The sequence below is a fragment of the Haemophilus influenzae genome (genome assembly GCF_019703545.1).
GTDB classification, from domain to species: domain Bacteria; phylum Pseudomonadota; class Gammaproteobacteria; order Enterobacterales; family Pasteurellaceae; genus Haemophilus; species Haemophilus influenzae_E.
Map to the genome: position 1 here is coordinate 922,744 of NZ_AP018771.1, position 57,671 is coordinate 980,414.

General features: G+C 39.6%; 54 protein-coding genes, 5 tRNA genes, 3 rRNA genes, 3 pseudogenes and 1 other annotated feature (2 of these 66 only partly in view). Of the genes and pseudogenes, 46 read left to right on the forward strand and 19 right to left on the reverse strand.

Features of this window, described 5'->3' with window-relative positions; all coding sequences use genetic code 11:
• The 8 genes from rlmKL to rrf form a co-directional block, all read left to right on the forward strand.
• On the forward strand, positions 1–238 hold the 3' portion of the coding sequence (rlmKL, locus tag K6J66_RS04575; protein WP_038439021.1) for a bifunctional 23S rRNA (guanine(2069)-N(7))-methyltransferase RlmK/23S rRNA (guanine(2445)-N(2))-methyltransferase RlmL. 1,898 nt of this gene lie to the left of the window's left edge; only the last 238 of its 2,136 coding nucleotides appear in the window; its start codon lies off the left edge, out of view; the stop codon is at positions 236–238.
• 148 nt (positions 239–386) lie between these two features.
• Positions 387–463, forward strand: a tRNA-Arg gene (locus K6J66_RS04580).
• Between the two features lie 26 nt (positions 464–489).
• Positions 490–565: transfer RNA gene (locus tag K6J66_RS04585), tRNA-His, on the forward strand.
• A 21-nt stretch (positions 566–586) separates the two neighbouring features.
• Positions 587–663 (forward strand) — tRNA-Pro (locus K6J66_RS04590).
• Positions 664–841: 178 nt separating this feature from the next.
• Positions 842–2,381, forward strand: a 16S ribosomal RNA gene (locus K6J66_RS04595).
• A gap of 131 nt (positions 2,382–2,512) precedes the next feature.
• A tRNA-Glu gene (locus tag K6J66_RS04600) sits at positions 2,513–2,588 on the forward strand.
• Positions 2,589–2,858: 270 nt separating this feature from the next.
• A 23S ribosomal RNA gene (locus tag K6J66_RS04605) occupies positions 2,859–5,972 on the forward strand.
• Positions 5,973–6,214: 242 nt separating this feature from the next.
• Positions 6,215–6,330 (forward strand): 5S ribosomal RNA (gene rrf / locus K6J66_RS04610).
• Together the 16S, 23S and 5S rRNA genes with 4 tRNA genes alongside form the textbook arrangement of a ribosomal RNA operon.
• A gap of 732 nt (positions 6,331–7,062) precedes the next feature.
• Here rrf and K6J66_RS04615 read toward each other — a convergent pair.
• Complete coding sequence (locus K6J66_RS04615; RefSeq protein WP_038439568.1) at positions 7,063–9,315, reverse strand: TonB-dependent hemoglobin/transferrin/lactoferrin family receptor; 2,253 nt, start codon at positions 9,313–9,315, stop codon at positions 7,063–7,065.
• 109 nt (positions 9,316–9,424) lie between these two features.
• Here K6J66_RS04615 and K6J66_RS09610 point away from each other — a divergent pair.
• Positions 9,425–9,889 (forward strand): annotated as a pseudogene (locus K6J66_RS09610) (helix-turn-helix domain-containing protein); the annotation flags it as partial.
• Between the two features lie 217 nt (positions 9,890–10,106).
• Here the strand turns inward: K6J66_RS09610 and K6J66_RS04625 are convergent.
• A complete protein-coding gene (locus tag K6J66_RS04625; RefSeq protein WP_014550590.1) occupies positions 10,107–10,736 on the reverse strand; it encodes a glutathione S-transferase family protein in 630 nt (209 codons plus the stop codon).
• 334 nt (positions 10,737–11,070) lie between these two features.
• On the reverse strand, positions 11,071–12,360 hold the full coding sequence (gene serS / locus K6J66_RS04630; RefSeq protein WP_038439570.1) for a serine--tRNA ligase: 1,290 nt from the start codon (positions 12,358–12,360) through the stop codon (positions 11,071–11,073).
• Between the two features lie 166 nt (positions 12,361–12,526).
• Here serS and K6J66_RS04635 point away from each other — a divergent pair, with 166 nt between their 5' ends.
• A complete protein-coding gene (locus K6J66_RS04635; protein ID WP_038439571.1) occupies positions 12,527–12,784 on the forward strand; it encodes a hypothetical protein in 258 nt (85 codons plus the stop codon).
• Between the two features lie 172 nt (positions 12,785–12,956).
• Here K6J66_RS04635 and K6J66_RS09720 read toward each other — a convergent pair whose 3' ends face one another.
• A complete protein-coding gene (locus K6J66_RS09720; RefSeq protein WP_080281359.1) occupies positions 12,957–13,850 on the reverse strand; it encodes a threonine/serine exporter family protein in 894 nt (297 codons plus the stop codon).
• A 128-nt stretch (positions 13,851–13,978) separates the two neighbouring features.
• Positions 13,979–15,241 (reverse strand): HlyC/CorC family transporter, encoded by a 1,263-nt coding sequence (locus K6J66_RS04645; protein WP_038439572.1) that lies wholly within the window; start codon positions 15,239–15,241, stop codon positions 13,979–13,981.
• 279 nt (positions 15,242–15,520) lie between these two features.
• Between K6J66_RS04645 and ffh the strand changes: the two genes are divergently transcribed.
• Positions 15,521–16,909, forward strand: a complete 1,389-nt coding sequence (ffh, locus tag K6J66_RS04650; protein ID WP_038439573.1) for a signal recognition particle protein — start codon at positions 15,521–15,523, stop codon at positions 16,907–16,909.
• A 56-nt stretch (positions 16,910–16,965) separates the two neighbouring features.
• Here the strand turns inward: ffh and K6J66_RS04655 are convergent, their stop codons facing one another.
• Positions 16,966–17,721, reverse strand: a complete 756-nt coding sequence (locus tag K6J66_RS04655; protein ID WP_038439574.1) for a Nif3-like dinuclear metal center hexameric protein — start codon at positions 17,719–17,721, stop codon at positions 16,966–16,968.
• Between the two features lie 311 nt (positions 17,722–18,032).
• On the opposite strand from K6J66_RS04655, the gene htpG reads away from it, so the two are divergent.
• The 4 genes from htpG to K6J66_RS04675 all read left to right on the forward strand — a co-directional run bounded on the left by htpG (position 18,033) and on the right by K6J66_RS04675 (position 22,179).
• Entirely contained in the window at positions 18,033–19,913 is a 1,881-nt protein-coding gene (gene htpG / locus K6J66_RS04660; RefSeq protein WP_038439575.1) for a molecular chaperone HtpG, read from the forward strand.
• 78 nt (positions 19,914–19,991) lie between these two features.
• A complete protein-coding gene (locus K6J66_RS04665) occupies positions 19,992–20,336 on the forward strand; it encodes an ArsC family reductase (protein WP_038439576.1) in 345 nt (114 codons plus the stop codon).
• Positions 20,337–20,363: 27 nt separating this feature from the next.
• Positions 20,364–21,497 carry a succinyl-diaminopimelate desuccinylase gene (gene dapE, locus K6J66_RS04670; protein ID WP_038439577.1) on the forward strand — a complete coding sequence of 378 codons (1,134 nt, stop codon included), beginning with the start codon at positions 20,364–20,366 and terminating at the stop codon, positions 21,495–21,497.
• Position 21,498: 1 nt separating this feature from the next.
• The gene (locus K6J66_RS04675; RefSeq protein ID WP_038439579.1) at positions 21,499–22,179 is read left to right on the forward strand and encodes a M15 family metallopeptidase; all 681 of its coding nucleotides are present in this window, start codon (positions 21,499–21,501) and stop codon (positions 22,177–22,179) included.
• Positions 22,180–22,213: 34 nt separating this feature from the next.
• On the opposite strand, the gene fbpC is transcribed toward K6J66_RS04675, so the two are convergent.
• The 4 genes and pseudogenes from fbpC to K6J66_RS04695 form a co-directional block, all read right to left on the reverse strand.
• Positions 22,214–23,284 (reverse strand): heme ABC transporter ATP-binding protein FbpC, encoded by a 1,071-nt coding sequence (fbpC, locus tag K6J66_RS04680; RefSeq protein WP_038439580.1) that lies wholly within the window; start codon positions 23,282–23,284, stop codon positions 22,214–22,216.
• Entirely contained in the window at positions 23,271–24,791 is a 1,521-nt protein-coding gene (locus K6J66_RS04685) for an ABC transporter permease (RefSeq protein WP_038439581.1), read from the reverse strand. Before K6J66_RS04685 ends, fbpC begins: the two co-directional genes overlap by 14 nt.
• 117 nt (positions 24,792–24,908) lie before the next feature.
• On the reverse strand, positions 24,909–25,907 hold the full coding sequence (locus K6J66_RS04690; protein ID WP_011961812.1) for an iron ABC transporter substrate-binding protein: 999 nt from the start codon (positions 25,905–25,907) through the stop codon (positions 24,909–24,911).
• Positions 25,908–26,058: 151 nt separating this feature from the next.
• Positions 26,059–26,403: pseudogene (locus K6J66_RS04695) on the reverse strand (class I SAM-dependent methyltransferase); the annotation flags it as partial.
• Between the two features lie 137 nt (positions 26,404–26,540).
• Here K6J66_RS04695 and K6J66_RS04700 point away from each other — a divergent pair.
• The 4 genes and pseudogenes from K6J66_RS04700 to K6J66_RS04715 all read left to right on the forward strand — a co-directional run bounded on the left by K6J66_RS04700 (position 26,541) and on the right by K6J66_RS04715 (position 30,113).
• The gene (locus tag K6J66_RS04700) at positions 26,541–27,296 is read left to right on the forward strand and encodes a class I SAM-dependent methyltransferase (RefSeq protein ID WP_005661161.1); all 756 of its coding nucleotides are present in this window, start codon (positions 26,541–26,543) and stop codon (positions 27,294–27,296) included.
• A 63-nt stretch (positions 27,297–27,359) separates the two neighbouring features.
• A pseudogene (locus tag K6J66_RS04705) lies at positions 27,360–27,587 on the forward strand (PucR family transcriptional regulator); the annotation flags it as partial.
• Positions 27,588–27,708: 121 nt separating this feature from the next.
• On the forward strand, positions 27,709–28,968 hold the full coding sequence (locus K6J66_RS04710) for a GntP family permease (RefSeq protein WP_110442592.1): 1,260 nt from the start codon (positions 27,709–27,711) through the stop codon (positions 28,966–28,968).
• Positions 28,969–28,976: 8 nt separating this feature from the next.
• Positions 28,977–30,113: a glycerate kinase gene (locus K6J66_RS04715; protein WP_038439583.1), complete on the forward strand. Its 1,137-nt coding sequence runs from the start codon at positions 28,977–28,979 to the stop codon at positions 30,111–30,113.
• Positions 30,114–30,152: 39 nt separating this feature from the next.
• On the opposite strand, the gene K6J66_RS04720 is transcribed toward K6J66_RS04715, so the two are convergent.
• Entirely contained in the window at positions 30,153–30,866 is a 714-nt protein-coding gene (locus tag K6J66_RS04720; protein WP_005658370.1) for a YggS family pyridoxal phosphate-dependent enzyme, read from the reverse strand.
• Between the two features lie 172 nt (positions 30,867–31,038).
• Positions 31,039–31,156 (forward strand) — a sequence feature (Thr leader region).
• Between the two features lie 33 nt (positions 31,157–31,189).
• Between K6J66_RS04720 and thrA the strand changes: the two genes are divergently transcribed.
• The 3 genes from thrA to thrC are packed head-to-tail and all read left to right on the forward strand — an operon-like array spanning position 31,190 to position 35,914.
• On the forward strand, positions 31,190–33,637 hold the full coding sequence (gene thrA, locus K6J66_RS04725) for a bifunctional aspartate kinase/homoserine dehydrogenase I (RefSeq protein ID WP_038439584.1): 2,448 nt from the start codon (positions 31,190–31,192) through the stop codon (positions 33,635–33,637).
• 12 nt (positions 33,638–33,649) lie between these two features.
• Positions 33,650–34,594 (forward strand): homoserine kinase, encoded by a 945-nt coding sequence (gene thrB, locus K6J66_RS04730; RefSeq protein ID WP_038439585.1) that lies wholly within the window; start codon positions 33,650–33,652, stop codon positions 34,592–34,594.
• Positions 34,595–34,636: 42 nt separating this feature from the next.
• Positions 34,637–35,914: a threonine synthase gene (gene thrC / locus K6J66_RS04735; protein WP_005690972.1), complete on the forward strand. Its 1,278-nt coding sequence runs from the start codon at positions 34,637–34,639 to the stop codon at positions 35,912–35,914.
• Between the two features lie 207 nt (positions 35,915–36,121).
• Here thrC and K6J66_RS04740 read toward each other — a convergent pair.
• From K6J66_RS04740 to K6J66_RS04755, 4 genes are all read right to left on the reverse strand, one after another.
• Positions 36,122–36,197 (reverse strand) — tRNA-Lys (locus K6J66_RS04740).
• 265 nt (positions 36,198–36,462) lie between these two features.
• Positions 36,463–37,476, reverse strand: a complete 1,014-nt coding sequence (locus K6J66_RS04745; RefSeq protein WP_110442591.1) for a site-specific integrase — start codon at positions 37,474–37,476, stop codon at positions 36,463–36,465.
• On the reverse strand, positions 37,476–38,354 hold the full coding sequence (locus K6J66_RS04750) for a hypothetical protein (RefSeq protein ID WP_061724371.1): 879 nt from the start codon (positions 38,352–38,354) through the stop codon (positions 37,476–37,478). The genes K6J66_RS04745 and K6J66_RS04750 overlap by 1 nt, the downstream gene beginning before the upstream one ends.
• Positions 38,354–38,920, reverse strand: coding sequence for a phage repressor protein CI (locus K6J66_RS04755; RefSeq protein WP_110442620.1), 567 nt, complete (start codon positions 38,918–38,920; stop codon positions 38,354–38,356). The genes K6J66_RS04750 and K6J66_RS04755 overlap by 1 nt, the downstream gene beginning before the upstream one ends.
• Before the next feature lie 127 nt (positions 38,921–39,047).
• Here K6J66_RS04755 and K6J66_RS04760 point away from each other — a divergent pair, with 127 nt between their 5' ends.
• The 9 genes from K6J66_RS04760 to K6J66_RS04800 all read left to right on the forward strand — a co-directional run bounded on the left by K6J66_RS04760 (position 39,048) and on the right by K6J66_RS04800 (position 44,444).
• Positions 39,048–39,260, forward strand: a complete 213-nt coding sequence (locus K6J66_RS04760; protein ID WP_005667758.1) for a hypothetical protein — start codon at positions 39,048–39,050, stop codon at positions 39,258–39,260.
• Positions 39,261–39,317: 57 nt separating this feature from the next.
• Positions 39,318–39,821: a hypothetical protein gene (locus K6J66_RS04765; protein ID WP_110442619.1), complete on the forward strand. Its 504-nt coding sequence runs from the start codon at positions 39,318–39,320 to the stop codon at positions 39,819–39,821.
• A gap of 18 nt (positions 39,822–39,839) precedes the next feature.
• On the forward strand, positions 39,840–40,208 hold the full coding sequence (locus tag K6J66_RS04770) for a hypothetical protein (protein ID WP_005642993.1): 369 nt from the start codon (positions 39,840–39,842) through the stop codon (positions 40,206–40,208).
• Positions 40,208–40,393, forward strand: a complete 186-nt coding sequence (locus K6J66_RS04775) for a hypothetical protein (RefSeq protein WP_005667755.1) — start codon at positions 40,208–40,210, stop codon at positions 40,391–40,393. The genes K6J66_RS04770 and K6J66_RS04775 overlap by 1 nt, the downstream gene beginning before the upstream one ends.
• Positions 40,394–40,404: 11 nt before the next feature.
• Positions 40,405–40,686 carry a hypothetical protein gene (locus K6J66_RS04780; RefSeq protein ID WP_015967401.1) on the forward strand — a complete coding sequence of 94 codons (282 nt, stop codon included), beginning with the start codon at positions 40,405–40,407 and terminating at the stop codon, positions 40,684–40,686.
• A 77-nt stretch (positions 40,687–40,763) separates the two neighbouring features.
• Positions 40,764–43,094, forward strand: a complete 2,331-nt coding sequence (locus tag K6J66_RS04785) for a replication endonuclease (RefSeq protein ID WP_110442618.1) — start codon at positions 40,764–40,766, stop codon at positions 43,092–43,094.
• A gap of 11 nt (positions 43,095–43,105) precedes the next feature.
• Complete coding sequence (locus K6J66_RS04790; protein WP_110442617.1) at positions 43,106–43,408, forward strand: hypothetical protein; 303 nt, start codon at positions 43,106–43,108, stop codon at positions 43,406–43,408.
• 9 nt (positions 43,409–43,417) lie between these two features.
• Positions 43,418–43,915: a MazG-like family protein gene (locus tag K6J66_RS04795; RefSeq protein ID WP_110442616.1), complete on the forward strand. Its 498-nt coding sequence runs from the start codon at positions 43,418–43,420 to the stop codon at positions 43,913–43,915.
• 10 nt (positions 43,916–43,925) lie between these two features.
• Entirely contained in the window at positions 43,926–44,444 is a 519-nt protein-coding gene (locus K6J66_RS04800) for a phage N-6-adenine-methyltransferase (RefSeq protein WP_110442615.1), read from the forward strand.
• 38 nt (positions 44,445–44,482) lie between these two features.
• On the opposite strand, the gene K6J66_RS04805 is transcribed toward K6J66_RS04800, so the two are convergent.
• The 4 genes from K6J66_RS04805 to K6J66_RS04820 all read right to left on the reverse strand — a co-directional run bounded on the left by K6J66_RS04805 (position 44,483) and on the right by K6J66_RS04820 (position 48,192).
• Positions 44,483–44,701 (reverse strand): hypothetical protein, encoded by a 219-nt coding sequence (locus K6J66_RS04805; RefSeq protein WP_110442614.1) that lies wholly within the window; start codon positions 44,699–44,701, stop codon positions 44,483–44,485.
• Between the two features lie 299 nt (positions 44,702–45,000).
• Complete coding sequence (locus K6J66_RS04810; protein WP_080359101.1) at positions 45,001–45,261, reverse strand: ogr/Delta-like zinc finger family protein; 261 nt, start codon at positions 45,259–45,261, stop codon at positions 45,001–45,003.
• Between the two features lie 80 nt (positions 45,262–45,341).
• On the reverse strand, positions 45,342–46,379 hold the full coding sequence (locus K6J66_RS04815; RefSeq protein WP_048950690.1) for a phage portal protein: 1,038 nt from the start codon (positions 46,377–46,379) through the stop codon (positions 45,342–45,344).
• The gene (locus tag K6J66_RS04820) at positions 46,369–48,192 is read right to left on the reverse strand and encodes a terminase ATPase subunit family protein (RefSeq protein ID WP_110442731.1); all 1,824 of its coding nucleotides are present in this window, start codon (positions 48,190–48,192) and stop codon (positions 46,369–46,371) included. Before K6J66_RS04820 ends, K6J66_RS04815 begins: the two co-directional genes overlap by 11 nt.
• Positions 48,193–48,394: 202 nt before the next feature.
• On the opposite strand from K6J66_RS04820, the gene K6J66_RS04825 reads away from it, so the two are divergent.
• The 15 genes from K6J66_RS04825 to K6J66_RS04895 form a co-directional block, all read left to right on the forward strand.
• On the forward strand, positions 48,395–49,288 hold the full coding sequence (locus tag K6J66_RS04825; RefSeq protein ID WP_110442732.1) for a GPO family capsid scaffolding protein: 894 nt from the start codon (positions 48,395–48,397) through the stop codon (positions 49,286–49,288).
• Positions 49,289–49,291: 3 nt separating this feature from the next.
• On the forward strand, positions 49,292–50,302 hold the full coding sequence (locus K6J66_RS04830) for a phage major capsid protein, P2 family (protein WP_110442730.1): 1,011 nt from the start codon (positions 49,292–49,294) through the stop codon (positions 50,300–50,302).
• Positions 50,303–50,315: 13 nt separating this feature from the next.
• Positions 50,316–51,161, forward strand: a complete 846-nt coding sequence (locus K6J66_RS04835; RefSeq protein WP_110442729.1) for a phage terminase small subunit — start codon at positions 50,316–50,318, stop codon at positions 51,159–51,161.
• Complete coding sequence (locus K6J66_RS04840; protein WP_105888538.1) at positions 51,154–51,606, forward strand: head completion/stabilization protein; 453 nt, start codon at positions 51,154–51,156, stop codon at positions 51,604–51,606. Before K6J66_RS04835 ends, K6J66_RS04840 begins: the two co-directional genes overlap by 8 nt.
• Positions 51,594–52,094, forward strand: a complete 501-nt coding sequence (locus K6J66_RS04845; RefSeq protein ID WP_110442728.1) for a phage tail protein — start codon at positions 51,594–51,596, stop codon at positions 52,092–52,094. The genes K6J66_RS04840 and K6J66_RS04845 overlap by 13 nt, the downstream gene beginning before the upstream one ends.
• Positions 52,072–52,755 carry a hypothetical protein gene (locus K6J66_RS04850; protein WP_105888540.1) on the forward strand — a complete coding sequence of 228 codons (684 nt, stop codon included), beginning with the start codon at positions 52,072–52,074 and terminating at the stop codon, positions 52,753–52,755. Before K6J66_RS04845 ends, K6J66_RS04850 begins: the two co-directional genes overlap by 23 nt.
• Before the next feature lie 14 nt (positions 52,756–52,769).
• Entirely contained in the window at positions 52,770–53,900 is a 1,131-nt protein-coding gene (locus tag K6J66_RS04855) for a DUF2586 domain-containing protein (protein WP_110442727.1), read from the forward strand.
• Between the two features lie 3 nt (positions 53,901–53,903).
• Positions 53,904–54,356, forward strand: coding sequence for a phage protein (locus K6J66_RS04860; RefSeq protein WP_105888542.1), 453 nt, complete (start codon positions 53,904–53,906; stop codon positions 54,354–54,356).
• Positions 54,357–54,442: 86 nt separating this feature from the next.
• The gene (locus K6J66_RS04865; RefSeq protein ID WP_105882057.1) at positions 54,443–54,679 is read left to right on the forward strand and encodes a phage holin family protein; all 237 of its coding nucleotides are present in this window, start codon (positions 54,443–54,445) and stop codon (positions 54,677–54,679) included.
• Entirely contained in the window at positions 54,672–55,232 is a 561-nt protein-coding gene (locus K6J66_RS04870; RefSeq protein ID WP_110442726.1) for a lysozyme, read from the forward strand. Before K6J66_RS04865 ends, K6J66_RS04870 begins: the two co-directional genes overlap by 8 nt.
• The gene (locus K6J66_RS04875; RefSeq protein ID WP_110442725.1) at positions 55,217–55,564 is read left to right on the forward strand and encodes a hypothetical protein; all 348 of its coding nucleotides are present in this window, start codon (positions 55,217–55,219) and stop codon (positions 55,562–55,564) included. Before K6J66_RS04870 ends, K6J66_RS04875 begins: the two co-directional genes overlap by 16 nt.
• The gene (gene lysC / locus K6J66_RS04880; RefSeq protein WP_103757444.1) at positions 55,524–55,754 is read left to right on the forward strand and encodes an Rz1-like lysis system protein LysC; all 231 of its coding nucleotides are present in this window, start codon (positions 55,524–55,526) and stop codon (positions 55,752–55,754) included. The genes K6J66_RS04875 and lysC overlap by 41 nt, the downstream gene beginning before the upstream one ends.
• A gap of 1 nt (position 55,755) precedes the next feature.
• Positions 55,756–56,064: a putative phage tail assembly chaperone gene (locus K6J66_RS04885; RefSeq protein ID WP_005642943.1), complete on the forward strand. Its 309-nt coding sequence runs from the start codon at positions 55,756–55,758 to the stop codon at positions 56,062–56,064.
• Between the two features lie 8 nt (positions 56,065–56,072).
• Complete coding sequence (locus K6J66_RS04890) at positions 56,073–56,243, forward strand: DUF6890 family protein (RefSeq protein ID WP_005667722.1); 171 nt, start codon at positions 56,073–56,075, stop codon at positions 56,241–56,243.
• 9 nt (positions 56,244–56,252) lie between these two features.
• Positions 56,253–57,671, forward strand: partial view of a phage tail tape measure protein gene (locus K6J66_RS04895; RefSeq protein ID WP_105888545.1) — the 5' portion only. The gene runs 651 nt beyond the window's last position; 1,419 of the gene's 2,070 nt are visible here — the first part of the coding sequence; its start codon is at positions 56,253–56,255; its stop codon lies beyond the right edge, outside the window.

Below are 57,671 nucleotides of genomic sequence, written 5' to 3' on the forward strand. Positions count from 1 at the left end.
TATGGAAGAGAGTTGGGATGTTCAACGAGATCATGTGAAATTAATGAGCAATCTAAAACGAGTTTTGTCGAATAATGGCACAATTGTTTTCTCGAATAATAAACGTGGATTCAAAATGAATTTAGTTGCGTTGGAAGAATTAGGTTTAAGTGCGGTAGAAATTTCGCATAAAACATTGCCTCTAGATTTTGAACGTAATAAACAAATTCATAATTGTTGGATGATTCAACATATATAATAATTTGCCAAGTTGTAAAAATAGTCGAAAAAATAGTGAATTTTAAACAAACTGAATAAAAAACTATCGCTCAAACATTTTTTTTCAAAAAGTGCTAGACAAGATTTTATTAAATCATTAATATACGCCACCGCAACGACGCAGTAACGCGTTCGTAGCTCAGTTGGATAGAGCGTTGGCCTCCGGAGCCAAAGGTCGCAAGTTCGAATCTTGTCGAGCGCGCCAGGTCAGTGCAATAACAACTTTTAATGGTGGCTATAGCTCAGTTGGTAGAGCCCTGGATTGTGATTCCAGTTGTCGTGGGTTCGAATCCCATTAGCCACCCCATCTTATCTTTATAAGATCTGACGGCGAGTAGCGCAGCTTGGTAGCGCAACTGGTTTGGGACCAGTGGGTCGTAGGTTCAAATCCTATCTCGCCGACCACTTTATTTTGCTCTTTAACAATATATCAGACAATCTGTGTGGGCACTTGTTGATTGACTTGTTTTAAAACTATTTTTTAATTTTGAAGTCTTAATAGGTGCTTAACTGAAAATTCATCATTACTTTTTTAAGTAGTGTTTTTATTTATAGCTAAGCAGTTTATTGAGCGATTGAACTTGAATTGAAGAGTTTGATCATGGCTCAGATTGAACGCTGGCGGCAGGCTTAACACATGCAAGTCGAACGGTAGCAGGAGAAAGCTTGCTTTCTTGCTGACGAGTGGCGGACGGGTGAGTAATGCTTGGGAATCTGGCTTATGGAGGGGGATAACGACGGGAAACTGTCGCTAATACCGCGTATTATCGGAAGATGAAAGTGCGGGACTGAGAGGCCGCATGCCATAGGATGAGCCCAAGTGGGATTAGGTAGTTGGTGGGGTAAATGCCTACCAAGCCTGCGATCTCTAGCTGGTCTGAGAGGATGACCAGCCACACTGGAACTGAGACACGGTCCAGACTCCTACGGGAGGCAGCAGTGGGGAATATTGCGCAATGGGGGGAACCCTGACGCAGCCATGCCGCGTGAATGAAGAAGGCCTTAGGGTTGTAAAGTTCTTTCGGTATTGAGGAAGGTTGATGTGTTAATAGCACATCAAATTGACGTTAAATACAGAAGAAGCACCGGCTAACTCCGTGCCAGCAGCCGCGGTAATACGGAGGGTGCGAGCGTTAATCGGAATAACTGGGCGTAAAGGGCACGCAGGCGGTTATTTAAGTGAGGTGTGAAAGCCCCGGGCTTAACCTGGGAATTGCATTTCAGACTGGGTAACTAGAGTACTTTAGGGAGGGGTAGAATTCCACGTGTAGCGGTGAAATGCGTAGAGATGTGGAGGAATACCGAAGGCGAAGGCAGCCCCTTGGGAATGTACTGACGCTCATGTGCGAAAGCGTGGGGAGCAAACAGGATTAGATACCCTGGTAGTCCACGCTGTAAACGCTGTCGATTTGGGGGTTGGGGTTTAACTCTGGCGCCCGTAGCTAACGTGATAAATCGACCGCCTGGGGAGTACGGCCGCAAGGTTAAAACTCAAATGAATTGACGGGGGCCCGCACAAGCGGTGGAGCATGTGGTTTAATTCGATGCAACGCGAAGAACCTTACCTACTCTTGACATCCTAAGAAGAGCTCAGAGATGAGCTTGTGCCTTCGGGAACTTAGAGACAGGTGCTGCATGGCTGTCGTCAGCTCGTGTTGTGAAATGTTGGGTTAAGTCCCGCAACGAGCGCAACCCTTATCCTTTGTTGCCAGCGACTTGGTCGGGAACTCAAAGGAGACTGCCAGTGATAAACTGGAGGAAGGTGGGGATGACGTCAAGTCATCATGGCCCTTACGAGTAGGGCTACACACGTGCTACAATGGCGTATACAGAGGGAAGCGAAGCTGCGAGGTGGAGCGAATCTCATAAAGTACGTCTAAGTCCGGATTGGAGTCTGCAACTCGACTCCATGAAGTCGGAATCGCTAGTAATCGCGAATCAGAATGTCGCGGTGAATACGTTCCCGGGCCTTGTACACACCGCCCGTCACACCATGGGAGTGGGTTGTACCAGAAGTAGATAGCTTAACCTTTTGGAGGGCGTTTACCACGGTATGATTCATGACTGGGGTGAAGTCGTAACAAGGTAACCGTAGGGGAACCTGCGGTTGGATCACCTCCTTACTGAAGACGAGAGACAGCGAGTGCTCACACAGATTGGCTGATAGTTGTAGACAAGATTAAAAACGAAGCGAAAGCAACGTTGAAAAATAAACGTTAAAAGATAAAAAGAAAATAGAGTATCTTTAATTGATGTCCCCATCGTCTAGAGGCCTAGGACATCGCCCTTTCACGGCGGTAACCGGGGTTCGAATCCCCGTGGGGACGCCAATTAAAGATAACTTTATTAGATTATCTTACTGTTCTTTAAAAAATTGGAAACAAGCTGAAAACAAGAGATTTTCGAGAGAAAGTCTGAGTAGGCAAGACGGGAAAGTGAAAAGAGGGAACGGAGAAGGAAACTCTAAAAACAAAACCTGTTTTGCATAAAATCTTGATTGAACAAAAGCAATCAAGTGTTTAGTTGAATGAAAATACGCATCAAATTGACCGCACTTTGAAGTGAAAACTTAAAGTGATAGAAAACATTTGAGGTTGTATAGTTAAGTGACTAAGCGTACAAGGTGGATGCCTTGGCAATCAGAGGCGAAGAAGGACGTGCTAATCTGCGAAAAGCTTGGATGAGTCGATAAGAGGCGTTTAATCCAAGATATCCGAATGGGGAAACCCAGTAGATGAAGAATCTACTATCAACAAGTGAATTCATAGCTTGTTGAGGCAAACCGGGAGAACTGAAACATCTAAGTACCCCGAGGAAAAGAAATCAACCGAGATTTCGTCAGTAGCGGCGAGCGAAAGCGAAAGAGCCAGTAAGTGATAGCAGTATAGTTAGGAGAATGTGTTGGGAAGCACAATCAAAGAGGGTGATAATCCCGTATCTAAAAACCATATTGTGGTACTAAGCTAACGAGAAGTAGGGCGGGACACGTGATATCCTGTTTGAAGAAGGGGGGACCATCCTCCAAGGCTAAATACTCCTGATTGACCGATAGTGAACCAGTACTGTGAAGGAAAGGCGAAAAGAACCCCGGTGAGGGGAGTGAAATAGAACCTGAAACCTTGTACGTACAAGCAGTGGGAGCCCCATCACTTAATCCGATTGGAAGGTGATGAAAAGCAACCGCACTTAAACAATGGTAAGAGGAGCGAAGCGAGTCAAACCACCCAAAATAAGCAGTGGGATTAAGTGATGGGGTGACTGCGTACCTTTTGTATAATGGGTCAGCGACTTATATTTTGTAGCGAGGTTAACTGAATAGGGGAGCCGAAGGGAAACCGAGTCTTAACTGGGCGAGTAGTTGCAAGGTATAGACCCGAAACCCGGTGATCTAGCCATGGGCAGGTTGAAGGTTGGGTAACACTAACTGGAGGACCGAACCGACTAATGTTGAAAAATTAGCGGATGACTTGTGGCTGGGGGTGAAAGGCCAATCAAACCGGGAGATAGCTGGTTCTCCCCGAAATCTATTTAGGTAGAGCCTTGAGGTGACACCTTTGGGGGTAGAGCACTGTTTCGGCTAGGGGGCCATCCCGGCTTACCAACCCGATGCAAACTACGAATACCAAAGAGTGATACTCAGGAGACACACGGCGGGTGCTAACGTCCGTCGTGGAGAGGGAAACAACCCAGACCGCCAGCTAAGGTCCCCAAGTCTATATTAAGTGGGAAACGAAGTGGGAAGGCTTAGACAGCTAGGATGTTGGCTTAGAAGCAGCCATCATTTAAAGAAAGCGTAATAGCTCACTAGTCGAGTCGGCCTGCGCGGAAGATGTAACGGGGCTGAAATATAGCACCGAAGCTGCGGCATCAGGCGTATCACTAATACGCCTTACGATTAACAAGCTAGAATGGTGCGAAGCGACATGAAAGGTTGTTCAAGCAACCCGAACGTTGAGTCGGGCATCTTAGAGTGAGGATTATTAGTGATACGCCTGTTGGGTAGGGGAGCGTTGTGTAAGCGGAAGAAGGTTCATCGAGAGGTGGGCTGGACGTATCACAAGTGCGAATGCTGACATAAGTAACGATAAAACGGGTGAAAAACCCGTTCGCCGGAAGACCAAGGGTTCCTGTCCAACGTTAATCGGGGCAGGGTGAGTCGGCTCCTAAGGCGAGGCTGAAAAGCGTAGTCGATGGGAAACAGGTTAATATTCCTGTACTTGGTAAAGCTGCGATGTGGGGACGGAGTAGGTTAGGTTATCGCACTGTTGGATATGTGCGTTTAAGTTGGTAGGTGGGAAGTTTAGGCAAATCCGGACTTCCTTAACACAGAGAGATGATGACGAGGCTCTACGGAGCTGAAGTAACTGATACCACACTTCCAGGAAAAGCCACTAAGCGAAAGGCTTTACTAAACCGTACTGAAAACCGACACAGGTGGTCAGGTAGAGAATACTCAGGCGCTTGAGAGAACTCGGGTGAAGGAACTAGGCAAAATAGCACCGTAACTTCGGGAGAAGGTGCGCCGGCGTAGATTGTAAGGGCTAGCCCCTGAAGGTTGAACCGGTCGAAGATACCAGCTGGCTGCAACTGTTTATTAAAAACACAGCACTCTGCAAACACGAAAGTGGAGGTATAGGGTGTGATGCCTGCCCGGTGCTGGAAGGTTAATTGATGGTGTAATCGCAAGAGAAGCACCTGATCGAAGCCCCAGTAAACGGCGGCCGTAACTATAACGGTCCTAAGGTAGCGAAATTCCTTGTCGGGTAAGTTCCGACCTGCACGAATGGCATAATGATGGCCAGGCTGTCTCCACCCGAGACTCAGTGAAATTGAAATCGCCGTGAAGATGCGGTGTACCCGCGGCTAGACGGAAAGACCCCGTGAACCTTTACTATAGCTTGACACTGAACATTGAATTTTGATGTGTAGGATAGGTGGGAGCCTTTGAAGCAGTGACGCCAGTCATTGTGGAGGCGACCTTGAAATACCACCCTTTAACGTTTGATGTTCTAACGAAGATGACGAAACGTGGTCTCGGACAGTGTCTGGTGGGTAGTTTGACTGGGGCGGTCTCCTCCCAAAGCGTAACGGAGGAGCACGAAGGTTTGCTAATCACGGTCGGACATCGTGAGGTTAGTGCAATGGTATAAGCAAGCTTAACTGCGAGACAGACAAGTCGAGCAGGTACGAAAGTAGGTCATAGTGATCCGGTGGTTCTGAATGGAAGGGCCATCGCTCAACGGATAAAAGGTACTCCGGGGATAACAGGCTGATACCGCCCAAGAGTTCATATCGACGGCGGTGTTTGGCACCTCGATGTCGGCTCATCACATCCTGGGGCTGAAGTAGGTCCCAAGGGTATGGCTGTTCGCCATTTAAAGTGGTACGCGAGCTGGGTTTAGAACGTCGTGAGACAGTTCGGTCCCTATCTGCCGTGGGCGTAGGATGATTGATTGGGGCTGCTCCTAGTACGAGAGGACCGGAGTGGACGCATCACTGGTGTTCCAGTTGTCTCGCCAGAGGCATTGCTGGGTAGCTAAATGCGGAAGAGATAAGTGCTGAAAGCATCTAAGCACGAAACTTGCCAAGAGATGAGTCATCCCTGACTTTAAGTCAGTAAGGGTTGTTGTAGACTACGACGTAGATAGGTCTGGTGTGTAAGTGTAGTGATACATTGAGCTAACAGATACTAATTGCCCGAGAGGCTTAACTATACAACGCTCAAGTGTTTTTGGGAGCTAAGTGAAGTAAGAGATGAAAAGCGAAGCAAATAAAAGTAGAGCGGAAACCGAAGTAAAAGACTAAACAAAGAAAAGTAAGTATAGAAGACTTAATAGAAAGAAAATTGAGTTCAGCTTGTGACCAATAAGAACGAGTGAAAGGTAGAGGAAAGACTGAGTAACGAGAGATAAAAGAGACGAGAGATAAAAGAGAAGACGAGTTATCAAAGAATTATCCTGGCGGCGATAGTGCGGTGGACCCACCTGAGACCATACCGAACTCAGAAGTGAAACGCTGTAATGCCGATGGTAGTGTGGGGTTTCCCCATGTGAGAGTAGGGCACCGCCAGGTTATCAGATACAAATCTAAATCACATAAAAACAGAACCCTAGTTGAAAAGCTAGGGTTTTTGTTTTTTTCTAAAAATTAAAAATATTTGAATTCCTTGTAAACTTGTTGTATTGCTGTAAAAAATTTCTCTAGATTAACCATCTTTTAAAGGATAAATGTAATTGTCCATAAATCTACAAATATATTTTAATTTTTTTAAAGTAATTAATAGCCTATATGTACTTTATTCGTACTCTTTACTATTTAGGTAATTGCTATAAATTTAAAACAGAATACATTGCAATTATGTTATAAAGATGCGTTGTTGTTATATGGAAAGTTATGTTAAATTATATAAATAACTTATATTACATAATGCCTCTGTTTTAACTTTCTTCTTCATAGCTTATGCTAATGATATTCCTATAGTAGAAAAGTTAGTGAGAACAACAGGGTATATAGTTTGGGGTATATTAATCGGAAAGAAAGGAAAACTAGGAGAAATGTGTATTGACTTTGTTGTTAAGCTAGATGCTAGATTTTAAATTATATTTAAATTTTTAGGTAAGTTTAGTTTCTATTATGGAAAGTAATAGGGTAAAGATAAAACATAATTTTGATATTTATCTATAATTTAAAATGTCGTACTTATTTGGATTTATTATTTAAATTTGCTCTTTAAAGAATACTAAAATTAGTATAGGAAATTATAGTTATGATAAAGCCCGATTAGATTCAATCGGGCTATTTATTCTAAAATTTCTGAGATAGGCTAAATTTGATATTCCTACCTGTTCCAGAAGCCAATTCGCCTAGATAAGGGTTATATGCTCGGTTAAATAAATTATCCACCGTAATCTTAATATTCATACCTTTAATTTTTGCAGGGCTCCAAGAAAGGAATAGGTTATGTAGGCTGTATCCTCTTGAAGCTGGCAATGACCAATATCCTGCTTTAGGATCACCAGATAATGGCGATCGATCTTGTCTTCTTACAAACTCAGCACGCCAGCCAGCTGTAAAATTATATTTGGGAATATTAAAACCTAAAGTAGCAGTTGCCTTTCTAGGGGGAATTTCTGCAATCCATGTTGAGGTTTTACCCCATGGGTTTCTTGGTGAGGTGTCACGTTTTCCTTTTACATAAGAATATGTTAGCTCACCAAATAAATAAGTGGATTGATAATAAGCTTCTAACTCTGCGCCTTGAATAACATAACCTGGCAAATTACGATAATTTCCAATGATTTTTTTAGGACAAACATTATTATCGGTATCTGTAGCATTGCCTGCACAATTAACTCCTCTGGTTTTAAATATTTCATTTTTACCACGGTGGTAAAAATAAGTAACTCTAAATTGAAAGGTATCATCCTCTTGAAATAAATTATTAAGCGTAACAATCCCTCCTCCTCTGGTCTGATTAATCATTTCTTTTTCTAAATTCAAAGAAGTCGCAGATACATAAACTCGACGATCTTGTGTCTTATTTAGAAACTGTGTCTCATACTGTTCATCAATAACAGGTGCACGCCAAGTTCTACTAAAATTCGTAAATAAACTTAAATAATGGTTTACATTATAATTTAAACCTAAATAATAAGACCAACCATTATAATTTTTCTGACTATAATTATGCCCCAAAGATATATCATTATATCGTGGTGCAAAATTTTTCTGTCCTATATTATTGATATGGTCATAACGCACTCCTGTGCTAAAAATTATATTTTTCCATTTTATTTGATCTTGTAAATAAAACGCCTGTGTATATTGACGTCCAGATGGCATATAATAAGGCTGAAAATAGCCATAATTATAGTCCTTTTTCACTTTACCTTTATCGTATATTAAAGTATTTCTTGTGTTTTTTAACCATTGTAAACCATACAATAGTTCATGCTCAGAAGTTTTGATATTAAAAGTACTTGTGTTATTTATATCAAAAGTAAGATCTGAATAAGTTATCCAGCTTTGATTACCGAGTGTAGCCGAAAATACAGAAGAGGCTTTTTCATGGCGAGTATCATTTTGTGTGGTTTTACTATAGCTGAATTGAGTAGATAAGTTAATCCATGGGTTATTTTCAGGTAGGTAGTGGTATTTTAAAGTGTAATTTTTATCCTTTTGATCTCGATAAACAAGTTTACGTTTCCACGCAACATCAATCCCATAGTCTTTTATTTCTTTTTCTGTTGGTCTCGATGTCACATCTCTTTTTGCTGCCCAAGGTTCCCACCCTTTATGAATGCCATAAACACTGGATAAAGTTAATAAATGTTCAGGAGTAATTTGCCAATTTACTTTTATTAATCCAGTTTTTTGATTATTTTTTGAAAAAAGAATTTTGCTATTATCGGGTCTTTTATAATCGCCAGCATTTCTTACAGAACCAAATAATAATAAATCAATATTTTTTTGTTCATTTTGTAAAACTAGTGCAGTACTATAAGTTTTTTGGTTATTATTGCTATTATTTCCATACTTTAAAAAACCACCTATTTTCTGGTTTTCTTGCAAGAAATCCCTAGCATCTTTGGTTTCAAATTTTACTGTTCCAGCAAAACCACCATTACCATATTGAGGAGAATAATTTCCTTTGTCTACTGTTACTCTTCTTAATAATTCAGGCTCAATAAAAATAGAACCCTGTTGGTATTTTTCAAAACTTTTTGTAGCCCCATCTAACTGCACTCTAACATCTTCAGCATCGCCCATTCCATTAATATTTAATGTTTGCCCACCAGGGCGAAACCCGCCAGCCATATTCACACCTGGCAAGATATTAATTAAATTTGCTGCATTATCAGCTTGTTGTTGTTCGATATTTTTCTGTTTTAATACTGAACGACCAGGTAGTTTATTACTATCATCATTAGTGTTCACAATAATAGGTAATAACTCCTCTCTATTAGAATTAGAAGAATTTTGTTTTGCGGTTACATTTAGTTGAATACCTACAAGGGTAACTAATAAAAAGATACGTTTATTAATTAAAATATTCATATATACCCTTAAATCTTAATGATAATTATTTATATTTATTCTAAGTTTAACGATGATAAAAGCAAGATATTTTTACTTATATAAATTAATTGTAAGATGCAGATTTTTTATAGCCAAATACAACACTCTTTTCAAACAACAAGTCATCGAATTTTATATTCAAAATGGTAAAAATTATTCACTCATCCGTAAACATTTTCAACTTGACAGTAGAACATTGCGATATTGGATTAACCAGTTTAATCATAGTAGAATCAATGGGTTAGCTGTGTTGGGTAAGAAGCGAAATTACTCACTTAAATTTAAACTTAACGTGATACAAACGGTTAAAAATGGGCAATTTTTGTAGAAACTTCCTGTTTATACTTTGGTATTGCTGATTCAGCTGTTATTATCCGATGGTTACAAGTCTTTGAAAAAAAAGTATAAATGGCTTGATACCCAAACATGGAGGTTTCCTAAGCATGGAACCGAAATATCTTAAAATTGCCATCTAAACCGAACCACTGAAGATGAACGTTTGAAATATTGGATTTTGGAGCTGGAAGCAAAGAATGTCATTCTAAAAAAGATGAAAGGCATCTTTGGATGATTAAAAACGAAATGTATTACGGTGAACGATTTGAGACGTTTGAAGAACTGGAAAAACGCTCTAGGGGTATATTCATTATTACCCATGAGCGCATTCAGGATATACTAAAAGGACTAAGTTATGTGAATGATAGAACTCAGTCCTTGAACTAAATAAGTCTAACTTTTCGTAGAAGATCAAAGATATAGAACATTATTTTTTATACTTTTAGTTCTTCAATTTTTCTCACATTTTCGACAGCTTGATCAGTCTCAACACGTTGTATAAAAGCCGAAAGTTGTGTTAAGTGGCTGAAATTTATACCCACTGCTCGACACCAATTGAGCATAATGTAAAGATAGGTATCTGCAACGGAAATATCTTCTCCAAAATAAATGTGACTTTCTAAATGCTCATTTGCGACTGCAAGTTGATCTAAAATTTGCTCTACTGCTTGTTGGCGAATAGTGTGTGCAAGTGTTTCGTTATCTTTTGCATAGTTTGGCAAACGGAACAGAGGCACAAATGATTTATGCACATCGGAATTAAAAAATGCTAACCAGCGAGCTACTTTGGCTTTATCACGTACGGTTTTGCTACCAAATAATTTTGAATTAGGATAAAGTTCATCTAAATAGTGCAAAATCGCTTGGTTTTGCGAAAGAACTAAATCGCCATCAACTAATACAGGTACTGTCCCGCGTGGATTCAATGATAAAAATTCAGGTGATTTAATTAACTCACGAGTGACAGGTTCAAATTCATAATCAGCATTTTCACGTATTTTTACCCACTCTAATGCCACATGTGGAACAAATGAACACGCACCAATTAAACCATATAATTTCATAAAATACTCCTGTTGGTTTATGAACTATTGATGGAATTATACTGTTTTATACGTGGAATATCTAACTTATTAAAATTGCTTCTTACTATTGTTTAATCGTAAAGTGAACTAATATTATAACAATTTAGATACTTTGATATGTTTTTTAGAGTAATGCTCTGGATATTGATGTCAATTGAAAGATAAATTTTCTATGTTATAGATATAATTTTATAATAGGATAAAGTTCCTAATTGGCTTGAATACCAAAAAATTTAAAACAGTTATTGTAAGGCTTTGATAATAAAAAAGCGTGGAAATTTTAAAATCCACGCTTTTTTATCTTCTAGAAGGATTATTTGCCGATAACGTCTAATCCGCCCATATATGGACGTAGCACTTCTGGTACGGTGATTGAACCATCGGCATTTTGATAGTTTTCAAGCACAGCTACTAAAGTACGACCAACCGCTAAGCCTGAACCATTTAATGTGTGCACTAAGCGAGTTTTCTTATCGCCTTTTGCTTTACAGCGAGCTTGCATACGGCGAGCTTGGAAATCCCACATATTTGAGCAAGAAGAAATTTCTCGATAAGTATTTTGTGCAGGCACCCAAACTTCTAAATCGTAAGTTTTGCAAGAACCAAAGCCCATATCGCCTGTGCAAAGTAAAACTTTACGGTATGGTAAATTTAATAATTGCAATACTTTTTCCGCATGACCTGTTAATTCTTCGAGTGCTTCCATAGATTTATCTGGATCAACGATTTGTACCATTTCTACTTTATCAAATTGGTGCATACGAATTAAACCACGAGTATCACGACCGTAAGAGCCTGCTTCAGAACGGAAACATGGCGTATGTGCGGTCATTTTTATTGGTAATTCTGCTTCATCAATAATTACATCACGCACTAAATTAGTGACTGGCACTTCTGCGGTTGGAATTAATGCGTAAGGTTGTTCGCCTTGTAAGGCTAAAGTATGGAATAAATCTTCCCCGAATTTTGGTAATTGCCCTGTTCCATAAAGTGTGGCGTGATTTACTAAATAAGGCACATAGGTTTCTAAATAGCCGTGTTGTTCAGTATGAAGATCTAACATGAATTGTGCCAATGCGCGGTGCATTTTAGCGATTTGACCTTTCATTACGGCAAAACGCGCACCAGCTAATTTAGCCCCAGCAGCAAAATCTAAGCCATTTGCTTCTTCACCCAAAGTGATATGATCTTTCACTTCAAAATCAAATGTACGCGGTGTACCCCAACGTAAGATTTCTTTATTTTCTGTGTCATCTTTGCCTAATGGCACTTCGTCTGCGGGTAGATTTGGAATACTTAATGCAATTTGATTGATTTCTGCAAGTACCGCATCTAATTGTGCTTTTGCTTCAGTCAATTGATTACCCATATCATCCATTTCTGCCAATAATGGTGCGATATCTTCACCACGAGCTTTAGCAGCACCAATGGCTTTGGAACGAGCATTACGTTCCGCTTGTAAGTTTTCGGTAGTGACTTGTAAGTTTTTGCGCTGATCTTCTAACGCGGTGAGTTTTTCCGTATCAAGCATAAAGTTGCGTTTTACTTTTAATTTTTCTGCGACTTCTGCTAAATTATTACGGAGTAAATTTGGATCGATCATAGAATTTCCTTACTTTTTTCGTTGAAATGAAAACAACCTTATTCTAGCGTGCTTTCTTCAAATAAACCAGTTTAAAAGCCAACGTATAAAAATAAAGAAAAATTGACCGCACTTTGTATTAGAATCCACGCCCCATTTAGTTAGTGGTGATGCTGATGCCGTTGATATGGTAAAAATTGAGCGTAAGGCGACAGATTCTGCGTATCATGAATTTACAAAAATTCTTACTTCATCCGCTCAATTAATGGCTTTTTTAAATCAATCTGATTTTGTGAAAGCGAGAGCTAAAGTTGAAAATGAAACTGTTCAGCAAATTGCCTCACATTTTAAGTTTTCTCAAGAAAATAATCTTAATCAATTAATTCTATCCTCTTTTGATCGTAAAGAAGTGGATCAACTTTTGTGGAATACATTCGTTATGTGAATAATCAAGTGCGCCAAACATTAAATAATGAATTGATTACAAAATGGAAATCTTTATTTGAAAAAAGAAAAATTACGGATTAAAGATGAGCTTTATGAATACCTCAAGAAAAAATCACAAGAATAGTAGAAAGCCGACAAATGTCGGCTTTTTTGTTGCACTGTTTTTAGTGTTACACCACAGGTTTTTGTCGATAAAACAATAAGCCTGGTAAAGCTAATCCAAATACTATTGCGCCTAGGATAAAACTGGTATTAATAAAGGAGCTAATCATCTGTTCAAATAAAGCATCAGAAAAGCCAAAATGATGAATTTGTACCATTGAAATCATTGCTTTATAAGCATGAACACCGGGGAGCATGGGGATAATTGCGGCAACGGTGAAGGCTTTGGGATGGGCTAAATAACGATGGGAAAGATGCGCGCCTAAAAATCCAATCATGCAAGTGGTAAAGAATGTAGCAAATACAATAGGCATATTAATATGCAGTAATAATGTGCGTGTAACATGCCCAAGTGCGGCTAAAATTGCACAATATTTTAAGGCTTTGGGCGGCACATTAAATACTAAAGCAAAGCCCGCCGCTGGAATCGCAGCAAATAGCATATCATCGAGTAATTTCAATATAAATATTGTGATGCCGCAAATTATCCAATCGCCACCAGATAAATGGGCGAACGACGCACAAGATAAACCAATCATGAATACAACCAACCATCGGTTATATTTAAGCGGTTTTAATTGATCCAGTTTTCTTTGTGCGATCTCTAACTCATACAAATGATGCTCAACTGCAATCACAATGCGTTGAACATCAGTAACCATTTGCATATTAATGCCTTTATCTGTATTTTTTCGTGCGGTAGTAATGCAATGATTATCTGATAAGGTCGTCAGCACAACTGCATTTGCCGTAAGCGCACATTCCACGCTTTCTACACCAAGTGCTATGCCTAAACGCTGCGCCATTTGCACCACTACGGTACTTTCTGCCCCATGTTGTAACAAGAGCAGTGCTGTTTGTACGCATACGCGAGTCACCGCCCGTTGATATTCGTGTTCCATATCCTTGTTCTCTATCAAAATATACCTAGAAAGAATTATAAAAATCTTTTCTAAAAAATGCGCAAAAAAGAACCGCACTTATGATCCAAGTCAAAAGTGCGGTTCTATTTGGCGGAGTTTTTTTATGATTAAAGTTTGACGACTTTCGCTTGTTTTATCATATTATCGCCCACTTCAAGAATAGTGATTAGCAAACCATCAATTTCGCAAATTGTGCCTTCGTCGGGTATTTCCTCTAAGTGTTCTAAGATTAAACCATTAAAAGTACGAGCATCTTCTGTATCTAATTCCCAGTTAAACATTTTGTTGAGATCACGTAGATTAGCGGAGCCATCGATAATCATTGAACCATCGGACTGTTGAATTACTTCTTCGTCAATGCTTGGGGCGGTGGAAGTGGTAAAATCCCCAACGATTTCTTCCAAAATATCTTCCAAAGTTACAAGACCTTTAATATCGCCGTATTCATCCACAACTAAGCCAATGCGTTCTTTATTTGCACGGAAATTTGCAAGTTGCGTTTTTAATGGCGTGCTTTCAGGAATGAAATACACTTCATCTGCGGCACGAATTAAGGTTTCTTTGGTAAATTCATTTTTTTCAAGCAGTAAGCGGAATGCTTCACGCACGCGCAAAATGCCAAGTACTTGTTCATCAAGGCTGCCTTTATAAAGTACAACACGATTGTGTGCGGCGTGATTGAGCTGGCGCATAATGGCTCGCCAATCATCATCAATATTTATACCGCCGATTTCGTTGCGGGGAACCATAATGTCATCAACAGTGACTGTTTCCATATCCAAAATAGACAGTAACATTTGCGGATGCTGTTCATTTGGCGTTGCTTCGCCCGCCTCTGACACAATGCTACGCAGTTCTTCACTACTAATCACTTGTTTTTGCATATCAAGTTTTAACCCTACTATTTGCATCAAGGATTTAGTAAAAATATTCATTAACCAAACGAGCGGATAAAAGATTTTAAGCAATGAAGTTAAAATATGACTTGAAAAAAAACTGACTTTTTCTGCGTGCATCGCTGCCACAGTTTTAGGGAAGATTTCAGAAAATACGAGCATCACGAAAGTGAGCAAACCCGTTGCAATTGCCACGCCGACATCGCCATATAAACGCATACCAATAACTGTTGCAATTGCCGATGCACTGATATTCACAAGATTATTAAAGATAAGAATAAAGCTTAACAAGGTATCTGGCTTTTCGAGCAGTTTTTCCGCTTTTTTCGCGCCTTTATTGCCCTGTTCAGATAGAAAACGAAGACGATATTTATTGAGGGAGAGTAGTCCAGTTTCTGAACCAGAAAAATAGGCTGATAAAACTAAACAGATAATGAGAATAATAAATAAAGTACTAAGGGGAATGCTATCCAAGAGAAAATCCTTTTGTTTGTGAATCAACAAAAAGTGCGGTCATTTTTCACCGCACTTTTTACTTGTTATTTGATTTTATTAAATCAAATGGCTACTCAAATAGCCAAGAATGGGCAGAATGATACCCGAAATTGGCTCAATAATCATTCTTTTTCCTTATATCCTATGCTTTCTTTATGAAATCGCCTATTCAAAAAGTCATTTTCATTTGAAATGATGAAAAACGCCTAAATTTCGGTATAATCAGCGCAATTTTTTAAGAAAACAGGATTGTTAGCCATGTTTGAGAATTTATCGGATCGCCTTTCCAAAACTTTACGTAATATCACAGGAAAAGGTCGTTTAACGGAAGATAATATTAAAGAAACCTTACGCGAAGTGCGTATGGCATTACTTGAAGCAGATGTTGCTTTACCTGTGGTGCGTGAATTTATCGCAAAAGTAAAAGAAAGCGCGCTTGGGGAAGAAGTCAATAAAAGTTTAACGCCAGGGCAAGAGTTCTTAAAAATCGTTCAGCGTGAGCTTGAAAAAGCCATGGGCGAAGCGAATGAGAGTTTAAACCTTGCAACCCAACCACCTGCAGTTATCTTAATGGCAGGTTTACAAGGGGCGGGTAAAACCACCAGCGTGGGTAAATTGGCAAAATTCTTGCGTGAACGTCATAAAAAGAAAGTGTTAGTGGTTTCTGCCGATGTATATCGCCCAGCTGCGATTAAGCAACTTGAAACCTTGGCTCAATCTGTTGGCGTGGATTTTTTCCCATCGGATGTCAAACAAAATCCAGTTGATATTGCTAAAGCGGCACTTGCTGATGCAAAACTGAAATTCTACGATGTGTTGATTGTGGATACAGCTGGTCGCTTGCATGTTGATACAGAAATGATGGATGAAATCAAGCAAGTCCATGCAGCGTTAAATCCAATCGAAACCCTTTTCACTGTTGATGCGATGACTGGTCAAGATGCAGCCAATACGGCAAAAGCCTTTAATGAAGCATTACCGCTTACGGGTGTTATTTTGACGAAAGTGGACGGTGATGCGCGCGGTGGTGCGGCGTTATCGATTCGTCAAATCACAGGTAAACCAATCAAATTCTTGGGTGTGGGCGAGAAAACAGAGGCACTTGAGCCTTTCCATCCTGATCGTGTTGCTTCCCGTATTTTGGGCATGGGCGATGTGCTTTCTCTTATCGAAGATCTTGAACGTTCTGTTGATCGTGAAAAAGCGGAAAAAATGGCGCAAAAATTCAAGAAAGGCGATGATTTTACTTTAGATGATTTCCGCGAACAGCTGATCGAAATGAAAAAAATGGGCGGCATGATGTCTATGCTTGAGAAATTACCGGGTGCAAAAAATTTGCCTGAGCACGTTAAAAATCAAGTAGATGACAAAATGTTTGTCAAAATGGAAGCGATCATTAATTCCATGACCTTAAAAGAACGTGCAAACCCAGATATTATCAAAGGATCTCGCCGTCGTCGTATTGCATTAGGCTCTGGCACTCAAGTGCAAGATGTTAATAAATTACTTAAACAATTCGATGAAATGCAACGTATGATGAAGAAAATGCGTAAAGGTGGCATGGCTAAAATGATGCGTGGAATGCAAGGCTTAATGGGCGGAGGCTTAGGCGGTCTTGGCGGTTTAGGCGGAATGTTTAAACGATAATTTCAGAAGATAAAAGTGCGGTTAAAAAAGAAATATTTTTACCGCACTTTTGTGTTTTATGCTGGATTATCTATATCTTTAAATTCTACGTCAAAGCCATATTCTTTCGCCAACCATTCGCCTAATGCCTTGATGCCATAGCGTTCTGTTGCGTGATGGCCTGCAGAGAAGAAATGCAATCCTTGCTCACGGGCAGAATGGATTGTTTGTTCTGACACTTCACCTGTAATAAATGCGTCACAGCCTTGTTCTGCAGCAAGATCAATATAACCTTGTCCGCCACCGGTGCAGATGCCAATTTTTCGGATTAAGTGCGGTCCGTTTTCAATGCAAATTAACGGTTTTCGATTTAACACTTTTTCTATTTTTTCTGCAAATTTTTCACCTGTCATCGGTTCTTTTAATTCGCCCCAAACAGGAATACTCACAGCGCCTTTTTCTAATGGTTGTAAATTTTCAATGTCGAGCAGTTTGGCTAATTGTGCATTGTTACCTAATTCTGGGTGCACATCTAATGGCAAATGATAGCCATATAAATTAATGTCGTTCACTAAAAGCGCTTTAATTCGCTTGCCTTTCATTCCTCGAATACAAGGGTTTTCACTTTTCCAAAAATAGCCGTGATGAACCAAAATCGCATCGGCGTTTTTGCTGATTGCGTAATCAATTAAAGCCTGACTCGCCGTTACGCCAGTAATGATTTTTTTGATTTCTGTTTTACCTTCGACTTGTAAGCCGTTGGGCGCATAGTCATTGATTTTATCAGAAGAAAGTTTTTGATTAATGAGTTGTTCAAGTTCGAGATTATTCATAATGGATCGTTGATTGGAAAAAGTTGGGATATGGTACAAAATTCCCAAAAAAATGGCTAGTGCGAAAGGAGTGGGGGAATGCACTAGCCAAGTTTCATTACTATTAAATTACTATCTAGTATCTAAAACAGAATTCATTATATACATAAGTTTATAGCGATCAAGGGGAAATAAGAAATTTTTTATTTAAAGTGCGGTTTAAATTCCTTGTGTTTTTTTACCGCACTTTTCCTCTTAAATTCCCCTTGAAATCTTTCTTTTTATTCTTATATCTGTGACGTTCAATTTTTATCTTTATGAAGGAAAAAATTATGTCACAAAATCAAGAAACTCGCGGATTCCAATCTGAAGTCAAACAACTACTCCAATTAATGATTCATTCTTTGTACTCTAACAAAGAAATTTTCTTACGTGAATTGATTTCTAATGCTTCTGATGCAGCAGATAAATTACGCTTTAAAGCACTTTCCAACCCTGCTTTATATGAAGGCGATGGCGACTTGCGTGTGCGTGTTAGCTTTGATGCGGATAAAGGCACTATCACAATTAGCGATAACGGCATTGGCATGACCCGTGAGCAAGTCATCGATCATTTGGGTACGATTGCAAAATCAGGAACAAAAGAATTTTTAACCGCACTTGGTCAAGATCAAGCAAAAAATAGCCAGCTTATTGGGCAATTTGGTGTGGGTTTTTATTCAGCTTTTATTGTGGCAGATAAAGTGACTGTAAAAACCAGAGCAGCTGGCGAAGAGGCGGATAAAGCCGTACTTTGGGAATCTGCGGGTGAAGGCGAATATTCTGTGGCGGATATTGAGAAAAAATCCCGTGGCACAGATGTGATTTTACATTTACGCGAAGATGAAAAAGAATTTTTAAACGAATGGCGTTTGCGTGAAATTATCGGTAAATATTCTGACCATATTGGGTTACCAGTGGAAATGCTGACGAAAGAATACGATGATGAAGGCAAAGAGTGCGGTGAGAAATGGGAGAAAATTAATAAATCAGATGCCCTTTGGACACGCTCTAAAAATGATGTTTCCGATGAGGAATACAAAGCGTTTTACAAACACTTAAGCCATGATTTTGCTGATCCTGTGACTTGGGCGCATAACAAAGTTGAAGGAAATCAAGCATATACTAGTTTGCTTTATGTGCCTGCTAAAGCACCTTGGGATTTATTTAATCGCGAACATAAACACGGCTTAAAACTTTATGTTCAACGTGTATTTATTATGGATGATGCGGAGCAATTTATGCCGAATTATCTACGTTTTATGCGTGGTTTAATCGATAGCAATGACTTGCCATTAAATGTATCTCGTGAAATTTTACAGGATAACAAAATTACGGTTGCACTACGCAAAGCATTAACTAAGCGTTCATTACAAATGCTAGAAAAATTAGCAAAAGATGATGCAGAAAAATATCTGCAATTCTGGAAAGAGTTTGGTTTAGTCTTAAAAGAAGGCCCTGCAGAAGATTTTGCTAACAAAGAAACTGTCGCGAAGTTATTGCGTTTTGCTTCGACACATAATGATGGTAGCGAGCAAACTGTCTCTTTAGAAGATTACATCTTGCGTATGAAAGAGGGGCAAAAAGCTATCTATTACATTACAGCGGACAGCTATGTTGCAGCGAAAAATAGCCCACACTTGGAATTATTCAATAAAAAAGGCATTGAGGTTTTGTTGCTTTCCGATCGCATTGATGAATGGATGTTAAGCTATTTAACTGAATTTGACGGTAAACAATTACAAAGTATCACGAAAGCAGATTTGGATTTAGGCGATTTAGCCGATAAAGAATCTGAAACACAAAAACAACAAGATGAAGCCTTTGGTAGTTTTATTGAGCGTGTGAAAAACTTGCTTGGCGAACGGGTAAAAACGGTGCGTTTAACTCACAATTTAACGGATACACCAGCGGTGGTTTCTACGGATAACGATCAAATGACGACCCAAATGGCGAAATTGTTTGCAGCCGCAGGGCAACCTGTACCAGAAGTAAAATACACATTTGAACTGAATCCAGAACATCATTTAGTGAAAAAAGTAGCGGATATTGCAGATGAAACTGAATTTGCTGATTGGGTGGAACTGTTGCTTGAACAAGCTATGTTAGCAGAGCGCGGATCTTTGGAAAATCCAGCTGCGTTTATTAAACGTATCAATAAGTTGTTAGGTTAATTCATTTGAGATGAAGTAGCATAAGGGTTAAAATCCTCAATCTGATTAGATTGAGGATTTTTCTTTTTTAGGTGAAATATGATTACAGTTTACGGTATTAAAAATTGCGATACAGTGAAGAAAGCGTTGAAATGGCTGGCGGATCACAATATCGAACATAAACTTCACGACTACCGTGTTGATGGGTTAGATTTGAATTTTTTAGTCCAAGCGGAAGCTCAATTTGGCTGGGATATGTTGGTGAATAAACGCAGTACAACTTGGCGTAATTTGGATGAGCAAGTTAAAAATTCCCTTGATAAAACCACCGCACTTTCCGTGTTGGCTGAGAATCCAACCTTAATTAAACGCCCAATTATTTTACAAGATGGAAAGGCATTAATTGGTTTTAATGAAAAGGAATATCAGGCTGTTTTTGCTTAAAGTGCGGTTATTTTCTTAGGTGTTTTTATGAGAGAAAAAGTGATTTCGTTGGCGCAAGATTTAATTCGTCGCCCATCTATTAGCCCGAATGACGAAGGCTGTCAGCAAATTATTGCCGAACGTTTAGAAAAGTTAGGTTTTCAAATTGAATGGATGCCTTTTAATGACACGTTGAATTTGTGGGCAAAACACGGAACGAGCGAGCCAGTTATTGCGTTTGCAGGACATACGGATGTTGTGCCTACTGGCGATGGAAATCAGTGGTCGTCTCCGCCGTTTTCTGCGGAGATTATTGATGGCATGCTTTATGGGCGTGGTGCGGCGGATATGAAAGGCTCCCTTGCAGCAATGATTGTGGCGGCAGAAGAATACGTAAAAGCAAATCCTAACCATAAAGGCACCATTGCATTATTGATTACCTCTGATGAAGAGGCTGCCGCAAAAGATGGAACTATACGCATGGTTGAGACGTTAATGGCGCGTGATGAAAAAATTACTTATTGTATGGTTGGCGAGCCATCGAGTGCTAAAAACTTAGGCGATGTTGTCAAAAATGGTCGCCGCGGCTCAATTACAGGAAATCTTTATATTCAAGGTATTCAAGGACACGTAGCCTATCCGCATTTAGCTGAAAACCCAATCCATAAAGCCGCCCCGTTTTTGCAAGAATTAACGACTTACCAATGGGATGAAGGTAATGGATTTTTCCCGCCAACAAGCCTACAAATTGCTAACATTCACGCGGGTACGGGAAGTAATAATGTAATTCCTGCTGAGTTATATATTCAGTTCAATTTGCGTTATTGCACAGAAGTCACGGATGAAATCATTAAGCAAAAAGTGGCTGAAATGCTAGAAAAACACAATTTGAAATATCGTATTGAATGGAATTTATCAGGCAAACCCTTTTTAACAAAACCAGGTAAATTATTAGATTCGATAACCTCCGCTATTGAGGAAATCACAGGCATAACGCCAAAGGCTGAAACAGGTGGTGGCACGTCAGACGGTCGTTTTATTGCATTGATGGGCGCAGAAGTAGTGGAATTTGGCCCGTTAAATTCAACCATTCATAAAGTCAATGAATGTGTCAGTGTAGAAGACCTTGGCAAGTGCGGTGAAATTTACCACAAAATGTTAGTGAATTTATTGGATAACTAAAATGAAATTAACCCCAGAAATGCTTACAGGAAAGTCCCGTGAGCATTTAGTCAATTTACCCGCAACTCATTCATCAAATCATTTTTTGCAAATACAAGCTGTGCAAGCATTTCAAGCTTTACAACAAAGTGCGGCAAAAAATGGCTTTAATTTACAGCCTGCGAGTAGTTTTCGTGATTTTGAACGCCAACAACTTATTTGGAACAGTAAATTTAAGGGCGAGAGAAAAGTACACGATGATACAGGAAAGGCATTAGATTTAAGCCAATTAGATGACTGGCAAAAATGTCAGGCGATTTTACGTTGGTCTGCATTACCAGCGGCTAGTCGTCATCATTGGGGAACGGAAGTGGATATTTTTGATCCTGATCTTTTGCCACAAGGGCAATCTTTACAACTAGAGCCTTGGGAATATGAAAAAGGCGGCTACTTCTTTGAATTGAGTGAATTTCTTGCCGAAAATTTACCGCACTTTGATTTTGCTTTGCCTTTTATGAATATGCAGCCAAATAAAAAAATAGGGCGGGAGCCTTGGCATATCAGTTATTTGCCGTTAGCTGAATTAGCAAGCCAGCAATTTTCTCCAGAAATTTTGCAACAGGCGTGGAAAGGAGAAAATATTTTAGGCGCAGACTGTTTAATATCACATCTTGAACAAATTTTTTCCGAATATATTGTTTAAAAATAAGTCTTATTGTGAAGATAAGGCTTTATTGTTAAGCGTAAAAAAGCCCTTTTTTATGTAAATAAACAGGCAAATTATCGCCAATAGATAAATCGGGAGAAATAACGTTCTCAATCCATATTGCGTAGCCATTAATTTCAATTTGAATGGAGGTAATTTTTCCTTTAAATTCAATTTGTTTTATTTGTCCATTAAAAAGTGCGGTTGGATTTTCGGATGTTTTAAACAGGCTAAATTGTTCTGGACGAAGCAAAATCCTACCTTGATTTTGTGAGATTGATTTATTTTTTATAGGAATATTGCCTAATTGGCATTGAGCGGTATTTTCATCGAGCAGATTTGCAGGCAAAACAATACTTTCCCCCATAAATTTTGCTGCTTCAAGATGATTAGGCGACCAATAAAGGGTGCGAGGCGTATCGATTTGTAAAATTTTACCTTGCTGAATAATGGCGATTTTATCAGCGTAGCGTAAGGCTTCATCACGGTCGTGAGTAACGAAAATTGCGGAAGCACCGCTTTGGCGAAGTGCTTGGAGCATCTCTTGGCGAATTTGTTGGCGAAGATGTTCATCTAAGGCACTGAAAGGCTCGTCTAATAAAATCAGTTCTGGATTAGGGGCTAAAGCGCGTGCCAATGCTACGCGTTGTTGTTGTCCGCCTGAAAGTTGATGTGGAAAGCGATCCGCCAGTTCAAAAATACCCGTTAGTTGCATTATTTGTTCAATCCGCGTTTTTTCTTCGCTATTTTTTCCTTTGCCGTTGCCTAATCCGTAAGCAATGTTGCGATAGACATTTAAGTGAGGAAAAAGTACGCCCTCTTGCACCACATAACCGAGATGACGTTGTTGCGTTGGAAGATTAAAATTCTCGCCAAAAATTAACCGCTCTTTTAGCCAAATTTCGCCATTAGAGGGTTGTTCAAAACCTGCAATGGCACGTAATAATGTAGTTTTGCCACAGCCTGAAGATCCAAGTAAAAAGAGGATTTCTCCGCGTTGTAAGCTGAATGAAATATCGTGCAGAACTTGTTGTTCATTAAAAAATTTATTGAGATTTTTAACGGTTAATAACGGATTATTTATCATTTTATTTAAACGCATATTTTTTCAATAAAAATACAGGAATACCCGAAAAAAGAACGAGCATTAACGCATAAGGGGTGGCGGCAGCATATTGTGCATCGCTGGTATGTTCCCACACAGCAATGGATAAGGTTTTAATATCATTTGATGTGAGCAAAAGCGTCGCGGTAAGCTCTTTCATTAAATTCAAAAAAACCAAAGCAAATGCGGCTGCCACACCTGGTAATATGGCTGGTAGCGTCAAGGTGCGAAAAATATAGAAAGGGCTTCGCCCAAGACTTTGTCCGACTTTTTCAATTTGATCGGAAAGTTGCTCTAAAGACGCTCTTAATGTAGTTTGTGCCATTGGCAAATAGAGCATAAAGTAGGCAATGATAATCACAAAAAAGGTTTGATATAGGTCGTTAGCGTAATTGATGGAAAAATAGACTAATGATAAGGCAATGACTAAGCCTGGCACAGCGTGTAATAGATATGGCAAGCGGTCGATCCAAATCGTTAAATAACTACGGTAACGAACAGCTGCCCAAACTAATGGCAAGGCACACATTAGGGTAAGCAATGCGCCTAAGCCTGAAATGATAAATGAATTGCTGAATGCCGATAAAAATTCTGAAAAATCGCCCGCACTTTCAAGTGAAGTTCCCACGATAAGCCAGTAAATTAACATAATCACAGGCACGCCAATGCTTAAAATGAATATGCTAGAGAAAAATCCGAAGGTTAAACATTGTTTTCCAAAGGAAAGTGTTTTTACGAGATAAGGACGCGTAACACCTTTTCCACTGTGGTAAAGGGTTTGTTTTCCACGAAAGAAAATTTCCCCAAAAACAATAAGTATACAAATCGCCATTAAAACGGCGGATAATAATGCAGCAGTGCTGTTGTTAAAAGACATTTCATATTCTTGGAAAATGGCAGTGGTAAAGGTTTGATAATTTAAAATTGACACTGCACCAAATTCGACCAACATATGTAAAGCAATCAGTAAGATACTACTACCAATGGCGGGTTTAAGTTGCGGGAAAATAGCATACCAAAAGGTATACACAGGGCTTTTACCAAGCGAAAGGCTTACTTCTTCAAGAGAACGATCAAGTCTTTTTAGTATGGCGGAAACGGGCAAATAAGCCAAAGGAAATGAACTTAATGTCATAATACCAATTGTTCCCCAAAAACCCTCAACGCGGAATGTGAGGCTGATCCAAGTAAAACAACTTACAAAGGCGGGAATACAAAGGGGTAACGTCATCGCCACTTCAAAAAAAGCTTTACCGAAAAAGCGATAACGTTCAAGTAAAAAAGCACAAAGCGTGCCAAGTGAAATAGCACCGATAGTTACACAAACCATTAAAAGCATTGTATTGCTTAATAATTCAGCCATTCGAGGGCGAAACAATAGCTCAACACTTCGCATTAATCCCACTTCTGTCGCACGAAAAATGACATACAGAAACGGCAAACATAACGGAAGCCCGATTAAGATGATAAGTAAAGTGAGCCAGAATGGCGGTCTGCGAGGCAAAGTTAAATCCTTTTAGGAATGTGAACCTTTCAGTTCACGCACGCAAGCGGTTAATTTTGTTAGAGAATTGTAAACGCATGCGTGAATTTTTTCAAATACACGCACGCAATATTTGGATTATTTCAATCCAGCTTCTTCAATTAATTTGATCGCATGTTCTTTATCTTGAGCTGTTGTTGCGGACACCACTGGTGCTTCTAATTTTTCATAAGGTTCAAGATTAAATGGCGAAACCACATCAGCACGTAACGGATATTCTGCACGCGCTGCCACTAATGCCTCTTGACCTTTTTTACTCGCTAAGAAATCAACAAATTTTTGTGCTTCAGCTTGATTTTTAGAGGCTTTCAATACTGCTGCACCTGAATAGCTAACTAACGCACCTGGATCTTGGTGGCGAACAAAATAAAGACGGCTTTTTAGGTTTTCCACGCCTTTTTCTTTTGCTAGGTTATACCAATAATAGTTATTGATTAACGCAGCAGGTACTTCGCCATTTTCAACCGCTTGTAATGCCACACTATTTTTAGCGTAAAGTTTTCCGTTCTCTTTTAAACCTTTTAACCAATTAAGCGCAACTTTGTCCCCTTTCATTTTGCTTAACGCAACAACTTGCTCTAAGAACGCACCAGAAGTTGATACATAACCGATTTTGCCTTTCCATTTTGGTGTTGCATAATCAAGCACTGATTTTTCCATATCTTTTTCAGATAATTTAGTGTGATCGTAAACCACTACGCGAGAACGGCCACTTAATGCAATCCAGTCTTTTTTCGGTGCAAGTGGCACGCCTTTTTGTGCGGTTTGTTTAATGGTTTGTTCTGAAATTGGTGCTAAAAGCCCTGCTTCAGAAAGATCGGCAAAAGTCGCTGTTTGTTCAGTATAGAAAACATCGGCTGGTGTTTTATCGCCTTCTTCTTTTAATTGACCTGCAAGTTGCTCACTTTTCCCGCTATTTAGCGTAACTTTAATGCCTGTTTCCTGTTCAAAGGCTTTTGCCACAGCCGTAGCGGCTTCTTTGTGCTGACCATTATAAACGGTAATATCAGCAAAACTATTAGCAGAAAAAGCAAGTGCTGCCGCAAGGGTAGCAAGTTTGAAATGTTTAAATTGCATTGAAAAGCTCCTTATGTTGAGTGCAAATTATTCAGTTAAGCCTGAATTGTGGCTATTCTATGCCTAATTTTATTTAAATGCAAATAGTTCTCAATTTAAATTGATATTTAGATGAAAAACAAAACGGTACATTAAACGAACCATACACAGATTATAGGTTTACAGGCTGGATATAGCCTAATCTTGTTAATACATCACAAAGCTCATTAAATAACTCAGTGCAATCATAAGTTTCATCAATCAACTTATCATTGTTATTCATATCTTGATATTCATTTTGAATTAAATAGCCTTGTAATGCTGATTTCAACTCAGCTTTAGTTGTCGGTTTTTCCATTTGAGACATCATATAAAGATGCAGTTTATTCAAATTTTCTACGCCGCCGTTATACATATTTTCAGCACCAATATACTGATTTGCGCCTTCTACCAATGTTTTTGCATATTGAGTAAAGCGTTTCGGTATGTAAGTTTTGTTATCTTCAAAGGAATAAATTGAATTGAAAAAAGCATTGAAGAAATAATAGGAAAAGGCGGAACAATTATTCCGCCTTAATTTATTTAATCTATCATTTTAATAGTTATCATTTTTATCTATAATATAAAAACCAAGTTAATTACTAGGAGATAAAAATGGCAAAAGATGAAGTAGGGCATAATTTTCTTGCACGTTTGGGTAAAACGCGTTTGCGTCCAGGCGGTAAAAAAGCGACAGATTGGTTAATTGCCAATGGCGATTTTAGCCAAGATAAAAAAGTGTTAGAGGTTGCCTGTAATATGGGGACGACTGCAATTGGATTGGCGAAGCAATTTGGTTGTCATATTGAAGGTGTTGATTTAGATGAAAATGCGTTAGCAAAAGCACAAGCAAATATTGAAGCAAATGGCTTGCAAGAAAAAATTCATGTACAGCGTGCGAATGCGATGAAGTTGCCTTTCGAGGATGAAAGTTTTGATATTGTCATCAATGAAGCGATGCTCACAATGTTACCCGTGGAAGCGAAGAAAAAAGCCATTGCAGAATATTTTCGAGTGTTAAAACCCAATGGTTTATTGCTTACTCACGATGTTATGCTGGTGGGGAATGATCATCAAACTATTCTAGAAAATATGCGCAAAGCGATTAACGTGACTGTCACGCCATTAACGAAAGATGGATGGAAAGGCATATTCCAAGAAAGTGGCTTTAGAAATGTTGATACTTTTTCTGGCGAGATGACCTTACTTTCACCAAAAGGAATGATTTATGATGAAGGAATTTTCGGTACGTTAAAAATCATCCGTAATGCGATGAAAGCGGAAAATCGTGAGCAATTTAAAAGAATGTTCAAAACCTTTAATGATCCTGAACATAAATTACATTTTATTGCTGTATGTAGCCAAAAATAATATAAAAATGAACCGCACTTTGATTTGCACCTTAATGAGTAAGCTTATTTGTTTAGTTTTGGGGTGCAGATCATTTCACCCCTTTTCTCAGAAGAAAATGCGACACTTTATAAAACCCTTCAACAATATTTTTTATCAAATTGTGATCTTTATCTCACTGCGGAAAAATTATTTGTTCACCCGAATACTTTGCGTTATCGATTGAACAAAATAGAGCAAATAACTGGCTTATTTTTCAATAAGATAGATGATAAATTAACGCTCTATCTCGGAACGTTGTTAGAACATTGAGGTTGTATAACTTTACAAAGTTTGATGATTTTTAACCGCAATTTTTGTTTGCTCTAATAAAGCATTTTCCCTATAAAACAGAAATAATCTCCTTGGTTTTAATTTTTATAGGAGAGAAAAAATGACAACAGTCTCAGCAATAGGTGCGTTGGTGGCGTTAATCGTTGCTATCTTCCTCATTTTGAAAAAAGTCTCACCAGCTTATGGTATGTTGGTGGGAGCTTTGGTTGGAGGCTTAATTGGTGGTGCGGATTTATCGCAAACAGTGAGCCTAATGATCGGTGGCGCACAGGGTATTACTACTGCGGTTATGCGTATCTTAGCTGCTGGTGTGTTGGCAGGCGTGCTGATTGAATCGGGTGCAGCAAATTCCATCGCGGAAACCATTACTAATAAATTGGGTGAAACTCGAGCTTTACTCGCCTTGGCACTAGCGACGATGATTTTAACTGCGGTGGGTGTGTTCGTGGATGTGGCAGTGATTACTGTTTCACCAATTGCTTTAGCGTTATCGCGTCGCAGCGATTTATCGAAAGCTGCAATTTTGCTCGCCATGATTGGCGGTGGTAAAGCTGGTAATATTATGTCGCCAAACCCAAATGCCATTGCGGCAGCAGATACTTTTCATTTGCCACTCACTTCCGTGATGATGGCTGGTATAATTCCCGCACTATTTGGTTTGATTCTCACCTACTTCTTAGCAAAACGCTTAATCAACAAAGGTTCTAAAGTGACTGACAAAGAGGTAATCGTGCTTGAAACGCAAAATTTACCTTCATTTCTGACCGCACTTGTCGCACCTTTAGTGGCAATTTTGCTATTGGCACTTCGTCCATTGTTTGATATTAAAGTTGATCCATTAATTGCATTGCCGTTAGGTGGTTTGATTGGTGCGCTTTGTATGGGCAAACTTCGCAATATAAATAGTTATGCTATCAATGGATTGAGTAAAATGACACCCGTGGCAATTATGTTACTTGGTACAGGCGCGCTTGCTGGCATCATTGCTAATTCTGGTTTAAAAGAAGTATTGATTCAAGGTTTGGAACATTCAGGTTTGCCATCATTCATTCTTGCACCAATTTCAGGGGTGTTGATGTCTTTAGCGACAGCTTCTACCACGGCAGGTACTGCGGTGGCATTCAATGTGTTCAGTAGTACCTTGTTAGAACTTGGTGTTAGCAGTCTTGCTGGTGCAGCAATGATTCATGCAGGGGCGACCGTATTTGATCATATGCCACATGGTTCTTTCTTCCATGCCACAGGCGGTAGTGTGAATATGGATATCAAAGAACGTTTAAAACTTATTCCTTATGAAAGTGCGGTCGGTTTGATGATGACCATCGTTTCTACCTTAATTTTTGGCGTATTTAAATTCTAGGAGTTGTTATGAAATTTGTGATTGCACCTGATTCTTTTAAAGAAAGTTTGACCGCACTTGAAGTCGCTACCGCCATTGAAACAGGCTTCAAACGTGTATTCCCCGATGCGGACTATGTAAAATTGCCAATGGCAGATGGGGGCGAAGGTACAGTTCAATCCCTTGTGGATGCCACGCAAGGCAAGCTCATTGAATGTGAAGTCACCGCGCCTTTGGGTGACAAAGTGAAAAGTTTCTTCGGTTTATCGGGAGATGGAAAAACCGCGATTATCGAAATGGCAGCAGCTTCTGGTTTACATCTTGTTCCGCCTGAAAAACGCAATCCCTTGCTTACCACCAGTTACGGCACAGGGGAGTTGATTAAACTGGCATTAGATTTAGGCGTGGAGAGTTTCATTCTTGGCATTGGCGGTAGCGCAACCAACGATGGTGGTGTAGGAATGTTGCAAGCACTAGGGATGCAATGTTTAGATTCGCAAGATAAGCCTATCGGTTTTGGTGGAGCAGAGCTAGCAAATATTGTGAAGATTGACGTTCAACAATTAGATCCACGTTTGCAACAAGTTCACATTGAAGTAGCGTGCGATGTGAATAATCCGCTCTGTGGTGAATGTGGCGCATCTGCCATTTTTGGACCACAAAAAGGAGCAACGCCTGAAATGGTGAAACAACTTGATGCTGCACTTTCGCATTTTGCTGAAATTGCCGAACGCGATTGCGGTAAACAAATTCGTGATCAGGCTGGCGCAGGTGCTGCTGGTGGTATGGGTGGTGGCTTGCTATTATTACCAAGCGTACAACTGAAAGCAGGCATACAAATTGTGTTAGACCGGTTACATTTAATTGACTATGTAAAAGATGCTGATGTAGTGATTACGGGTGAAGGGCGAATAGATGCACAAAGTATTATGGGTAAAACGCCAATTGGTGTGGCGCGTACGGCAAAACAGTTCAATAAGCCAGTGATCGCCATCGCAGGGTGTTTGCGTGAAGATTATGATGTGGTGTTTGATCAGGGTATTGATGCGGTGTTCCCTATTATTCACCAACTTGGCGATTTATCGGATATTCTCAAACAAGGCGAACAAAATTTAATTTCTACCGCTCAAAATGTGGCGAGAGTACTGGCATTTAAATTTCATTAAGAAATAAGGCTTGTTTTAAATTCGAGCCTTATTCCATGATTATTTATTTTGTGATGTTGAATAATTTCTCGCACCAAAAATCGCAGTGCCAATGCGTACCATTGTAGAACCGCATTTTATTGCGCTCGGCATATCATCCGTCATTCCCATAGAAAGTGTATCAATTTGTTGATTGGGTAAGGCTTGTTTAAGTTGTTCAAATAGGTCTGACATTTTTCTGAACACGGCTTCTTGTTCAGCAATTTTATCGGTTGGTGCGGGTATTGCCATTAAGCCACGTAGGCATAAGTGCGGTAAATTTTCGATGTGTTTTGCTAGTGTTAGCATTTCCTCAGGTTGAATACCTGATTTACTTTCTTCATCGCTGATATTAATCTGAATTAATACATTCAATGGAGCCTTGTTGGTCGGTCGTTGTTCATTTAAACGATCTGCAATTTTTGCTCGATCAAGCGTTTGCATCCAATCAAAATGTTCTGCAACGAGACGGGTTTTATTTGATTGTAATGGGCCGATAAAATGCCATTCAAGGTTTATATTTTGAGACTCAAAATATTGGATCTTTTCTACCCCCTCTTGCACGTAATTTTCCCCAAAAGCCGTTTGTCCCGCTTGATAAGCCGAAAGAATAGCAGAAATAGGTTTGGTCTTAGATACGGCAAGTAATTTTACGGTATTTTGATTGCGATTTTTTTCTTTACAAGCCGTTTCAATTTTTTGCTGAATTAGGTTGAGATTATGCTGGATATTCATAGGTTTTCCTTTATAAAAAAGTGCGGTTAGTTTACACGAAATTTATTGACTAAGAAAATTTCTGAAAAATTTGTCACTTTCTGTTTGACAAGCTCGGGAAATTTCGGTATTTCTTTACGCATTCATTTTTCAAGATAAAACACAATGAAAAATAACCGCACTTTATCCGTAATCATTAGCACGATTACCGCCATTATGATGACCATTATTATGATTAATGGTGCGGGTTAGTGCAGCAAAAACAAGATACAGAAAACCCGCGATTCAACTGAATAGCGGGTTTTTTTATAAATTTAAAAACACAATATCTAGGAGAACCAATTATGCGCGTACTTAAATTTGGCGGCACTTCGCTTGCAAATCCGGAACGTTTTTCCCAAGCGGCGAAATTGATCGAGAAAGCTCATTTAGAAGAGCAGGCTGCAGGTGTTTTATCTGCACCAGCCAAAATAACCAACCATCTCGTCGCCCTTTCTGAAAAAGCTGCATTAAATCAATCAACTGATACGCATTTCAACGAAGCAATCGAAATTTTCTATAACATCATCAATGGCTTACATGCCGAAAATAATCAATTCGACTTAAATGGCACCAAGGCACTTATTGATGCTGAATTTGCTCAAATCAAAGGATTATTAGAAGAAATTCGTCAGGCAGGAAAAGTAGAAGATGCAGTTAAAGCGACCATTGATTGCCGTGGGGAAAAACTTTCTATTGCAATGATGAAAGCTTGGTTTGAAGCACGTGGCTATAGCGTACATATTGTGGATCCGGTCAAGCAATTATTAGCAAAAGGCGGTTATCTTGAGTCTTCAGTTGAAATTGAAGAATCAACAAAACGTGTTGATGCAGCAAGTATTGCAAAAGATAAAGTGGTGCTGATGGCAGGTTTTACTGCGGGTAATGAAAAAGGCGAGTTGGTATTGCTCGGTCGTAATGGCTCAGACTATTCTGCAGCCTGTTTAGCCGCTTGTTTAGGCGCAAGTGTATGCGAAATTTGGACCGATGTGGACGGCGTTTATACTTGCGATCCGCGTTTAGTGCCTGATGCACGTTTATTACCAACGCTTTCTTATCGTGAAGCGATGGAACTCTCTTATTTCGGTGCGAAAGTGATTCATCCTCGTACGATTGGGCCATTGTTGCCACAAAATATTCCTTGTGTCATTAAAAATACAGGAAATCCTTCTGCGCCAGGTTCGATTATTGATGGCAATGTGAAATCAGAAAGTTTGCAAGTTAAAGGTATCACTAACTTAGACAATTTGGCGATGTTTAATGTGTCAGGCCCTGGTATGCAAGGTATGGTAGGCATGGCATCTCGCGTATTTTCAGCCATGTCAGGTGCAGGCATTTCAGTTATTTTAATTACTCAGTCTTCGTCTGAATATAGTATTAGTTTCTGTGTGCCTGTGAAATCTGCAGAAGTAGCGAAAACCGTACTAGAAACGGAGTTTGCTAATGAATTAAATGAACATCAATTAGAATCAATTGAAGTGATTAAAGATTTATCCATTATTTCTGTTGTGGGCGATGGAATGAAGCAAGCGAAAGGCATTGCTGCTCGTTTCTTCTCGGCATTAGCGCAGGCAAACATTAGCATTGTGGCGATTGCACAAGGATCTAGCGAACGTTCAATTTCTGCGGTTGTGCCGCAAAATAAAGCCATTGAAGCGGTGAAGGCTACCCATCAGGCGCTTTTCAATAATAAAAAAGTCGTGGATATGTTTTTAGTGGGCGTTGGTGGAGTAGGCGGAGAATTAATTGAGCAGGTAAAGCGTCAAAAGGAGTATCTAGCAAAGAAAAATGTTGAAATTCGAGTTTGTGCTATTGCGAATTCCAACCGTATGTTGCTTGATGAAAATGGATTAAATTTAGAGGATTGGAAAAACGATTTAGAAAATGCGACTCAGCCATCAGATTTTGATGTATTGCTTTCTTTCATTAAATTACATCATGTGGTGAATCCAGTATTTGTAGATTGTACTTCAGCCGAATCTGTAGCAGGGCTTTATGCTCGTGCGTTAAAAGAAGGTTTCCATGTGGTTACGCCAAACAAAAAAGCGAATACACGAGAATTAGTTTATTACAATGAGTTACGCCAAAATGCCCAAGCAAGCCAGCATAAATTTTTATATGAAACCAATGTAGGTGCGGGCTTGCCAGTTATTGAAAATCTCCAAAACTTACTTGCAGCAGGTGATGAGCTTGAATATTTTGAAGGGATTTTATCTGGCTCGCTTTCCTTTATTTTTGGTAAGTTGGAAGAAGGACTTTCTCTTTCAGAAGTAACCGCACTTGCGCGTGAAAAAGGCTTTACTGAGCCAGATCCTCGAGATGATCTTTCTGGACAAGATGTAGCACGCAAATTATTAATTCTTGCTCGTGAAGCGGGAATTGAACTTGAACTTTCAGATGTTGAAGTTGAAGGTGTATTGCCGAAAGGCTTCTCCGGTGGAAAATCTGCAGATGAGTTTATGGCAATGTTGCCACAGCTTGACGAGGAGTTTAAAACTCGCGTTGCCACAGCTAAAGCAGAAGGCAAAGTATTGCGTTATGTTGGAAAAATTAGTGAAGGAAAATGCAAAGTATCCATCGTTGCGGTAGATCTGAATAATCCACTTTATAAAGTGAAAGATGGTGAAAATGCCTTAGCATTTTACACTCGTTATTATCAACCGATTCCACTTTTATTACGTGGCTATGGTGCAGGTAATGCAGTTACTGCGGCAGGTATCTTTGCAGATATTTTAAGAACATTACAACATTAATAAGGATTCCCAATGTTAAGAATTTACGCCCCTGCATCTAGTGCGAATATTAGCGTAGGTTTCGATACCTTAGGTGCTGCGATCTCTCCTATTGATGGTTCTTTGTTAGGCGATGTGGTTCAAATAGAATCTATTTCAACTGGTTTTGAGTTAGAAAGTGCGGGCTATTTTGTTCGTAAATTACCGAAAGAACTACAAAAAAATATTGTTTACCAGGCTTATGTGCTATTTCGCGAGCAATTAAAATTACGCGGAGCAAATGTTAAACCTTTACGTTTAACGCTCGAAAAAAATATGCCTATTGGCTCTGGTTTAGGCTCTAGTGCTTGTTCTATTGTTGCTGCATTAGTGGCATTAAATCAGTTTCATAATGAACCTTTTTCGAAAATGGAATTGCTTGAAATGATGGGAGAATTGGAAGGTCGTATTTCTGGTTCAATCCATTATGATAACGTCGCACCTTGCTATCTTGGCGGTGTGCAATTTATGGTGCAATCGCTCGGCAATATTTGTCAAAAATTGCCATTTTTTGATAATTGGTATTGGGTGTTAGCCTATCCGGGAATTGAAGTTTCTACTGCTGAAGCTCGTGCAATTTTACCGAAAAGCTATACTCGACAAAACGTGATTGCCCATGGTCGTCATTTAGGTGGCTTTGTGCATGCTTGCCATACCCATCAGGAAAATCTTGCCGCGATTATGATGAAAGATGTCATTGCCGAGCCTTATCGTGAATCTCTGTTACCTAATTTTGCTGAAGTAAAACAAGCTACACGAGACTTAGGTGCACTTGCCACGGGTATTTCAGGCTCAGGGCCAACTATTTTCTCTATTGCCCCTGATTTACAAACTGCAATTAAACTTTCAAGTTATTTAGAAAGCCATTATTTACAAAATAATGAAGGTTTTGTGCATGTATGTAAAGTTGATAACGAAGGCACAAGAGAAATTAAATAAGTTAATTTAAATAGATGAAATCAGATTAAAAACGGATTAAATATGAATTTATACAATATCAAACACCCAGAAGAACAAGTCACTTTTTCTCAGGCTGTTCGTCAAGGTCTTGGGCGGGATCAAGGTTTATTCTTTCCAGAAGTTATTCCTAAACTTAATAACATTAATGAATTACTTGAATTGCCTCTTGTTGAGCGTAGTCAAAAAATTCTAGGTGCATTAATTGATGGCGAGTTACCACAAGCAACGTTAGATGCGATGGTGAAAAATGCATTCACTTTTCCTGCACCGTTAGAAAAAGTGGAAGATAATATTTATGCACTTGAATTATTTCACGGTCCAACGCTAGCATTTAAAGATTTTGGTGGGCGTTTTATGGCTCAGGCGCTTGCAGCAGTTCGTGGTGATGGCAAAATTACTATTTTAACGGCAACTTCAGGCGATACTGGAGCCGCTGTAGCACATGCGTTTTATGGATTAGAAAATATTAATGTAGTTATCCTTTATCCAAAAGGCAAAATCAGCCCATTGCAAGAAAAGCTGTTCTGTACTTTAGGTGGGAATATTCGTACTGTTGCGATTAACGCTGATTTCGATGCGTGTCAGGCTTTGGTTAAGCAAGCCTTTGATGATGTTGAATTGCGCCAAGCTATCGGGCTTAACTCTGCAAATTCTATTAATATCAGCCGTTTATTAGCTCAAGTTTGTTATTACTTTGAGGCTGTCGCACAATTGCCAAAAGAAAAACGTGATAATGTCGTGGTTTCTGTGCCAAGCGGTAATTTTGGTAACTTAACGGCGGGATTAATTGCAAAAACCTTAGGCTTGCCGATAAAACGCTTTGTCGCCTCAACAAACGCAAATGATACTGTGCCACGTTATTTGAAATCGGGTAATTGGGATCCTAAAACGACAGTTGCAACCCTTTCTAATGCAATGGATGTAAGTCGCCCAAATAATTGGCCGAGAGTGGAGGAATTGTTTAAACGAAATGGTTGGGATTTAACTGATTTAGGTTCGGGGATGCTAAGTGATAGCGAAACAGAAGATACTTTAAAAGCGATGCAGTCGAAAGGTTATTTATGTGAGCCTCACGGTGCGATAGCTTATCAGGTGTTGAAAGATCAACTTAAAGCAGATGAAGTAGGCATTTTCTTGTGCACTGCACATCCCGCGAAATTTAAAGAATCCGTAGAACGTATTCTTGGTATTCAGCTTCCATTACCTGAAACACTGGATAAACATAATCAGCTACCATTGCTTTCTGATGAAATGGATAATGATTTTGCACAACTGCGGGCTTACTTATTGAAGTCATAAAGTGCGGTAAATTTTTATTGTGTTTTGGATAGCATCTGATTTTCAGGTGCTATTTTATTTTAGAAAATATAACGTAGCGATAAAATATATTAATTATTTTAGATTGGATGGAGAGAATAGCTATTTTTCAATAAGCAAGTAATTTAAAAAGTAGTATCAGATTTAGGCAATAAAAAAACACCTTTCGGTGCTTACTTTATTTTTAAGTGGTGGGTCGTGAAGGATTCGAACCTTCGACCAACGGATTAAAAGTCCGCTGCTCTACCGACTGAGCTAACGACCCAATTAGATGATTTTAAAATAAATTTTAAAATCTTTGGATTGGTGTTTAAATGGTGCCCGAAGCCAGACTTGAACTGGCACGCCTCGAAAGGCGAGGGATTTTAAATACCATAGTTAAACCAGTATAAACAATAACTTATAGCAACATTAATTGCTTGCTCGTGCAAATAAGGGCATATAAAGGTAAATATAAGACAGAACCGCCAGCCAATCGCCAGTAAAATAGAGGAAAAAGTACAAGGGATTTTTTGAAAAACAATCCCTTTTTACTGTGCAGGATTAGAAAGCGGGTTGAATTTGACCGCACTTTCTAAGTGCGATGGGGCGAAATGTGCATAACGCATTGTCATTTCGATAGTTGAATGACCGAGAATTTCTTTCAACACTAAAATATTCCCACCGTTCATCATAAAATGGCTGGCGAATGTATGGCGCAAAACGTGGGTAAGTTGCCCTTTCGGCAATTCAATTTCGGCACGTAAAACGGCATTCTCAAAGGATTCATAAGCATCATTAAATAAACGCCCACGTTTCTTAGGCAACATATCGAACAATTCTTTGCTGATAGGCACGGTCCTATTTTTCTTTGATTTTGTGTTCGTGAACGTGATTTTATACGGCATAACTTGCGATTGCGTCAGCGTTTCTGCCTCACTCCAACGTGCACCAGTTGCCAAACAAATTCGCACAATCAAGCCTAAATCAGGATTTCGAGAGTTATCGCATTCAGCTAATAAACGATAAATATCCCGCTCATATAAAAACGCTAATTCTGTTTCTCGTTCTTTAAACAAGCGCACACCATCAAGGGGATTCTCTGCCGTCCACTTACGCAATGATTTCAGTTCGTTAAACACCGCCCGCAAATAAGCGTGTTCACGGTTTACTGTGGCTTCTTTCGGGGGCTTGTTTTTGTTCGCGGAAAATTCGCCATCAAGGCGGCGTTTTCGGTAGTCGGCAAAGATTTCTGCGTTAAATTCATTGGCAGGCGGATCGCCCAAGTTCGCACACAAGTTTTTTAGTTTGGCTAAGCGTGCCTCACCGTCTGACAACGTTTTGCCATGCAAATCAAACCATTCCTGCACATAAAAACTTAACGCGGGCAAGTCGCTTGATTCCAAAACTTGCACAGAATCAACCGCACTTGTCGTTTGTTCTTTGGCTTGATTATAAAAACGTAGCGCATCGCCTTTGGTTAAAAACCATTTGCGTGAACGCTTACCGTTTACATAAACTTCCGCAAGCCATTTTCCGTTTTTAGTGTCTTTACGAACTGCCATTATTGATTAAAAGTTTTGGCTAAAGCTAAAAATTCCTCTCGGCTATATTTTTTATCATCAAAGCCAATCATTGTAACAATCGCATTAATTCTGATATTTACACGCGCACCTGTTTGTACATAAATACCAGTTAATGCTAAAACCTCTTTAGTATCAGGGTAGCCATAAAGCCCATCACAAAGTAATGTAATTCTTAAATGGTTTGGCGGTAAATCACTATCAAAATAATCGCCATAAATTGAGAATTTTAATTCTTTTGGTGGGAATGGATAAATTATACGTTTTGAATCTTCTCGAGCTTGATATTCTTTTTCAGCTTTTAAACGTTCTTGTTCCATTTTTTCTGAAAGTTCCTCAAAGAATCGTTCTTCTTTCTCTCTGAGCAAATATAGCTCTTCTTCACTTATAATTTTTTCTAATATTTCAATAAATAGAGAGTAATATTTCCCTTTATAAAGAAATTTTGTTTCAATATCATCTTCATCAACCTTTATTATTTGTCTTTCTTTATTAATATAAAATATCTTATGGTAGCCTTTAGGCGATATTGCATATCTAATGACATTATGAGAAATTGTTCTAGGTTCGTGATCTGCTTTAAATGTGATTTCTATAGGTTTTTTAGATTCCCATAAAGTAAAAAATTCATCATTATAATTTGATTTTGTTTGTCGGTTATTTGATATTAAATTTGCTTTGTAACTTTCTAATTTAGGGTGGTATTTTTTCATTATAAAAATAGTCACAATAATATTAGTAAGTAAAATCCAGCTACCAATATTTGTTCCTTCCAATACAATAAATTTGGAAATGATAAAAAATGAAACGCAGTTTAGAATTATCCATATTAGAAAAGCACGTTTAAATATTTTTTTCATCACATCTTCTCCATCTTCAAAATCACCTTCCCCACCACATCAATATCACTCAATTCACATTCAAAACTGAATTTGCCGCCGTCTACACGGATTTTCCCTGCAGGTAACACAGTGATATAACGGATAAGATGGGAGTTTTCGACGATGACGAAGTATTCGCCATCCACTAAATTGCCGTAATCGCTAGTCGCAAAGTAGGTGTGATTGTCTTCATCAATACGAAACACTTTGTCATAACTTTCACGGCTGTCTAAATTCGGTAAGTAAGGCAAAAGAAAGGGTTTATTTTCTACTATGAAAGATTTTCCGCTTTCTAGCTTTATTGTATGAAAATATTTCAGATCGTCTGAATTATCAAAAATCGGCTCATTTCCATAGGCCACATAATCCAATCTTGCGCCTGTTTCTTTCACGCAACGGATCACTAATTCTGCAGGGAAAAAACCCCTAGAAGCCCACGTGCCAAAGGTGCTGTGTGGCATTCCTAAATGTTCAGCAAGAAGTTTTCTATTCGCAAATCCGTAAGCCTTGACTATTCGATTGATGACTTCCTTTCCACCGATCATTTCAAAATTTAACTCATTTGACACAAAATCACCTATTGACAACTCAATGAACACAGATCAATAATAATTGTGTCAAATGACACAATATAGATATATACCAATATTTACTAATGGGAGAGTTTAAGCAATGAACGGCCAAAATGCAATTTGTATAAATGTACAGATCCATGCGCCTTATGTCACGTTGAAGAAATATGCCGAGCTTACTGGGCTTTCGTTAGACAAAGTGCGAAAGATGAGAGCGGCAGGCGAACTGCCTATTGCAGATAAAAAAGCGGAAAGAGGTTCAGTGTTAGTGAATTTAATCGCGATTGCCAAACAGGCGGCAAAACAAGAATAAAAAACCGCACAAAAGTGCGGTCAGTTTCCAAAAGATTTTAGTTATAAGGGGAAGACAATGACTAAATCATCATTCACGTTTTTCTTTCAAGAATATTGCGAGAAACACAATTTAACCAACGAAGAAATTCAAGAAAGATTCGCTATTCTTCAGTATCAGGCAGAAGTCGAGCGAGATACCACTCAAGATCATCAGCAGCTTTCGGCGATTTTTGCGAAATGGCGTGAAAACTGCCCACGCAAACAAGCTAATAACGATGAGACAACTTCCCAATATACGGGAGCAGAACATCAAGCAATTCGGGATTTGTTTGCTTCACTGAAGCAATCAGCGCGTGAAGCTCATTCTCTACATCATCAATCACATCAGGGTGACGCGCAAGCCCACGCAAAAGACAACCCATTACACGTTCTTGAAGTCCCTGCTGTAACTGAAGTTGATAAAGCTGTGTTTGCATATCTTGAAGCGTTTTTTGCATCTGATCGTTCATCTTCTGAAATCCTTAAATTAAGTAATCGTTTATTCAATTTAGGGCAAGCATACAACAAAACAGCTAAATAAAAAAGCGAGGGCGCGACAATGTATGTATCTGAAAACGAAAGTGCGGTAGAAAAATGGCATCGTTTAAACGGTGTGCCCATGTCGAAAGCAAGAAATAGCGAAGAAACCTTGCATGAAATGGGCTTGAGTAAATATCCCACTGAACGCGCGTTTAATCATCTTTCTGATGAGCAAAAAGGCATGTTAAAAGCGTTAGCAGATATTGAACCCTTTGAAGATTACATCTCGCCCGATCTGACTGGCGATAAGTTATGGCATTACAACGAAAAAGGCATTGATAAATTAACCAAAGCCTTTCACGCCATGTCAGCACTTCGCACGCCTTTTCCGCGCGCTTTAACCCGTCGTGATTTTTACAATATCGACCCACACACAAGGGGGAAATAATGGCAACGAAAAACCGAACCATTATCAAAAAATACGCCGATCGCTGGCACAAAGAAGCCTGTCATTTATACGCAAAATGGCTCAACGCAAAACGCCAAGGCGATGAAGAAGCCGCAAATTATTATTTCAGCAAATATATTACGGCTGGAGACAACTGGATCAACTACACCAAATTTGCCCATTAAGGAAAACTCTTATGCAAGAACACATTATTGATTTATCTGAACGTTATGCCCTTAAGTTAAACGAAAACCACGTTTATATCCTGTACAAAATTGAACTCAATGAAAACGGCACTTATCAGCGCAAAGGCGGCGCAGTATGTAAGGATTTACCTTCCTTGTTGGACAAGCTGATTTACTGTGAATTGATGAATGAGAAAGTAGAAACTCTTGAAGATATGCGTAACGTGCTACATGCCATTCACAGTGAAGTAACACGCATCGCCGAAATTCAAGCTACTTATGCGCAGGCATAAACCCTTTTTTATCCATATCTATTAATTTAATTCATCTAAATTTATTTTAGATGAATTTTAATAATAAATAAGCCAAAATGAATACGCAAATGTGGGAACAGCAACGTGACAACACCGTCAGTGCCAAAAAGGCACATATGGCGGTGGTTGCCTGTGAACGTTATCAAGCCGCAGAAAATGGGCATAAATTTGACCGCACTTTACTGCCTTTTGATGAAAGCTGCTATACGCCACTACAGCTAGAATTATTCGCCACAAACCCTGTTGATTTTGAGTTTATCGAACAAAAACTTGAAAACCTCCCACGCCAACGTCAGCGTGAATATTTCCGTAAACTTTATCTTAAAGCCTATCGCTCTGTAAAAGACGATGGATCCATTGCTTTTTTACTCGGCAATAAACAACGCCGCCACGCGAACGATTATTTACGCGATATCTTAGATGTGCGTTTACAAAAAGTCTTTTCACAATACAACGTGAACGTAGATTTTTTGCAAGCGTTCATCAACACCCCACAATGGTTGTTATCTGTCAAAGATGAAATGCAACAAGCCGTGCAGTTCTCCACCGTACCAACCCGTGAAGAACTTGCCAAACACTACAACGAATTACATTACAGCGGTTTTCATTTTCGACTGTTAGGCACCCAACAAAAGCAAAAACAATTACCTTTCTATTTAATCACCGAAAGCAAATTGAAAAAAATGGCGTATGAAATGGCAACGGCATTTATTCGATTTCAATGTGATTGCTCCAACTTTTTAAAAAATGGCATCGAAAAAGACAACGAGGGCGACATTCAAGGCTATTTCTATCAGCTCTATAAATGGTGTGGCGAAATCGCCTTTTCTGCAGGTTTCAAAATCCCTCACTGGGAAAAAATAGAAAATGACAAACGCATCAAAGCCGAACATATTGATAGCACTTTAATTCGCTTGACGTGCGAAAAATGGTGGTTTAAGCAAATGCGAGACATACAAAAACGTATGGTCGAGCATATCGCTATTGCCTGTGGCGAGGTGCGCGCCAATGCCGCCAGTTATATCTCTAATCAAAGTTTCCAAGAATGGCAACTGCAACAACGCAAGAATCACGATTACTTGCGTGCGATGATTATTGAGAACATCGACAACCCAGAAGAACAGGTCGAGCTTTTCGACATGTTCTTGAAATCATCTTCTAACCCAGCATTACGCAGAAATGAAATGATGGTGCGCTTGCGTGGTTTGGAAGAGTGGGCAGAAGAAAACAACAATGAAGCCTTATTTTTAACCCTCACTGCGCCATCATCATTCCACGCAGGAAACGGCAATAAGAAATGGTTGGGGGTGAATCCACGCGAGACACAAAATTATCTAAACAAAGTGTGGCAACAGTTCCGTGCGTTATTGTCGAAACGTAATATTAAATTTTACGGTATGCGAGTGGCAGAGCCGCACAAAGACGGCACGCCACACTGGCATGCGCTAGCTTATGTGCCAGCAGAACATAAAGAAGAAGTCATCCGCTTATTTAAACAAAAAGCCCTAGAATTAGACGGCAATGAAAAAGGCGCAGCAGAACACCGCTGCAAAGTGGAAAAATGCGACAAAACAAAAGGCAGCGCAACGGCGTACATTGCCAAATACATTGCGAAAAATATTGACGGTTTTGCCCTTGCTGGCGAAGTGTCAGATGAAGACCCGACACTAAGCCTACACGATAATGCCTTGCGTGTTCGTGCATGGGCGAGCCGTTGGGGCATTCGTCAGTTCCAATTCTACGGCGGCGCATCCATTTGTGTTTGGCGTGAATTGCGCCGATTAATCAGCGGTCAAGCCGATGATGAAATTATCAATAAAGCCCAAGCAGCCGCAGGCATCGCGAATGACTATGCGGCATATATGGAAATTCAAGGTGGTGCGCTTGCTAAACGTGCTGATCAACCTATCAAGCTCGATTATGAAACTAAACCTGCTAATAAATATGGCGAACAACGCAAAGCCATTATTGGTTTAGCGAATAGATTCAGCCTAAAACAAGTCATTTCACGCACCAAAAAATGGCAAATTAAAAAACGCCCACAAGATTTTGCACAACGCACAGAATCTATGGTTGAGCGTAGCTCAACCGCTAACAATAGCGCACGCAGTGCGCCTTGGACTTGTGTCAGTAACTGTAACCGCTCAAATCTTGAGCAAAAGATCAAATTACTGACACAACCGATCTGCACACCACTTAGCACACAAAAATTAGACTATTTATTCAAGTACAAACGGCTAACCATAGATAAATATACAGCCTTAGAGCTCACCGAAAACGATGTGCAGTTAGTGAAACGGAATCAAAATATGATGACGTCCCTTTCCCCTGTGCCAAGAAACCTTCAAAAACTCAAAGATTTTCATAAAAAACAACGTATTCAATAGGAGAAAACGCAATGAATAAAAGAAAACAGAAACAAATCCGCCGAATCTTAGCGGCAAAACGTGTAAAAAAGTGCGGTCAAATTGATCTGAAAAATTTACAAGCGCAAGTCTGGGATCTTGCTGTGCAATCGCAACAAACCGCAAGTTGGGTAAAAACACAAGAGGAAAGTCATCGACTTATTTATCGATATTTTTCAAAAGAAATAGCACGGCTTGAAAAACAGAATATGCCAAATCATCTTGAATTAATCCTATGTGCGATTACTGCTGGGTTTATTAGTGGGGTAGTTGGCTTTATTGTGCGTATTATTTAAGAGGTAAACATGAAAGAGTTAATAACAAACATTGAACAATGGGCAGAAGATCGTAATTTGATTGATGGGGCAACGCCACAAAAACAATTCATCAAATTGATGGAAGAATTTGGGGAGTTATGCAGTGGCATAGCAAAGAATAAAAAAGATGTGATTAAAGATAGCATCGGGGATTGTTTTGTTGTGATGGTTATTTTAAACAAGCAAACCCATAGCAAATTTGATTTTATCCCACTTACTTATGCACTTCGTGGGTATGTTGGTATTGACACATGGATTGAAAAAATCACAGGAAAATTTGCAAGTATTTCTGAAAAAATCAATTACACAGGAAAGGCTAATCGTTTTCTTTGTTATGACTTAGGCTATGCTTTATTTTGCTTGACTATGATTGCTCAAGAATTTGGATTATGTTTGCATGAATGCGTGCAAGCGGCGTGGGATGAAATCAAAGATCGCAAAGGACGCATGATTAATGGCGTATTTGTTAAAGAATCAGACTTATAAGGCGGAAATGATGACTAAATCCAATACCAAAAAATCAGATAAAGACTTATGGGCGACACCTTGGTGGGTTTTCCATTATGCAGAACAATATTTCAACATCAAATTTGATTTAGATGCGTGCGCTATGGAGCACAACACCAAAGTGAAAAACTTTATCAGCCCAGAACAAAACACGCTAACAGCAGAATGGCAAGGGCGTTACTGTTGGATGAATCCGCCTTATAGTAACCCGTTGCCCTTTGTTTTACGTGCTATTCAACAAAGTGTGTTACATAACAAAACGGTAGTAATGTTGCTCAATGTGGACGGATCAACAAAATGGTTCGATATGTGTGTGCGTAATGCAAAAGAAATCGTGTATATTACCAATTCTCGTATCCCTTTCATCAATAACGAAACAGGCGAGGAAACAGACCAAAACAACAAACCGCAAATGTTGGTGCTATTTGAGCCAAAAGCACCTTACGGCAGTTTAAAATCCTCTTATGTTTCATTGCATACGATGAAAGAAAAAGGGCAAGCGAAATAATAAAAAATGGAAAGTCAATGACTTTCCATTTTCTACGATTAGGCTTGATGGGCGCGATAAAATTCACACAAGGCTTTGATTGCTTGTGGTCGCGAACCGCCAAATTCAGCAAGTACCGCATCAAATTCATTAGCAACCGCAGTGGGCAACTGCAATAAAATTCGACGTACTGCACCACTTTCAAGCAATTTTTTAGTGTGTGCTGCTGCGGTTTCCGCGCGTAGTTTTTTGCTGTGTTCAGTCATTGAGTTTGCCATAATACTTGCCTTTTTTTATTTATTTGCTTAAGATTGGAGTCATCGGGGAGCCGTCACTCCCCGATGGATTACCCTAGAATACCGGCATTGCCGTTACTAGAAGGATAATTAGGATGAGTAGCTTGAAATACATATCCTAAACTCCGTTTTGAAGCCCCACGTTCCAACAAGGTGGGGTTTCTTGTATCTAAGACGTTGTGCCTTAGATGTGATTGATTATATTATATTATATTATATAATAAACGCAAGCATAATTTAAAAAATTTTCAAAATAAAAAGCCGCTATTTCTAGCGGCTTTTTATTCATCTAATATCTTCCTTAAATTAGTTTTTTCTTCTTCTGAAAGTTTGCTTAAAACTAGTTCAAGTAATTTATCTTTAGTTAATTTGCTACTTCGTGTTGTGTGGCTAAATTCCATATTCATGACAAATCTGTGACCGCACAGGGGGTTTTTGCACGCACAATAATATCTTGTAAATTCACTGTGTATTCGTTCAGATCTTTCGATAACTGATTTTGAATTGCAAACAGTGCAGTAAATATCTGTTGTTCTTGCCATTTTCCCCAAAGCCATTACAAAAAATAACTGCAAATAATTATATCAATGAATGGCTTTTTGTACAGGCTAAAAACAAAGATTTATTTTGCGAAATTTTGTTCGCGGAACTTGATTTTTAATAAGTTTTTGATTTCTGGATCTTGATTTATTGTTTCTGCAATAATCTCTTGTAATGGCATCACTTCATCATAGTGATACACTTCACGATATTTCAACGGATCGCCAAGTCCGCCTGTATTTGTCGGAATAATCCCACTTAAACCTGCAGGAAAACGGTGTGCGGTTAAAACATCTTGAGCCGAAATATTTTTAATGTTGGCAAATTCATCTTTTGTTCCAGTATCGCCAATCGGAATCACTTTTAACCCGTCAGGATGACCGTTCGCAATATTCACAAACATAGAGCGGAAATTTCCCACGCCTTTAGATTCACTGATTTTTTTTGCAATTTCTTCTTCCATTTCTTCGGTTAAATCGGGATCTGTTGAGTACAAAATAAAGCCCATATGTGCCCCATTACTAAAATAGCGACGGCGAAATACTGTCGCATCAGAATTTAGCAATGCCGATTGAATACCGCCTACATAATCGGGCGATCCGTAAACTTGTTGCATAGGGTCGTAAAGTTTAATGAAGATAATATCTTTCGCATCATAGCGATAGATTTCTTGTGCGGTATCATAAAGCGATTTTTTCATCAAATAGGAATAGCCGCCATCTTTGCGTACGCGCAAATAAAGGCTGGAAAGTGGAACTAAACGTACTACTTGCCCAAACCCATTACGCACTTTTAAAAGCCCAACATCCCCAAACTGAATTAAATTTAAACATAGTGCTCGCATTTCCATTTTAGACAAGGCTTTACCACCTTCATAGGTTGCACTTACCATATTCGCACGGCTATGTAAGATGCCACCGTGTTGTGCATTTTGATGAGGCAATTTTGCGAGTGCGTGACGATTTACTGGCGGTAAATAGCAGTTGTAATTTTCATCAAAGCCTATGCCGACATAATCTAGTGCAGGCGAGGCACTGATTTCATTTAATGAAAAAGTGCGGTCATTAATTGGGGCAATAACAATCCCTTTTTTATTGTCTGTTTTTACATTAGTTTTCATTTAGTACGCTCCATCTGCGACGTTTGCGAGGTTTATCACTTAAGGATTTTTTATTAATGGCGTTACAAATGGCAAAGAATACATCAGCGTGTTGCGTTTTGACGGTGCGTTCTGCCGTAAATGTCATCGTATTGCCACTTTTGGTTGATTGGTGCTTAATCATTAAAAAGCTCGGTACAATATCTAATTCGCTTTCGCTCCACTCAATTTGACCATGTTCAACCAAATCATGCACTTTCAGCACCATACCCGTCTTGCTTTCGGGGTTGTAAATAATCGCCGTGGCAGCACGTCGGGCAAATTCTTTCACTAATTCATAAACCCCATAGCCCACGCCCGTGGCATCTATGCCTATGTAGGTCATATTGTATTTTTCATAAAGGGCGCGAATTTGATTGGCTTGATAGACATAGGAAAGCCCATGCCATTGATAACGTGCAAGCATGCGATATTTTTCGCCTGGTAACGCAGGTGGAGCAATAATCACAAAACTTGCCCCATCGCCACTGTGTGCAGGGTCAAATCCGCCCCAGACTTCACGATCGCCAAAAGGGCGATCCGCTTTTGGGTTAAAATCTTTCCATTTCGCAATATCTACACCACATTTTAAAAGTTGTTTCACATTGAAAATTGAATCCGCATCATCAATCCAAATACACATATAAAGTTGATTGAAGGCATATTTGCTATAGCGTTGTTTTAGTTTTTCAATGTTGAATAATTTGTCTGCACCGCCTTTTAGTGCATCTTCAATCGTCACCACATAACGCCACTGACCATCGGGACAAAGTCGCCCACCGTCACGCAATTCTGCAAAAGTTGGGAATGGCACGTTTTTGCGTTTAGGGTCGCCATCTCGCCAGTTGTCGCCACTCCAAAAAGAATAGGATTCATGAAATTTGGAAGAGGGCGTGCTGAAATAGGTCTCACGCCATTTTTCATGTGTTGCCATGGCTGATGCCACATCATTGAATCGCTGAAAGTCACGAATCCACGCATATTCATCGCCGTACACATGGCCACTATTCCCTTGTGACGTATTTTTGTTGGTCGATAAAAAATGCAGTTCCGCGCCATTGCTTAAAATAATTGGGTTGCCAGTCAGCTCAACACCGAAATATTCCCTCGCCATCTTCACGATGTAATTTTTAAAGATTTCTGCTTGTCGCTTACTAGCTGATAAGAATATTTGATTGTCGCCGCTAAAAATTGCATCTTCCAACGCTTCAAAACTGAAATAATAAGTTGCCCCAATTTGGCGCGATTTCAGAATATTGCGCACATCGTGGTGCTTGTTAGAGCGGATGTGTTTTTGATAATCAAATAACGAATCAATAAACGGCTGGCACATTTCGGGGGTAACGTGGGAAATATCATTTTTAACCCGTTTTTTCTTCTTGCGCTCATCGCCGTCACCACTATCAGCAAAGGCGCGCTCATTGCCAGAAACGTCCGCAGAATTGACCGCACTTTTTGCTGTCACTTTAGCTACCGTTGCGGCACGTTGCTTTTTATACTGAATATCTTTATCGATCAGGGCTTCTAGTTCTTTTATTTCCTGATCGCTTTTATTTTCACGCTCTGTCAGCGTGATAATGCGTAACGCAATTAATTCTTCAATCCCGCTTTCGCTGATTAAATTGCGCCAGTTGTATTTTTCCGCCCAATAGTAAATCGGGCGTGTGCTATTTAAACCTAATTCTTCAGCGATCTCTTTCGGCGTGTATTTTTTTAAATATAAAAACTTTGCCGCATAAATCACTTCGTCATCGTAGCGTTTTGTTTTTCTTTTTCTTAGCTTTGATTCCGTCATTTTTTATCTTGCTGTTGTTTTGTGGATGTATTGTGGCAACAAACACAGCAAAAATTTAATGGCAAGATTTGGATATGTTCGGATATGGCAGGTTATCCGTCTATATCCTACGATATCCAAATTTTGCCCCGTGATTTTGTAAAAAAGATCGGCAAAAATGACCGCACTTACGCAAATAAAGCGAAACACAGGCATTTCTAAAATGAACAAATCAAAACTAAAAACTGATTTTATTTGTATCGCCACATCGGGCTATACCGTAGATGGTCGTCAAATCACTGCCCAAGAATTGCACGAAATGGCAGAAACCTACGACCCAGAACACTACACCGCGAATTTATGGCCAGAACATCGCCGTTGGTTCAACATGGGGCAGGTCATTGAGCTAAAAGTCGAAGAAAATGAAAAAGGCGAAACTCAACTTTTTGCCATCATCGCACCCAATAAAGAATTAATCGAATACAACCGTGCAGGACAATACTTATTTACCAGTATTGAAATTACCCCGAATTTCCGTAACAGCGGAAAAGCCTATTTATCGGGCTTAGGTGTAACCGATTCCCCAGCATCCGTAGGTACTACAGAATTAAAATTCTTCAACGCTGAACAAAAAGGCAGTATTTGCGGTGAATTTATCAAAGTAGATTTTTCCGCAAAAGAAGATGTTGAAGAAGAAAAGGCATTACGCACCTTAGCGAATGTTTTTAAAAAGTTATTTTCATCTTCCACCCAAACGGAAGAACAACCAAATCCCAATAACAACAATCATAAAGAGGACGATGCAATGAACGATAAACAGTTCGCGCAATTAATTGAGGCGGTGAATGGTTTAGGTGCAAAAATTGACAACCATTTTTCCGCCAAAGCAGAAACCAAAGAACCAGAAAACAAACCAGAAGAAAAGAAAGATGAACAACCGCAAAGCGTAACAGCAGAGCAGTTCAATCAACTTTTAACAACGGTTCAGGCGTTGGATAAAAAATTCAACGAATTAAGCCAAGAACAAACCACCGTGCCAAGCGGTGTACCAACCGTTGAAAAAGAAAATGTTTATAGCTTAAACGGTTACAACATCGACTTATCAAAAGGATTCTAAACAATGAATAAACAAGCGTATTACGCCCTAGCGGCAGCATTAGCGAAACACTTTAATCAACCTCTTGATTCAGTGTTGCGTGGAGAAAGTTTTGCACTTAAAGCACCTGAAGCAGCATTGTTAGGCGAAAATATTCAGCAACGTTCTGATTTCTTGAAACAAATCAATATGATTCAAGTAGCACATACGAAGGGTCAAAAATTATTTGGTGCAACAGAAAAAGGCGTTACTGGTCGTAAACAAACTGGCCGTAATCTGGCTAATCTTGATCATACTCAAAATGGCTTTGAATTAGCCGAAACGGACAGTGGCATTATTGTGCCATGGGCATTATTCGATTCCTTCGCTATTTTCAAGGATCGCCTTGTTGAGCTTTATAGCGAATATTTCCAAAACCAAGTTGCATTAGACATCTTGCAAATTGGTTGGAACGGTCAGAGCGTAGCAGATAATACAACAAAAGCGGATTTATCCGATGTGAATAAAGGCTGGTTGAAACTTTTACAAGAACAACGTGCAGCCAACTTTATGACCGAATCTACAAAATCCTCAGGCAAAATTACCATTTTTGGTGATAACGCCGATTACGCGAATCTTGATGAGTTAGCCTTTGACTTAAAACAAGGCTTAGATTTCCGTCATCAAAACCGTAATGACTTAGTCTTCCTTGTTGGTGCAGACTTAGTCAGCAAAGAAACGAAACTCATTCAGCAAAAACATGGCTTAACCCCTACGGAAAAAGCTGCATTAGGTTCACATAACTTAATGGGCTCATTCGGTGGAATGAATGCCATTACCCCACCAAACTTCCCAGCACGTGCTGCAGCAGTGACAACGCTTAAAAATTTAAGTGTGTACACCGAGGCTGAAAGTGTGCGTCGTTCTTTACGTAACGATGAAGATAAAAAAGGTGTGGTGACATCTTACTACCGACAAGAAGGCTATGTTGTGGAAGATTTAGGTTTAATGACCGCAATCGACCACACCAAAGTGAAATTAAATGGTGAAGCATAGGAATTAACACCAAATGGGAATGCGAGATTTTCAACGCCAAATGCAGGCACTAGCAGAAATTAATCAAGTATCAGAGAGCATTACACAACAAAGTGCGGTTGCGACTCACGGTAATGATTATGCCGTGCTTGAAATCGCCTTACAAAATGATGTGAACGCAGTACGCGCATTCCAAACACGTGCCGAAAAATTAGATTACAAGCGTGACCGCTTTTTGCCGAAGTGGTTGCCCTTTGTGAATGAATATTTAGATAAAGGGGCAATTTATCAGAATAATTACTTGGTTTATTGCATTGTGTATTTGTTTGACATTGCTGATTTTGACCGAGCCTTGTCATTGGCTGAGAAAGCAATTAAGCAAAATCAATCTATGCCGCAAGGGTGGCAAACCACATTGCCGAATTTCGTCGCCGATCAAATCTACAACTGGACCGATAAAACCGCCGCAGCGGGTCAATCGGTGGAGCCCTATTTTTCACAAACTTTTAAAAACGTGGCGACCCAGTGGAAATTGCACGAAATTGTCACGGCGAAGTGGCTCAAATTAGCGGCGGCACTGCTTTTACGCAGTCCACAAGGCAAAGTACAAGCCAGTGGTATTGATGATGCCGAAACACTTGTGCTGGCTATCCAATTGTGTAACCGCGCTTTCCAACTCAATCAGAAAGCGGGTGTAAAAAATATGATTGAGCGTTGTGTCATGCGTTTAAACGCATTGGCAAAATCGGGCGATTACGACCCGAACCGTCTTCCCCAAGTGGCGGGCTTGAGTTTGGAACCAAGCCAAATTGATTTTGATCTTGTTATTGAAAAACTCACTGCCCGCCCACTCCAAAACAGCGAGGAAGGCAATGTTTAACGGCAGAACGCAAGATTACGACGATACCGTCATCACAAATAACGGCTTTTGGTCAGATATTTACGTGGAAGAATTTCAAAAGCAACGCGCCATTCCATTACAAATTCCTGTTGAAATGGTAAAAGCAGCGTTAGTTGCGGCAATGCAAGGGGTGGATTTGGATTTAGCTGACGTAGCAGAAAGTTATCGTAAAAGTGCGGTCAATTCTGTGACAGAAATTTCAAGCCCTCTGATTAATGACGAAAATTATGCCGAAACCCTTTACAAAAAAGCGGTATTTGCCAGAGCGAAAGCGGAATTATTACCTGAATTTAACACCCTTTCAGGGCGTGAAATTCATCAAAACCGTGATTACGTCACAGAACAAAAAAGCCTATTGGCAGAAGCAACCCACGCTATTCGTACATTAAAAGGCAAAAAACGAGGTTCAGTATGGCTACTGTAAAGAAAATGCTATATCAGCAACTGACGGCGTTTTTGCTCACTAAACTGCCGAAACGTTATCACGGCAATTTTTACAGCTGGATTGAAGACGGCAAATTATTGAATGAAGGGCGACAAGTGACCGAAAACGGCATTGAAGTGTGCCACCTTTCCTATAACGGTGTATTTCACTTTGAGGCTTTGCCATTCAACGAAATTTCCCCCGCTTATTTAATGGCGCATATTCAAGTGTGGGTAAACGAAAACGACCAAATGCGAGATGTATTGGATGAAAGTGAAATCCCATTTGATTTAGACATTATTGATGATAACACGGCAGATTTAATCTTTACTATCGCTTTCCGTGAGCCACTGACGGCAATGGAAGATAACGAAGGCGAATTAAAAATTGAGGGTGTGAATTATCGTTTAGATGAAATTGAAGTTTTCACGGCCGAAGAAATTGACGTTGTCGTAAGGGTTGAACATGAACATCCGAATGGGGATTGATAAAGAAGACTTAAAGAATTTCTTGAAAGATCTTGAAATCATCAGTTTGCCCGATAAGAAAAAACGTGAAATTTTAATCCGATCTTTACAAATGATTAAACGCCAAGCAGTGAAAAGTGCGGCAAACCAACGTAACCCGATGGGCGGAAGTTGGAAGAAACGAAAAAACGGCACAGCAAAAATGCTACGCCGAATTGCAAAGTTAGCCAATAGTAAAGCCGAAAAAGCACAAGGTGCATTGTTTTATAAACAAAAACGAACGGGTGAAATTGCTCAAGAACACCAAGAAGGGATTCCGCATTTATTCAAAAAGACCGAGTTTGCTGGGAAAAATAAAGGCGGTATAGGGTCTGACCCTTGTACCTTGCGCCAAGCAAAGAAATTAAAAGATTTAGGTTATACCGTGGCAAACGGTAAAACAAAAAACGGCAAGGCGAAACGCCGTAAGCCAACATTAAGCGAAATCCGCAGCACCTTATCACGTGCGAAAGCCAGTTTGATTATTCGTAAACTGGAAGAAAAGAACGGTATGAATCCGAGTAGACATTTAACCCAATGGATAATTCCAACGGAAAAACGCTCATTCTTAGATACACGTGAAGAAGAAAACGCCAAGATTATTCTGGCGGAAATTCAAAAATATACTCAAAAACAACAATAAGAGGACAGTAACGAATGTTCCCATCTGTACAAATTAACGCCCTTAATCAGTTAAGTGGCGAAACCAAGGAAATTGAACGCCACGCATTATTTGTTGGCGTAGGCATCACTAATCAAGGAAAGTTATTGGCATTAACGCCCGATTCTGATTTTGACAAAGTATTTGGCGAAACCGATACCGACTTAAAAAAACAAGTGCGTGCGGCAATGCTTAATGCTGGGCAAAACTGGTTCGCACACGTGTATATCGCACAAGAAGACGGTTACGAATTTGTCGAATGTGTGAAAAAAGCCAATCAAACCGCCTCTTTTGAATATTGTGTCAATACTAGATATTTAGGCGTAGATAAAGCAAGTATTGGCAAACTGCAAGAATGCTATGCAGAACTACTTGCTAAATTCGGTCGTCGTACCTTCTTTATCCAAGCTGTACAAGGTATTAATCATGATCAATCTGACGGTGAAACATGGGATCTATATGTACAGAAACTTACCACTTTGCAACAAACCATTGTCGCCGACCACGTTTGCTTAGTGCCTTTATTATTTGGCAATGAAACAGGCGTATTGGCAGGGCGATTAGCAAATCGTGCCGTCACCGTGGCAGACAGCCCAGCACGGGTACAAACAGGCGCATTAGTGAGCCTAGGCAGTGCCAATAAACCGCTGGATAAAGACGGAAACGAGCTTACTCTTGCGCATTTAAAATCCCTTGAAACCGCGCGTTATTCTGTGCCGATGTGGTATCCAGACTATGACGGCTACTACTGGGCGGACGGTCGCACGTTAGATGTAGAAGGGGGCGATTATCAAGTGATTGAGAACGTGCGTGTAGTGGATAAAGTGGCGCGTAAAGTGCGTTTATTAGCAATAGCGAAAATTGCAGATCGTTCTTTTAACTCCACAACATCAAGCACGGAATATCACAAAAATTATTTCGCTAAACCGCTTCGTGATATGAGCAAATCCGCAACCATTAACGGCAAGGATTTCCCAGGCGAATGTATGCCACCGAAAGATGATGCCATCACGATTGTATGGCAAAGCAAAACCAAGGTAACCATTTACATCAAGGTTCGCCCTTACGATTGCCCGAAAGAGATTACGGCAAATATTTTCTTAGATTTAGACAGCTTAGGAGAGTAAACAATGGAACGTATTAGTGGAATGAGTTTTGACTTCTATTTATTCGGGTTGCCTATTCATGCAGAGTCTATCAGTTTATCCATTACAGATAATAGTACCGTTGCACAAACACGTGGAATTCCAGATGGTTGGGTAAGCGGTGATGTGGCAGCAGAAGGCGAAATTGAATTAGATGCAAAAAATTTCTCAAAATTATCAGCTGCAGCCGCCGCAGCAGGAAGTTATCGCAGTTTACCCGAAACGGATTTTACCTTCTTTGCACAACGTGGTGGGATTCGCGACAAAGTGGAAACCTTTGGCAATAAGATTATTTTAACGGATGTGTTAAATATCGATACGAAGGGCGGGGCGAAATCCACGAAAAAATTAAAATATTTTGTAACAAGCCCAGATTTTGTACGTATTAACGGGGTATCGTATTTATCTGATGAAGATACACGCGATCTTCTCGGCTAAGTGAATTTAGGGGCTGACTGTGCTGACGTATAACAATAATAAACAAGCAAGTGCGGTCAGTTTCCTAAATGTTTTAAGGAAATTTTATGAATAGCAAAATAGATAGCACAATTCCGTTTATTGGCTCACTCACTGCGCTTATTTCAGGATATAGCTTGCATGAATGGGCATCATTATTCGGTATTTTATTTGGTGCGGTTTCAGTGTGGATCGCTTACCGAAAATACAAAGAAGACGTACAAGCACGCAAAGATGAATTAGCCTACAAAATGTTAGCGGCAAAAATTGAAGCAAAAAAATTAGGAATAGCAATAGATGAGTAAAAAATTTGGTGCAATGATTTTATGTTCAGCCGCAGCTGTCGCAGCCGCTTTTTTTGCCCAGCAGAAAGGCTTACCAGCGCAACAACAAAATCAAGTCAGCCCAAAAGCGGTGTCAATGATTGTGAATTTAGAAGGTTGCGTGCGTAATCCCTATAAGTGCCCCTCTGATGTGTGGACAAATGGGGTTGGAAACACCCATAACGTAGATAAAAGCAAGATTTTAACCATTGATGAAGTAGCAACCGATTTACGTCGAAATATCAAAGAAGCGGAAAATTGCATTAACACCTATTTCAACGGCGAAAAGATGAATCAAGGGCAATATGACGCTATGGTGTCTTTAGCCTTTAACGTAGGCTGTAGCAACATCAGAACCTATTACAGCAAAACGCAAGGCAAACCTGTCACAACCACGCTTTATCGTGCAGCACAAGCGGAACACTGGATATTAATGTGTAATCGTATTGAAGATTTTAACAAATCAGGCGGACGTGTGCTAAAAGGCTTACAAATCCGCAGAGCAAAAGAAAAAGCAATTTGTTTGGGGAAATAATGGAATTTAAATCCTTATTTATCGGTGTATTTTTGATGGTGTTTGTGGGTTGTATTGGTTCCACCTTGCACTATAAAAAGCAAGCAGAAACCACCGCACTTTTACTTAAACAAAGTGAACAAACCATCAAACAAAATAAAGTGATGTTGCAACGGTATGAAACACAAAATGCAAAATTGACTTCTCAACTCAACCAAGCAAACAAAAAAGCCGAACAACGCAGCCAACAACTAAAGGACGTGCTAAACAATGCAGAAAATAAAAATTGGACTTATGGCCACGTGCCTAACGATGTTGCTGGCGTGCTCAACCACCGCACCCAAGCCAAATAATATTCGGTTGATTTGCCCACAAACCACCGAATGCAGAGCATTAAGCGTGAATATTCGCACTAACGGCGATTTGGCAGAGAGTTTAAATAAGGCGTTAGATCGTCTTGATATTTGCACTACAGCGTATGTCTCCATAAACAAGTGCATAACAGATTTCAATAATCAAAGTAGAAACCAAAAGGAAAACTAAAATGGAAAAAACACAAGCGCAAACCTTGTTAGAAAAACTGACTGGAAACCTTAAAGATTCCGTCACATTAAATGTTGCAGGCGTTGATTTTACCTTTATTCGAGATAACGCTGCTTACGATCAAATGTTAAATGACATTGAAAGTAACAATAAAGTGACACCTATCAAAGATTATTTACTGGCGATTGTTGCGCGTGAACAAAAAGAGGCATTGCTTGAAATTATTCACGTTCCAACACTGGCGGCACAGCTAGCAGCGAAAGTCAATGAAGTGTTTGTGCCAGAAATTCAAATTACCGTAAAAAACTAACGGAGCGTGTGGCAAGTATCGAGCGCAACGGGTTATCACAAGCCATTGCGCTACGTATGCACTATTTACCACACGCCGATAACAGCGACTACAACTTAGCACGCGCAATATGGTTACACAAACAGTATTTTGAACAACAGGCAAACGCCGTCGCAAGCGGTATCGCCAAAGTCTTTTAGGATTTCATTATGTCAGCAGCACAAGGGCTTGAATATATCATCAGCTTAACAGACCAACTTTCAGCACCGTTGAAAGGGGTCATGAAGTCTATTGATGATTTGGGCAAACGTGGCGAAGCAGCAATGAAAAAAATCGGGCTGGGTGTGGCTGGTATTGTCGGTGCAGGATTTGCCTTAAAAAGCGCGCTAGATCCCGCCATTGAGTTAAATCGCGCCATAGGCGAAGTTCGCTCCCTTGGGGTTGCCGATGATGCGTTAGAGAAACTAAGCAAAACTGCCCTTAATTTTTCCAGTCAATATGGCGAAAGTGCGGTGGATTTTGTGCGATCTTCTTACGATATTCAATCAGCGATTGCAGGGCTAAATGGTAACGAATTAGCCGAATTTACCCAAACATCAAATTTATTAGCCAAGGGCACAAAAGCCAGCGCAGCGACCATTACAAATTATATGGGCACAATGTACGGTATTTTTGCTGAAGATGCTGCCAAACTAGGGAATGCAAATTGGGTAAACAAAATTGCAGGGCAGACTGCCCTTGCGGTGAAAATGTTTAAAACCTCAGGCGATGGGATGAGTGCGGCATTTACCTCGTTAGGCGCAGCCGCAAAAGCCGCAAAAATTGATGTGGCAGAGCAATTTGGCGTGTTAGGTAACTTACAAGCCACAATGAGCGGAAGCGAAGCAGGGACAAAATACAAAGCCTTTTTAGCTGGCGTGAGTGGTGCGCAAAAAGAATTAGGCTTAAGTTTTGTTGATACCAATGGCGATATGCTAGATATGGTAACCATTCTTAACAAAATTAAAGGTAAATTTGGCGATACCTTAGATGTCGCACAAGCAGCAAAACTGAAAAAAGCCTTTGGCAGTCAGCAAGCGGTCGATTTAATTAAATTACTCTTGCCGAAAACGAAAGAATTAAAAAATAACATCGCCGATATTGCAAAAGTCAGCGACACAAAAGCCTTGGCACAAATGGCTCGTTCAATGGTTGATCCTTGGTCGCGCCTTAGTCAAATTATAACGGGTGTCAAAACGGCAATTGGCGGCGAAATATTGAAAAAACTTGATCCTATTATGCATAAGGTGGCAGATCTAGGACAAGAATTTATTGATTGGCTAAAAACTTATAAAAATATTGCACGTTGGATTGGTTATGCTGTGGGGGCATTGATAGGCTTTACAGGTTTAACTGCTGCATTGACTTTAATGAGTGGCATTATATCAGCTATTGGTGTGGCGTTCTCTTTTCTTGCAAGTCCTATTATGTTGGTTACTGCAGCAATTGTGGGATTGGGAATTTTTATTTATAAATTCCGTGATGAATTTATGCAATTTATTAGTGGATTTATCCAAGGTTTTAAAGCTGCGAGTGTATCTCTTGACCCATTATTTAATGCGTTTTCTTTAGTGTGGGGAGCATTGCAA

Bases quoted from the DNA above. Each gene is read 5' to 3' on its own strand.
- K6J66_RS04790 (WP_110442617.1), top strand. From the start codon at position 43,106: ATGAATAAAAGAAAACAGAAACAAATCCGCCGAATCTTAGCGGCAAAA.
- K6J66_RS04745 (WP_110442591.1), bottom strand. From the start codon at position 37,476: ATGGCAGTTCGTAAAGACACTAAAAACGGAAAATGGCTTGCGGAAGTT.
- K6J66_RS04770 (WP_005642993.1), top strand. From the start codon at position 39,840: ATGTATGTATCTGAAAACGAAAGTGCGGTAGAAAAATGGCATCGTTTA.
- htpG (WP_038439575.1), top strand. From the start codon at position 18,033: ATGTCACAAAATCAAGAAACTCGCGGATTCCAATCTGAAGTCAAACAA.
- K6J66_RS04815 (WP_048950690.1), bottom strand. From the start codon at position 46,379: ATGAAAACTAATGTAAAAACAGACAATAAAAAAGGGATTGTTATTGCC.
- K6J66_RS04825 (WP_110442732.1), top strand. From the start codon at position 48,395: ATGAACAAATCAAAACTAAAAACTGATTTTATTTGTATCGCCACATCG.
- K6J66_RS04785 (WP_110442618.1), top strand. From the start codon at position 40,764: ATGAATACGCAAATGTGGGAACAGCAACGTGACAACACCGTCAGTGCC.
- K6J66_RS04715 (WP_038439583.1), top strand. From the start codon at position 28,977: ATGAAATTTGTGATTGCACCTGATTCTTTTAAAGAAAGTTTGACCGCA.
- K6J66_RS09720 (WP_080281359.1), bottom strand. From the start codon at position 13,850: ATGGAACACGAATATCAACGGGCGGTGACTCGCGTATGCGTACAAACA.
- K6J66_RS04755 (WP_110442620.1), bottom strand. From the start codon at position 38,920: ATGATCGGTGGAAAGGAAGTCATCAATCGAATAGTCAAGGCTTACGGA.
- K6J66_RS04675 (WP_038439579.1), top strand. From the start codon at position 21,499: ATGAAATTAACCCCAGAAATGCTTACAGGAAAGTCCCGTGAGCATTTA.
- K6J66_RS04750 (WP_061724371.1), bottom strand. From the start codon at position 38,354: ATGAAAAAAATATTTAAACGTGCTTTTCTAATATGGATAATTCTAAAC.
- K6J66_RS04760 (WP_005667758.1), top strand. From the start codon at position 39,048: ATGAACGGCCAAAATGCAATTTGTATAAATGTACAGATCCATGCGCCT.
- fbpC (WP_038439580.1), bottom strand. From the start codon at position 23,284: ATGCGTTTAAATAAAATGATAAATAATCCGTTATTAACCGTTAAAAAT.
- ffh (WP_038439573.1), top strand. From the start codon at position 15,521: ATGTTTGAGAATTTATCGGATCGCCTTTCCAAAACTTTACGTAATATC.
- K6J66_RS04840 (WP_105888538.1), top strand. From the start codon at position 51,154: ATGTTTAACGGCAGAACGCAAGATTACGACGATACCGTCATCACAAAT.
- thrA (WP_038439584.1), top strand. From the start codon at position 31,190: ATGCGCGTACTTAAATTTGGCGGCACTTCGCTTGCAAATCCGGAACGT.
- K6J66_RS04850 (WP_105888540.1), top strand. From the start codon at position 52,072: ATGAACATCCGAATGGGGATTGATAAAGAAGACTTAAAGAATTTCTTG.
- K6J66_RS04845 (WP_110442728.1), top strand. From the start codon at position 51,594: ATGGCTACTGTAAAGAAAATGCTATATCAGCAACTGACGGCGTTTTTG.
- K6J66_RS04665 (WP_038439576.1), top strand. From the start codon at position 19,992: ATGATTACAGTTTACGGTATTAAAAATTGCGATACAGTGAAGAAAGCG.
- K6J66_RS04655 (WP_038439574.1), bottom strand. From the start codon at position 17,721: ATGAATAATCTCGAACTTGAACAACTCATTAATCAAAAACTTTCTTCT.
- thrC (WP_005690972.1), top strand. From the start codon at position 34,637: ATGAATTTATACAATATCAAACACCCAGAAGAACAAGTCACTTTTTCT.
- K6J66_RS04835 (WP_110442729.1), top strand. From the start codon at position 50,316: ATGGGAATGCGAGATTTTCAACGCCAAATGCAGGCACTAGCAGAAATT.
- K6J66_RS04615 (WP_038439568.1), bottom strand. From the start codon at position 9,315: ATGAATATTTTAATTAATAAACGTATCTTTTTATTAGTTACCCTTGTA.
- lysC (WP_103757444.1), top strand. From the start codon at position 55,524: ATGTTGCTGGCGTGCTCAACCACCGCACCCAAGCCAAATAATATTCGG.
- dapE (WP_038439577.1), top strand. From the start codon at position 20,364: ATGAGAGAAAAAGTGATTTCGTTGGCGCAAGATTTAATTCGTCGCCCA.
- K6J66_RS04775 (WP_005667755.1), top strand. From the start codon at position 40,208: ATGGCAACGAAAAACCGAACCATTATCAAAAAATACGCCGATCGCTGG.
- serS (WP_038439570.1), bottom strand. From the start codon at position 12,360: ATGATCGATCCAAATTTACTCCGTAATAATTTAGCAGAAGTCGCAGAA.
- K6J66_RS04865 (WP_105882057.1), top strand. From the start codon at position 54,443: ATGAATAGCAAAATAGATAGCACAATTCCGTTTATTGGCTCACTCACT.
- K6J66_RS04780 (WP_015967401.1), top strand. From the start codon at position 40,405: ATGCAAGAACACATTATTGATTTATCTGAACGTTATGCCCTTAAGTTA.
- thrB (WP_038439585.1), top strand. From the start codon at position 33,650: ATGTTAAGAATTTACGCCCCTGCATCTAGTGCGAATATTAGCGTAGGT.
- K6J66_RS04700 (WP_005661161.1), top strand. From the start codon at position 26,541: ATGGCAAAAGATGAAGTAGGGCATAATTTTCTTGCACGTTTGGGTAAA.
- K6J66_RS04820 (WP_110442731.1), bottom strand. From the start codon at position 48,192: ATGACGGAATCAAAGCTAAGAAAAAGAAAAACAAAACGCTACGATGAC.
- K6J66_RS04625 (WP_014550590.1), bottom strand. From the start codon at position 10,736: ATGAAATTATATGGTTTAATTGGTGCGTGTTCATTTGTTCCACATGTG.
- K6J66_RS04810 (WP_080359101.1), bottom strand. From the start codon at position 45,261: ATGGCAAGAACAACAGATATTTACTGCACTGTTTGCAATTCAAAATCA.
- K6J66_RS04795 (WP_110442616.1), top strand. From the start codon at position 43,418: ATGAAAGAGTTAATAACAAACATTGAACAATGGGCAGAAGATCGTAAT.
- K6J66_RS04855 (WP_110442727.1), top strand. From the start codon at position 52,770: ATGTTCCCATCTGTACAAATTAACGCCCTTAATCAGTTAAGTGGCGAA.
- K6J66_RS04635 (WP_038439571.1), top strand. From the start codon at position 12,527: ATGGTAAAAATTGAGCGTAAGGCGACAGATTCTGCGTATCATGAATTT.
- K6J66_RS04720 (WP_005658370.1), bottom strand. From the start codon at position 30,866: ATGAATATCCAGCATAATCTCAACCTAATTCAGCAAAAAATTGAAACG.
- K6J66_RS04710 (WP_110442592.1), top strand. From the start codon at position 27,709: ATGACAACAGTCTCAGCAATAGGTGCGTTGGTGGCGTTAATCGTTGCT.
- K6J66_RS04765 (WP_110442619.1), top strand. From the start codon at position 39,318: ATGACTAAATCATCATTCACGTTTTTCTTTCAAGAATATTGCGAGAAA.
- K6J66_RS04860 (WP_105888542.1), top strand. From the start codon at position 53,904: ATGGAACGTATTAGTGGAATGAGTTTTGACTTCTATTTATTCGGGTTG.
- K6J66_RS04805 (WP_110442614.1), bottom strand. From the start codon at position 44,701: ATGGCAAACTCAATGACTGAACACAGCAAAAAACTACGCGCGGAAACC.
- K6J66_RS04870 (WP_110442726.1), top strand. From the start codon at position 54,672: ATGAGTAAAAAATTTGGTGCAATGATTTTATGTTCAGCCGCAGCTGTC.
- K6J66_RS04885 (WP_005642943.1), top strand. From the start codon at position 55,756: ATGGAAAAAACACAAGCGCAAACCTTGTTAGAAAAACTGACTGGAAAC.
- K6J66_RS04800 (WP_110442615.1), top strand. From the start codon at position 43,926: ATGACTAAATCCAATACCAAAAAATCAGATAAAGACTTATGGGCGACA.
- K6J66_RS04830 (WP_110442730.1), top strand. From the start codon at position 49,292: ATGAATAAACAAGCGTATTACGCCCTAGCGGCAGCATTAGCGAAACAC.
- K6J66_RS04690 (WP_011961812.1), bottom strand. From the start codon at position 25,907: ATGCAATTTAAACATTTCAAACTTGCTACCCTTGCGGCAGCACTTGCT.